The sequence below is a fragment of the Planomonospora algeriensis genome (genome assembly GCF_977012225.1).
This window is the reverse complement of record NZ_CDRNDK010000004.1, coordinates 1-50,245: the sequence shown is the minus strand read 5'-3', so window position 1 is coordinate 50,245 and position 50,245 is coordinate 1. Positions and strand designations below refer to the sequence as shown.

Here is a 50,245-nt window from a genome sequence, read left to right as displayed (position 1 = left end):
CGACGGCCCGCAGGGCCCCGGCCCGCAGCAGGTTGCCCCGGATGCGCTTGCCCGGACGGCGGCCGGCCGCGGCGGCGGGCATCAGGATCGCCACCAGCCCGCCCGGCCGCACGTGGGCCAGGCAGTGCTGCACCCAGGCGAGCTCGGACTCGCCGCGGGGCGGCAGGCCGTACTCCCAGCGGGGGTCGCCGGCCAGCTCCTCGTAGCCCCACGCGCGCTCGTTGAACGGCGGGTCGCAGACCACCGCGTCGGCGAGCTCGCCGGCCAGGCGGTCCTCGCGGAGCGAGTCGCCGGCGGTGATCCGCGCGGGGGCGCCACGCAGCAGCAGCCGGACCGCGGCGAGCCGGGCGTTCGTCTCGCTGAGCTCCTGGCCGACCGGGACGCCGGCGGGCAGCAGCAGGGTGCCGAGACCGCAGGCCGGGTCCAGCACGGTGCCGCCGTCCGGGACGACCAGCCGGGTCATCAGCGCCGCCACGTCCTCCCGGGTCACCGCGAGCTGCCGGGAGTGCGCCTCGGCGTAGCGTTCGCAGAGGAACTCGAACGCCGCCAGCGGGCCGTCCGCCGCGGCGAGCCGGGCGACCAGCCGGAGCAGGGCGCGGTCGTCGGGCAGGGGCTCGGCGGAGCCGGGCAGGTCGGCGGTGGCGGCCGCGACGCGCTCGGCGAGGGACCGCCCGCCGTTTCCGTCCCAGGCGTCCGGCTCGCGGTGCAGGAAGAGCAGGAAGGCGCCGATCCGGCCCACCAGCCCGCCCAGCCGCAGGTCGTCGGCGGTGGTCCGGATCCGCTGCCAGACCAGGTCGCCGAGGGAGACCTCGAAGGACTTGCCGTTGCCGCGCAGCCACGCGGCGACCTCGGACAGGGAGAAGAGCGGGCTGGAGGCGGTGCCGCCGACCGGCTGCGGGAAGTCCTCGTGGCGGCGGCGCCAGTTGCTCACGGCGGCCCGTCCCACGTCGGCGAGCCGGGCGATGTCGCCCGCGTTGACGGTGATGTCCCGGCTCTCCTCCATAGCCAGTCAGAGTAGTTGACCGGGCTGAAACGGTCTACAACATCTTTGCTTGTGAAGTGCTTCAACCAGTGCTTTACTGCCCTCATGGCACAAAACGAAGGACTGGCACTGCGCTACGCCGCCCGCTCCGACGTCGGGGTCCGCCGCGAGTCCAACGAGGACTCGGGTTACGCCAGCGCGCGCCTGCTGGCCGTCGCCGACGGGATGGGCGGCCACGCGGGCGGAGAGGTCGCCAGCTCGCTCGCCGTCACGGTCCTGGCCGCGCTGGACGAGAGCCTGCCGGTGACGGGCGCCGATCTGCGGGACGCCCTCAAGGGCGTCGCCAGGGACGTCAACCACGCGCTGCGCGAGACGGCCGAGCGCGAGCCCGCGCTGCGCGGGATGGGCACCACCTTCACCGCCATGCTCTGGGACGGCGCCGCGTTCGCCCTGGCCCACGTCGGCGACTCCCGTGCCTACATGCTGCGCGACGGCGCGCTCTTCCAGATCACGCACGACCACACCCTCGTCCAGTCGCTGGTGGACGACGGGCGGATCACCCCCGAGCAGGCGGCCGAGCACCCGCGCCGGTCGATGGTCTTGCGCGTGCTGGAGGGCACCGGCGACGGCGAGCTGGACCTGACCCTGCGCGAGGCCGGCCGGGTGACCGCTACCTGCTCTGCTCCGACGGCCTGACCGCCGTGGTCGGCCCGGAGACCCTGTTCAACACCCTCACCGACGTCGGCGATCCCGACGAGGCCGCCCGGCTCCTGATCGACCTGGCCAACCGGGGCGGCGGCCCGGACAACATCACCTGCGTCGTCGCCGACTTCGGCCCCCACCCGGCCTCAGCGGAGCGCCTCGTCGTCGGCGCCGCGAACGAGCGCAAGCTCACGCCCTGACCGCCTGGGCCTCCGGCTTCCGGCGCTCGGGAAGGGCAGGCAGGGCGGGCAGGGCCGGAGCCCCCGGCTGCCGCCCGCCCTCCACGGCCCCGCTCTCTTACGGCCCTGCTCTCTTACGGCCCTGCTCTCTTACGGCTCCGCTCTCTTACGGCCCCGCTCTCTTACGGCTCCGGCTCTCACGGCTCCGGGGCGAGCCGCTCGGCGGCCTGCCCGATGGCGGTGCTGACCCGGTCGGCGAGCAGGCCGACGGCGCCGACGGCCCGGGTCACCGCGTCGTCCTCGCTGCCGCCGAGGGCCTGGGCGCGCACGTACGCGGCCTTCACCTCGGCCCACCGCCCGGCCTGCTCCGGGGTGAGCCGCCCCCGGAGCTCGGCCAGCTTGAGCAGGTTGGCCTCGGCGCCGGAGGTGAGGGTCTGCGCCTCGCCGAGATAGTGGTCGTCGATGACGGCCTCCAGCTCGGCGTCGTTCATCACCGGCACGATCCGGGCGGCGAGCTTGGCCATGTTCCGGTAGGACCCCTGCAGCTGGAACGGCGGCTCGGTCCGCGCGTCGTCGGACTGGGCGGCCGAGGCGATGTAGGCCCGGTTGACGGCCAGCACCACCCGCTGGACCTGGAGCAGCCGCCGCAGCACGGCGAGGACCTGCTCCAGCTCGACCGGGGAGTAGGGGTGGGCTAGCCGGTCGGCGCGGACGGCGGGGTCGCCCTGCGCCAGCCGTACCAGCAGGCGGACGTCGTCGCGGTCGCGGGTGGACAGCGGCGCCAGGACCGGGTTGGAGGTCAGCGCGTTGTCCACGTAGCTCAGCGCGAACAGCTCCTCCCGGCCCGAGAGCACGTCGCCGAGGTTCCAGACGTCGGCGCGGTTGGCGAGCATGTCGGGGATGCGGAACCGCTTGCCGGACTCGGTGTACGGGTTGCCCGCCATGCAGACCGCGAAGCGCTTGCCGCGCAGGTCGTAGGTGCGGCTCCGGCCGTTCCAGACCCCCTCCATGCGGCGCTGGCCGTCGCAGAGCGAGATGAACTTCTGCAGCAGCTCGGGGGAGGTGTGCTGGATGTCGTCGAGGTAGAGCAGGACGTTGCTGCCCATCTCCAGCGCGAGGTTGATCTTCTCGACCTCCTGGCGGGAGGTCGCGTCGGGCGCCTCGGCCGGGTCCACCGAGGTGACGTGGTGGCCCAGCGCCGGGCCGTTGACCTTCACGAAGACCAGGCCCAGGCGGCCGGCGACGTACTCCATCAGGGTCGTCTTGCCGTAGCCGGGCGGGGAGATGAGCAGCAGCAGGCCCATCTGGTCGGTCCGCTTGGCGTCGCCGCTCGCGCCCAGCTGCTTGGCCAGGTTGTCGCCGATGAGCGGCAGGTAGACCTCGTCGAGCAGCTGGTTGCGGACGAACGAGCTCATCACCTTCGGCCGGTACTCCTCCAGCCGCAGGCGCGTCCGCTCGGCGGCGACCAGCTCGTTGCGCCGCCGCAGGTACTCCCGGTAGGCGGGGACGCGGTGGGTCCTGAAGCGCCGGGTCCTGGCGAGGAACTCGTCCAGGCGCACCTCCAGCCGCCGCCCGGTGACGCGCGGGTGCGCGCCGAGCAGGCCCTCGACGGTCGCGGTCAGCGCCGCCGAGGAGTCGTGCCGGGGCAGCTCGCACAGGAGTACGGCCAGCGCCTCGGGCAGCTCGGGGGAGCGCTCGAACGCCTCCAGCCACGCCCCCGCCAGCCGTACGCGGGCGGGCAGGTCCCCGGCGAGGGCGCGCAGGTCGTCCTCGAACTCCGTGCGGGCCGGGCCCAGCGCCCGGTCGAAGCGCTCCAGCAGCCTCCGGGCCCCGGCGCTCGTCACGAACCCGGCGGCGCGCCCGCCAGCTCCTCGAACAGGTACTCCCCGGCGAGCGCGGCGACGTCGTCCCCGGCCCCCGTGCCCGTGCCGTTCAGGTCTGCCGTGAAGGCCGCGACGGCCGAGCTCAGGGCGCGGCAGGTCTCCTCCACCGCCTCCACCCGCCCGAAGCGGGCGCGGGCCCGCGCCAGCGAGACCGCCTTGGTGCTCCAGGAGGCGCGTGCGGCCTCGTCCGTGCCGAAGGCCCAGAAGAACTGGGCGGCGGCGCGGGCGGCCGGGGGGTAGCGGAGCAGCCCCGCGCCCGCGTGCAGCCGGAGCACGACGTCGAGGATCGCCGCGGCGTCGTGGTCGTGCACGCCCCGCTCGTAACCCTCGTCGTAGCGGCTCTCCGCGACCCGCCGGACGATCCCGAGCAGCTCGCCCTCGGCCACCGCGGCCTCGTGCAGCGCGTCCAGTGAGACCGCGGGGCCGCCGTCCACGGCACCACCGCCTACGGCACCGCCGCCTAAGCCGCCGTCCACGGCACCACCGCCTACGGCGCCGCCGTTCACCGGCCCGCCGTTCGAGGGGCCGCCCGTGACCGGTGCGCCCGCCTCGGCGGCGGCCAGGATCCAGGCGGCCAGGTGCTCACCCCGGTAGACCTCCGGCGACTCCGAGACCAGCAGCTGGGACCAGAACGGCCGGGTCGCGGCGAACGCCGGGTCGGTGACGGGGGAGCGGTAGTCGGTCCCGGTGACCGCGAACGCCATCGCCTCGCCGTGCGGGACCAGCGTCAGGTCGGAGGCCTGGGTGTTGACCGCGAAGCGGTGCCGGCCCAGCCTGATCGTCTCGCCGCCGTCGCTGTAGAGGTCGAGGCGGTCGCGCAGGGCGCGGCCGGCCTCCTGGCGGGCGGACTTGACCCGCCCCTCCAGCTCCTCGGCGCGGACCGCCTCGCCCAGCTCGCGCAGCTCCCCGGCGACCGCGTGCAGCTTGGTCACCATCGGGTCGGAGGCGAAGTAGGTGTTGATCTCGTCGACCGAGCCGAGCGAGGCCACCCGGCGCCGCACGCTGGACAGGATCCGGTCCGCCGACTCGGCCAGCCGGTCCGCCCGGCGGGCCCGCTCGTCCAGCAGCGCCTGCCGCCGGGAGGAGAACGCCTCGTAGACGTCCTCGCGCTTGGCGCCCAGCTGGGCCAGGAAGTCGTCGAACTCGGTGAAGCGCGACTCCAGGTTCTCCAGCCGGAGCATCAGCCTGCCGAGCTGCTCGTCGCACCGGTCGGGGGTGTCGGCCACCGCGAGGGCGCCGGTGACCGCCTGCCCCAGCAGCGCGAACTCGGCGGCGAAGGCGGCGCGGCCCTCGGTCGCCAGCAGCTCGCGCCGGCGCGCCTCCAGGGTGGCCCGGGCCCGGTTGACCCCGCCGAGGACCTCGCCGATCCGCTCCAGGATGCCGGTGCGCGCCCCCGCGTCGGCGATGTCGAGCGTGCCGACCACCTCGATCACGATCTCCAGGCCCCGCGACTGCTCGGCCAGGCGCTCGCCCACGCCCGTCGCCTCGGCCGTGCCGGCGATGGCCCCGGCCTCCTCGACCAGCCGCCCGACCTCGGCGTGGTAGCCGGCGAAGGCGTCCTGGCGCTGCAGGAAGCCGACCGCGCGCTGCGCCGTGTCGTCGAGCGCGGCCGCCAGCTCGGCGTCCAGCCGGTCGATCCGGCCGGTGTCGGCGTAGCGCAGCTCGCGCAGGGTCACCAGGTGCCCCTGCGCCTGGCGGAGCCCGGCCAGCCGGGTGACCCACTCGGTGGCGGAGCGGGCCGCCTCGCCGCGGGACCGCCGCACCAGGGAGCCGATCTCCTCCGCCGCGGCGTCCACCGCCGCCGCGGCCTGCCCGGTGAGCGAGCGGACCTTCTCGAACTCGTCCAGCACCTGCTCGGCGGTGGCCCGGACGTCGGCCAGCGGCGCGCGCAGCTCGTGGTCGCCCAGCCAGTGGTAGAGGTCGAACACGCGCGTGCAGGCCGCGATCAGCGCCTCGAAGACGGCGTCCGACGGCGCCATCTCCTCGACCATGCGGGCCACCGACAGGCAGTCGGAGATGCCGCGCACCAGCTCCGCGTTGCCGATCCGCTCCAGCGGCCCGCCGCCGACCGGCTGCGCGGCGGCGTAGACGTCGGAGGTGAACGGCGTCTGCCACACCTGCATCGGGTGCACCCGGGTCGGCTCGTCCGAGGTCGCCCGGAACACCACCAGCGTGCCGTCGTCGAACAGCGAGTAGCCGTGGCAGGGGATCGGCGTCGCCACCTGCTTGCGGATCACGTTGTACGGCAGCAGCAGCGACCGGCCCTCGGCCCGGGCGTAGAACACGTAGAGCACGTCCTCGCCGTTGGCCGAGCGGACGACCCGCTCGAACTCCAGGTCGGTGACGTCGGTGTCGAAGGTCTTGCTGACCCCGGTGGACAGGTAGTAGCCGCCGGGGAAGATGATGCCCTGGTCCTCGGGGAGCCGCCGGCAGGCCTGGCCGATGCCGTCCAGCCGTACGACGTCCTTGGTCCGGGTGTTGAAGACCAGGTGCCGCCAGGCGGTCTCGTTGTAGGGGCGGATGCGCAGCAGGATCAGCGGGCCGATCCTGGCGTGCTGCACGTCGGCGTCGGCGAGGCTCTGCAGCGGCTCGTCGACCGGCTCGTGGTAGATCCCCTCGCCGGTCTCCGTGTTGTCCTCGATCTTGATGGTGAGGTCGCCGCCGACGGTCTCGACGAACACCTCCCCCTGGATCGAGATGTGCGGGTGGCGGCCGAGCACGTGGTCGTCGCGGGTGGCGGCGGTCCACTCGAAGTCGTGCGAGGCGGGGAAGACGTGGTCGCGCTCGCCGCGGTCGTCGACGTAGGCGAGCGAGCCGTCCGCGCCGACCTGCCAGCGCAGCACCCGGATGTCCTTCGGACCGGTCTGGAAGACGGCCAGCAGCCTGCCGTCGATCCGGCGGAGCTGGACCAGCCGGGTCTGGCGGTAGTACCGGTAGAGCTCGGCGAAGTCCCGCTCGAACTGCGGGTGCTGGAAGAGCGGTTCGGCGTCGAACCGGAACGCTTCGCCGTCCCGGCTGAAGCGGTGCATGGAGAAGACGTCGGCGACGGCCGTCTCCGGCTTCAGCCCGATGAACACGTTGTAGCCGAACAGCATCAGGTCGCCGATCGACACGATGTCGCGGGGCACGCAGTTGTTCTCGGTGCGGATGCGCTCGGTGCCGATCAGGCGGAGCTCGGCCCCGCCGAAGACGTCCAGCCGCCGGGCGTTGAGCTCCTCGGCCCGCCGGGCCAGCTCGGCCGCCTGCTCGGCGAGCCGGGCGCGGAGCACCTCGTAGGTGCCCGCGTCCAGCGTCCGGCCCGCCGTACCCGCCGTGTTCTCCGTGTTCCCCGCGTTCCCCGCGGTCCCGGTCCCGTCCGGGGTCTCGGTGACGGTCACGTCCGGTGTCACTCCCGGCCCGCGTCGGCGACCGGACCGTTCATCGGGCGGTCGGCGAGGTCGGTGACCGCGACGGGCACGGCGGCGGTGGACGTCACCGGCGGCTCAGGCGACACGGTGGCCGTGACGGTGGCCGCGGGCGCCACCGGAGGCGCGGTGACCGTCGGCGCCGCGGCGCCGGCGGTGCCGAGCAGCTCGCGCAGCCGGGCGCCCTCGGGGCCGCCCTCGTTCATCAGCTTGACCAGCAGCGCCGAGACCGACAGGTCCCGCACGTCGCCGCTGCCCAGCGAGCCGAGGATCCGGGTCAGGTCGGCGGGCAGGCTCTGCGACCCGTCGAGGTACGGCCCGGCGAGCGCGCGGGCGACGTCGGAGTGCTCCACGAAGCCGTCGACGGTCTTGCCCATGGTGACCGCCCCGACCAGCTTGTCGAAGAACACGCTGTCGCCGCCGACGATGTCGATGTTGGCCTTCTCCAGCCCCGCGGCGAGCACCACGGCCTGCGCCTCGGCGAGCTTGACCTGGGAGGTGACACCGGCCAGGCGGATCTCCTTCTCCATGTCGAGGCGGAGGCGGTACTCCTCGTGGCCCCGGCTCGCGTCGTCCAGCGCGGCCATCGCCGCCGCCTTCTCGGTGAGGCCCTCGGCCTCGGCCTTCAGCCGCTCGCCGATCCGGGCCGCCTCGGCCAGCGCCTTGGCCTGCTCGCCCTCGGCCTCCGCCTTGAGCTTCTCGCGCACCGAGGTGGCGACGGCGTGCGCCTTGGCCTGCTCGCCCTCGGCGGCGGCCAGCGCCTTCTCCCGCTCGACCGCGGCCTCGGCCCGGCCGACCTTCTCGATCGCGGGCGGCGTTGCGCTCGGCGACCTGCACCTCGGCCAGGCCCTCGGCGGCGGCCTCGGCCTGCACGCCCTCGGCCAGGCGGATCTTCGCGCGGGCGTCGAGCTCGGCGGCCTGCTGGCGCGCCTCGGCCAGCACCAGGGCCTCGCGGGCCTTGTGCTTGGACGCGGCCTCGGCGGCCTCGGCGGCCTTGATGTCCTTGACCAGGTTCTCCTGGGCCTCGGCCTCCGCCTGGATGATCACGGCCTGGCGGGTCCGCTCGGCCTCCTCGACCACCCGCAGGCGCTTGATGCTCTCCTCCTGCTCGGCGACCGTCTTCTCGACCGCGATGCGCTCCCGGACCACCTCGGCGATCGAGCGCTTCTCGCCCTCGACCTCCTTGTCCTTGGAGATGCGCGACAGCTCGGTCTCGCGCTCGCGGGAGATGACCTCCAGCATGCGGTCCTTCTCGATCCGCTCGCTCTCGATGGCGATGACCCGCTCGCGGTTCTTGGCCGCGACCGCGATCTCCCGGGCCTGGTTCTCCTGCTGGATGCCGAGCTGCTCCTGGGTGCGCAGGTCGGCGGCCTGGGCCTTGAGCCGCTCCTCTGCTCGGACCCGGGCGATCTCCGCCTCCTCGCGGGCGCGCATGGTCTCGACCTCGCGCTTCTGCTTGATCTCCGCGTCGGCCTGGCGGCGCTCCAGCTCCAGGATGGCCTCCCGCGCGTCCACGTTCTGGCGGGTGATCTCCTTCTCCTCGTGCCGCTGGAACTCGTTGGTCCGCACGTGCTCGATCGCGGTCAGCTCGGTGATCTTCCGGATGCCCTGGGCGTCGAGGATGTTGGCCGGGTCGAGCTTGCTCAGCGGCGTCTGCTCCAGGTAGTCGATCGCCGCGTCCTCCAGGCTGTAGCCGTTCAGGTCGGTGCCGATGACCTGGATGATCTGGTCGCGGAACTGGTCGCGCTGGGTGTAGAGGTCGACGAAGTCGAGCTGCTTGCCGACGGTCTTCAGCGCCTCGGAGAACTTGGCGTTGAACAGCTCCTGCAGCGTCTCGGCGTCGCTGGCGCGGGCGGTGCCGATCGCCTGGGCGACCTTCACCACGTCCTCGACGGTCTTGTTGACCCGGACGAAGAAGGTGATCTTGATGTCCGCCCGGATGTTGTCCCGGCAGATCAGGCCCTCGTTGCCGGAGCGCTCGATCTCGATGGTCTTCACCGAGATGTCCATGAACTCGGCCTTGTGCAGCACGGGCAGGACGACCGCGCCGGTGAAGGTGACGTCGACCTTGTTGACCTTCGAGACGATCAGGGCCCTGCCCTGCTCGACCTTGTGGAAAAGGCGCGTGATCATGAATATCAGGCCGATGGCGACGAGCAGCACGACGGCCAGGAGCACGCCGAAACCGGTGGAGATGACGTCCATGGATTCCCTCGTTCAGATGGGACGGTCGGGGTCGAGTTCCGCGTCGTACGGCATCACCCAGAAGAACTCGCCGGGGGCGTCGTAGGCGAATATCAGGGCGGTGCTGCCGGCGCCGAAGACGTCGTCGCCGGTCTGCCTTACCTGGACGAGAGCGGAGGAGCCGTCGGGGGAGGTGACCTCGGCCTGGCCGAAGTCCCGCCCCACCCGGCCGGTGCGGATGACGCAGGTGCGGCCCACGAAGTCGGCGCGGGAGGGGACGCGCTCCTTCGGTACGGCGCGCCGCAGCGGCAGCGTGAGCAGGCGGGTGCCGAGCCAGGCGCAGGCGGCCGCCGCGACCGGTACGGCGGACAGGACCGGGGTCCCCGCGGCGAGAACGGACCCGGTGAGGCTGGCGAACCAGGCGACGGCCACCAGCAGCGAGACGGTCACCGCGACCGGCACCCCGCCGAGTCCGAGGCCCGCCAGGAACCCGGCGAAGCCCCCGCCGCCCGGGACCTCGGCGGCCTCGGCGCCCTCACTCGCGGCGTCGTCGCCGAGCGCCGTGCCGGTGAGGAGGGAGATGATCCAGTAGCCGATCACCACGATCAGCGGGAAGCTGAACAGCACGGTGGGAAAGGCCAGTGCGGCGTCGACGAATTCGTGCAACCGACCCATTGGTATGAGAGATCCCCCTGCTGGTGCCCACCGGTGCGTCCCCCGAACGCATGCGCCTGACTATATGTCTATAAAGAACGAGTAAAAGAGAAGGTTCCCGAAAGTTGAAAAATATCCGTCTGGAGACGGAGACGGCGGCGGCCCGGATCCGCCCGGCGGCCTACCGGGGGTCGGCCGCCGGGCGGTCCACGGGAGCGGGCACGGCGGGCCGGCGGCCCTAGGTGCTCGTGATCATGTAGGCGAGGCCGACGAGGATGGCGACGGGGATGAGCCAGACGATGGCCTCGCGGGCGAATTCCTTGTACACGGCGGCGTCCCTTCGCGAGAGCGGTGGCGGGAGACGGGCTCGGGAGACCGACGATAGCCGCCTGCGGGGGACCGGCCAAGGGTTTCCACGCGGCGGTCCCGGTGCGGCTCGGCGGGGCAGGCCGTACGGCGCGGTGCTACGTCGCGGCGGCGCCGACGATCAGCGGGGCGTCCTGCGCGGGTCCCGGTTCGTCGACCACGTCGGCCACCACGCAGGTGATGTTGTCCGGGCCGCCGGCGTCGCAGGCGAGCTCGATGAGCGTGCGGGCGACGGTGTCGAGGTCGTCGATCGTGGCGAGCACGTGCCGGAGGCGGTCGGCGTCGACCACCCCGGACAGGCCGTCGGAGCAGAGCAGGTAGCGGTCGCCGACCTCGGCGTCCCGCAGGGACAGGTCGACCTCGATGGTGTCGCTGCCGTCCAGGACCTGGAGCAGGATCGACCGGTGCGGATGGCGGGCCGCCTCCTCGGCGGTGATCCGGCCGTCGTCCATCAGGGTCTGGACGAGCGTGTGGTCGTAGGTGATCTGGTAGAGGTCGCCCTCGCGGAGCAGGTAGGCCCGGGAGTCGCCGATGTGGGCCAGGGCCACGCGGGGGCCGTCCCAGAGCATCAGGGTCAGCGTGGTGCCCATCCCGGTGAGGCTCGGGTCCTGCTCGACCATCTCACGCAGGCGCCGGTTGGCGCGGTGGACCCCGTTCTCGGCGGCGGCGACGAGGTCGGGTGGGCACTCGTGGTCCAGCGGTGCGACCGTGGCGACCGCGGCCGCGCTGGCGACCTCCCCGCCCACGTGGCCGCCCATCCCGTCGGCGACGGCCAGCAGCCGGGGGCCGGCGTAGGCGGAGTCCTCGTTGCCCTGGCGGACCCGGCCGACGTCGGAACCCGCCGCATAGCGAAGCGTGATCATCTGCACACCACTGCTGGAACGTCGAGTCGCACGAGTGAATCGCTTTCAGACGGTCGGTACGGGCACGAGATCTCCCAACGATCCACTGTGCGCCCGTACTGGCGCAAGCGGCCCGGGGAAGTGTCGTCACATCAATCGGCGCGCGCGGTGGCGCGTAAGCTGTTTCGGCACCCTGGATGAGAGTACGGACGACAGTACCCGGACACGGGTCCCCACGGCACGGCGAGGAGAAGACGATGAGCACCGCGATCGGGCAGGAGGCGGCGCGGCGCCGCACGTTCGCGGTGATCAGCCACCCCGACGCCGGAAAGTCGACCATGACCGAGGCGCTGGCGCTGCACGCCTCGGCGATCACCGAGGCCGGCGCCGTGCACGGCAAGGCCGGGCGGCGCGGCGTGACCTCCGACTGGATGGACATGGAGAAGGCCCGGGGCATCTCCATCACCTCGGCCGCGCTCCGCTTCGAGTACCGCGGGCACATGTTCAACCTGGTGGACACGCCCGGCCACGCCGACTTCTCCGAGGACACCTACCGGGTGCTGGCCGCCGTCGACTGCGCGGTCATGCTGCTCGACGCGGCCAAGGGCATGGAGCCGCAGACCCTGAAGCTCTTCGAGGTCTGCCGCCACCGGCGCATCCCCGTCATCACGTTCGTCAACAAGTGGGACCGGCCCGGCCGCGAGGCGCTGGAGCTGCTGGACGAGATCCAGGAGAAGACCGGCCTGAAGCCCACCCCCATCACCTGGCCGATCGGCACCGGCGGCTTCTTCCACGGGGTGATCGACCGGATCGCCGACCGGGCCGTCCGCTACACCCGCACGCCCGGCGGCGCCACCAAGGCCATCGAGACCGAGCTCACCCCCGATCAGGCGGTCGCGGAGATCGGCGAGGACTGGGAGCGGTCGAGGGACGAGGCCGACCTGCTCTCGGCGATCGGGTCCGACCACGACCAGAAGGCGTTCGAGGCCCACGAGACGACCCCGGTGCTGTTCGGCGCGGCCCTGTCCAACTTCGGCGTCGGCCGCCTGCTGGACGCCATGGTGGACATCGCGCCGCCGCCCGCGCCCCGCCCCGACGTCAAGGACGACCCGCGCCCGCTGGAGGAGCCGTTCTCCGGCCTGGTCTTCAAGGTCCAGGCCAACATGGACCCCTCGCACCGCGACCGGATCGCCTTCGTCCGGGTCTGCTCCGGCCGCTTCGAGCGCGGCATGGTGCTCACCCACGCGGCGACCGGGCGCCCCTTCGCCACCAAGTACGCCCAGTCGGTCTTCGGCCAGGAGCGCGCCACGATCGACGAGGCCTATCCCGGCGACGTGATCGGCCTGGTCAACGCCACGGCCCTGCGGCCGGGCGACACCCTCTACGACGGGCGCGCGGTCGAGTTCCCGAAGATCCCGAGCTTCGCGCCGGAGCACTTCTGGACCGCCCGGGTCCGCGACTCCAGCCGGTCCAAGCAGTTCCGCAAGGGCATCGAGCAGATGGAGGCCGAGGGCGTCGTCCAGGTGCTCCGCTCCGAGATCCGCGGCGACCAGTCGCCGGTGCTCGCGGCGGTCGGCCCGATGCAGTTCGACGTCGTCAAGCACCGGCTGGCCGGGGAGTTCAACACCGAGATCGCCCTGGACCGGCTCGACTTCAGCCTGGCCCGCCTCACCGACGCCGAGTCCGCGCCGATCCTGACCCGCCAGCGCGGGGTCGAGGTCCTCACCCGGACCATCGACGGGGCGCTGCTGGCGCTGTTCACCGACGAGTGGCGGATGCGCGGCGTCCTGCGCGACCACCCGAACCTGGTCCTGGAGCCGCTGCTCGCCGACACGCGCGCCTGACGGCCCGTCCCGCCGTACGGCCCCGGCCCGTTGTGCGGCTCCCGGCCCGCCGTACGGCCTCGTCTCCGAACGGGCCGTACGGCGGGCCGCCCGGCCGTACGGCGGGTCGGACAGCGCCTGTACGGCGTGCGGCGCGGTCCAGGTGAGGCCGACCGTGATGGGAGCGTTCCCACCAGTTGTCCGGGCATGATGTGATATGTCGTTATGAGCACGATTAAGTGGGGCATCCTGGCGACCGGCGGCATCGCCGCGACCTTCACCGAGGACCTGAAGCTGCTGCCGGACGCCGAGGTGGTCGCCGTCGGGTCCCGGTCGATCGCGAGCGCGCAGGCCTTCGCCGACCGCTACGGCATCCCCCGTGCCCACGGCACCTGGGCCGAGCTGGCCGCCGACCCCGAGGTGGACATCGTCTACGTCGCCACCCCGCACAGCGCCCACTACGACGCCGTGACGACCTGCCTGAACGCGGGCAAGGCCGTCCTGTGCGAGAAGCCGTTCACCCTCGACCGGACCCGGGCCGCCGAGCTGGTGGACCTGGCGCGCGAGCGCGGGCTCTTCCTGATGGAGGCCATGTGGATGCGCTGCAACCCGGCGATCCGCAAGCTCGTCGAGCTGGTCCGGGAGGGCGTGCTCGGCCCGGTCAACACCGTGCACGCCGACTTCGGCATCTCCGTCGAGGTCGGCCCCGACCACCGGCTCCGCGACCCCGCGCTGGGCGGCGGCGCCCTGATGGACCTGGGCGTCTACCCGGTCTCCTTCGCCCACATGCTGCTCGGCGCCCCCGAGAGGGTGCAGTCCTGGTCCCGGCTCACCCCCGAGGGCGTGGACGAGAACACCGGCATGCTCTTCGGCTACGCGGACGGCGCCGTCGCGATGCTCTCCTGCGGCATCACCGCGCACAGCCCGGTCACGGCCTCGGTCTCCGGGCCGCTCGGCCGGATCGAGCTGCCGCACCTGTTCTTCCGGCCGGAGGCCTTCACGCTGTACCGGACGGACGGCGAGCCCGAGACCTTCCAGGTGCCCTTCGACGGCAACGGCATGAACCACGAGGCCGTCGAGGCCATGCGCTGCCTGCGTGAGGGGCTGCTGGAGAGCCCGCTCGTGCCCTGGCGGTCGACGCTCGAGGTGATGGGCCTCCTGGACGAGATCCGCGCCCAGGCGGGAGTGCGCTTCCCCGGCGAATGACCTGGAGAGTGACCCGGGCGGGCCCTCCTGTCCGCCCGGCGGAGCGGGGAGGGGCGCCGTCACGGCGCCGGCGACAGGCTCGACGACGGACGGGCACCGGAGGTGGCGGAATCTCTCAGAGGTCTCTCGGGTGCAGGACCCTGATCCGGCTGATGTGGCGCAATCGCTCGAACCCTTTGTCCTTCGTCAGGAGGAAGGCGCCGTGTTCCATCGCCGAAGCGGCGATGAGCATGTCGGACCGTTGCCTTTCGCGTCCTTTCGACAGGGCTGCGGCGTTGAGCATCGCGTAGGCGACGGCCGTACGGAGAGAGAAGTCCAGCACCGGGACCAGGCGCACCAGACCGCTGATCCTCCGGGTCCGTTGCTCGCGCTCCGCCTTGGTCTTCGCCTTCGCGAGCCCGGTCAGCAGCTCTCCCAAGGTCAGCACGGACATCGCCGGGTCGTAGGGAGCGAGACGCCGCGGATCGAGGACTCCACGCTCGATGTCCGCCATGACGCACGTGTCGATCACGACACGCGAGGTCAAGACCGGTCCCGTATGGCGGCTTCGATGTCGTCGGCGAAGTCGGGGTCGGGACCGAACTCCTCGAGCCACCGAGCCAGGCGGTCTCCTATGGCCTGGCCGGAGAAGGGCGGCCGGGGGGGCGGGGCCCAGGACCGCGGCGGGCCGTCCGCCTCGGGTGATGATGATCTGCTCTCCGGCCTCCACCCGGTCGAGTAGCCGGGAGAGGGTCTTGCCCGCTTCGGCGACACCGACCGTGCTGGTGGGCTCCTCGGGAGAGGAGTCGATGGGAAGTGCACTCATACCGTCCACTGTAGCTCTGACCTCCGGATGGTTCCGGAGGTCACCGGAGCTATCCGGAGCTCCAGGTGTGCAGTGCGGAGGAGCTTTCACCGCGACCTGATCCGGGATGCGAATGCCCTCATTGAGGCCGCGCGTCGCCAGGTCCGCGCCCGGGTCGCGGGCGTCAGGAGCCGCGCGGGGTGACCAGGCCCGATTCGTAGGCGATGACGACGAGCTGGGCGCGGTCGCGGGCGCGGAGTTTGGTCATGGCCCGGTTGACGTGGGTTTTCGCGGTCAGCGGGCTGATCACCATGCGATCGGCGATCTGATCGTTGGACAGGCCCCGCGCGACCAGGGCGAGGGCCTCGCGTTCACGGGCGGTCAGCTCTTCCAGCCCCGCGTGGACGCCAGGGCCGAGCGGCTGGGCGACGTACCGGTCGATCAGCCTGCGGGTGATCGACGGCGCGAGCAGGGCGTCACCGCGCGCGGCGACGCGTACGGCGTGCAGGAAGTCCTCCGGCTGGATGTCCTTGACCAGGAATCCGGCCGCGCCGGCGCGCAGCGCGTCGAAGACGTACTCGTCCAGGCCGTAGTTGGTCAGGATGACGACGTGCACCCCGGCCAGGGCCGGGTCCGCGGCGATGCGCCGGGTCGCCTCGACGCCGTCGACGACCGGCATCCGGATGTCGACGAGCGCGATGTCGGGCAGGTGCTCCCTGGCCAGTGCCAGGCCCTCCAGGCCGTCCCCGGCCTCGGCCACCACCTCGATGTCGTCCTCCAGGTCGAGGAGCGCGCGGAACCCGCTGCGGATGAGCGGCTGGTCGTCGACCAGCAGGACACGGATCACGGCGTTCGCTCCAGGGGGAGTTCGGCGTGGACGGTGAAGCCGCCCTCGCCGCGCGGCGCCGCCCGCAGGCGACCGCCGAGGGCGGTGACGCGTTCGCGCATGCCGAGCAGCCCGACGCCGGGTACGGGTACGGCGTGCGGCGCGGCCGTGCCGTCGTCGTCGACCCGGATGACCAGGGCGTCGGGACGGTGGTCGATCCGGACCGACGCGGTGGTGGCGGCGGCATGCCGGGCGACGTTGGTCAGCGACTCCTGAACGATCCGGTACGCGGTCCGCTCCACCGCGGCCGGCACGTCGTTTCGATGCCCCTCGATCGTCAGCGTCGCGTCCAGACCGGCCGTCCGGGCCCGTCGCACCAGTTCCGGGACGTGGTCGAGCCCGTGCGGCGGGCTCTTGCCGTCGTCGCGCAGCGCCTCCAGGGTCGCCCGCAGTTCCCGGGCCGCCTCACGACCGGCGTCCCGGATCGCCAGCAGGGCCTCCGGCACCGGTTCGCCCCGTTTGCGGGCCACGTGGACGGCGGCTTCGGCCTGCACCTTGATGACGGAGATCTGGTGGGTGAGCGAATCATGCAGCTCCCGTGCGATGTGCAGCCGCTCCTCGTCGGCGCGGCGCCGCGCGGTCTCCTCGCGGGTGCGCTCGGCCTCCTCCGCCCGCCGCTCGGCCTGCCGCAGCGCCTCACCCGCCGCTCCGGCGGCGACCAGCCAGGCCAGTTGGAGGGCGTCCCGGCTCTGCGCCAGCGCCCCGCCCACGGACAGATCGTGGGAAGAGGCCAGCAGCGCGAGCGGGAGGGCGACCAGCACGGTCACCGTACCCGCCACCGCGATGACGCGGTGGCCCGCCCGTACCGCGGCGTACACCGCGAACAGGTACGCGACGGCGGGCACGTCGAGACCGACGGCCTGGTGACCCACCGCGCACAGCCCGGTCACGGCCAGTACGGTGACCGGGGCCCGGCGGTGCGCGGCCAGCGTCAGCCCGCCGGCCAGCAGCAACGCGTAGCCCAGCGGGGCGAGGTCCGGGTGGGAGTGCCGCCCGGACAGCCCGGTGAACAGCAGCGCCGCCGCCACGCCGACGGTGATCACCCAGTCTCCGACACCGGCCCGCACACCGGCCCGGACGGCGGCCCGGATGCCGGACCGGACAGCGGCCCAGACGCCGGACCGGACAGCGGTCCGGACACCGGTCCCGATACCGGTCCGCCCTGTGCTCATGCGCGAACCCTAACCGGATGCCCGCACGCGGCGAATCCCGCGTACGGATGATCGGCCGCCTACCGCGCACGCGGTATCCGCGCGGCTCCTGCGGCGTCCGCGGTAGCCGGATGCGGCGTCGGCCGCAGCGCGAATCGTCTGCGTCCGCCGGACGACGGGTGGCGGGTCCGGCGGACATGATCAGGCGGTGTCCGGTCGTAGGAGAGAAGTCGCAGGAGAGAAGGAGCACCCATGTCGGTCCGTCATCTGCTCGCCGCCGCAGCCGCCCCGCTCGGCGTTCTCGGGCTCGCCGCACCGGCGGCCGCGCACGTCCTGGCCCAGCCGGCCGTCACCGACGCCTACACCCTGACCACAGGACGCTTCTGGTCTCTGGTGGGCGCGCTGCTGGGGCTGGCCGGTGTGGTCGTCGGCGGGCTGGCCCTGGCCCGCCCCGCCGGTCGCCTCGGCACCGGGGGAAAGGGAGCCTTCGCGGCCCTGGCGGCGGGGCTGGTCGGCGCGATCGTCGGAGGGTCGGTCGTGGCCGCCGCCGAGGGCGGTCCCGGCACCGGCTACGGAATAGTCGGGGGCTTCCTGTCCCTGGTGGTCGGGCTGGTCGCCGTGGCCCTCGGCGGGCTGGCCCTGGTCCGCTCCCGCCGCACCGGCTGACCGCATCGGTTGATCGCCGAGAGCGGGGACGCGCCGGGTACCGAGGAGATCACTGCTCTCCGGCGCGGTCGTTCCTGGTACGCAATGACCCTGACTCGGTGTGGCGGATCCCGAGCCATCTGTTTTCCCGGTTTCACCACGTGATGCTGTACCGCAATATAGCCTGTTCCGCGTGAAGCGGAACAGGCCTATTGGCGGAACGGAACTTCTGGCCTCCCTGCTGGAGACGCTTCGGACGATCCTCCCTCCCGGCTGGGAGCTTCGGCAGATGGAGAGCAGGAATGATCAAGGCGTCGACTCGATACTTGAGCTCCGCGCACCTGATCGGGCGAAGGCGCAGATCCTTGTAGAGACCAAGCGGGTGGTCGAATCCCGGGATGCGACGGTGCTCTCCCGTCTGTTCGAGCGCTGTCGATCAGAAGATCCGCAGACCTCGACGGCATTCATCGTCGCCGCGCCTTTCGTGTCTCCGCGGGCCCGGGAACTTCTGTCCGCGGAAGATGTGGGATGGTTCGATGCCACAGGCAATCTCCGAATGCACGTGGGGCGGCCGTCGTTCTTCGTGGATCGAGTAGGTGCGAGCCGGGATCCGTACGGCGCGGACAAGGACCGGCGGCTCCGTTCGCTGCGGGGCGCAGGCACCGCACGCGTCATCCGGACGTTGCTCGATGAGGACGGACCGTTCGGCGTCCGTGAACTGGCGGTGCGGGCAGAGGTAGGTGCCGCGACCGCTTCACGGGTCCTTGATCTGCTGAACCGCGAGGTGCTGATCGAGCGTGATCACGCTGGTGCGGTCGTCGATGTGCGTAAAGGTTCGCTGCTGCGCCGATGGGCTCAGGACTATCACCTGACGGCGACGAACAACGCCGTCCCTGTGCTGGCACCTCGAGGCGTGGATCGAACAGTGAATGATCTGACCGAGTACGGACGGTCATACGCTGTGACCGCTACGGCAGCCCTACGGGCATACCTCCCCGAAGGCCACGCTGCGATCACTCCGCTGTCACTGTTGACGGTCTTCGTCGATGACGCCGTTGCCGCACAGCGGATACTACGGCTGCGGCAGGTGGACCGCGGCGCCAATGTGCTGCTGGTCGAACCGTTTGATCCGATCGTCTACCGCCACGGCCGTACTCATGACCGAGTGAGCTACGTCAGCCCGAGCCAGGCCGTCATCGATCTCATGACCGGCCCCGGACGATCTCCACAGGAAGCCGAGCAGCTACTCCAGATCCTGGCGGCCGAGGACGAGAGGTGGACTGGATGAGTCATCATCGAACATCGGCGGAATACGTTCTCGCTCGGCGCGTGCTGCTCGATGCCCTTGACGCGCTGGAGTATCACCGCGACGCGGTCGTCCTGGTGGGTGCCCAGGCCGTGTATCTGCACACTGGGGATTCCGATCTCGCGGTGGCGCCTACGACCACCGACGCGGATCTCGCTCTGGTGCCGAGCCGACTCCGAGACGAACCGTTGCTTGATGCGGCCATGCGAGCGGCCGGTTTCGTTCCGGGAGCCAATCCGGGTTCTTGGCACGGAACCTCGGGCGTCGCGGTGGATCTGATGGTTCCGGAAGCTCTGAGCGGAGCCGGCGGGAGACGCGGGGCGCGTCTCCCCATCCACGGCAATCAGGTGGCTCGGAGGACATCGGGCCTCGAGCCCGCTCTGGTGGACAATCAGGAGCATGAGATCACATCATTCGACGTGTCGGACGCCAGGCGGGCAGTCATCCGAGTCGCCGGCCCTGCGGCGCTGGTGGTGGCCAAGATCGTGAAAATTCAAGAACGGCTATCCACCCCCCATCGGCTTCAGGCCAAAGATGGATTGGACATCCTGCGCCTGCTCCAATCTGTTGACGCCGAGCCACTCGCTGAACGCCTGGCGACTCTCAGCGCCGATCCTCTCGCTGGTGAGGTCACACGTTCGGCTCTCCAAACTCTCGCGGAACACGGATGCGATCCGAACGGACCACTTGCGACGTTGGCTGCTCAAGCTGTTGATGTCCTCGACGATCCGGCCACGATTGCGGGCTCTCTCGCGATTCTTGTCGAAGACCTACTGGGCATGCCTCTCGTTGCCTCCTGGGCAGGTCCAAGGCGTCTGATGTCGTGAGACGAGGGGTCAGACCTGTTCCCAGTCGTGGCGCTCCAGGAAGGCCCGGTTGTCGACGGCGTACTCGGCGAAGGCGTCCTGGATCGTCTCCAGGCCCGCGACGTGCGTGCGGAACATGGCGTTGCGGACGCTGTCCTTGTACTCCAACTCGTAGCCGCCGGGCTCCGGGGAGGTCTGGATGAAGTGCTCGCCGAAGACGACCAGGGCGGTGAACGGGTTCTGCGGGCCCATGGTGGCCAGCGCGTCGTGGACGAGCTGGAGGTCGGGGTCGATCAGGATCATCCCGTCGCCCGTGTGCATCTGCATGCCGGGATAGGAGCCCAGCGGCTCGCGGTTGTGCACCAGCCGGCGCTGCGGGTCGTAGCAGACCAGCTCGCACTCCCGGGCCGCCTCGAAGGCGACCCCCGACACCTCGTCGGCTCGTTCGCGCTCCACGGTGACGAGGGCGTACTCCGGGGAGACCTGCCGGGCCTCGGGCAGGCGCTCGGCGAACGCCGCCACCCCGGGATGCGCCGCCGCGGCGTCGGGCTCCCCCCGGCGGAGCGCCTGGAAGACGTTCTCCGCGTGTTCCTTGGTGATCGGCTTGGGCTCGTACCAGACGGCCAGTTTGAAGCTCACCCTTCCATCGTCCTACAGCCTCCGCGCAGAACCGGTCTCCGCGCCAGGGCGGCGGCGGGTCGCTCACCGGAACGAGGCGGCCGGGAGGCCCGGGGCGGGAACCTGCCGCGCCGTGGACCGGCCGGGTCGCCGTGGACCGGGCATGGGGCGTGAAGGGCTAGCATCGGCGCAGTTCGGGAGCGAGGTGGCCGAGGTGGACTTTCGGGTGCTGGGGCCGGTCGGCGTGGTCGGCGACGGCGGGGAACCGCTGGACATCGGCCCCCACCAGCAGCGGGCGGTGCTGGCCCTGTGCATGCTGGCCGCGCCCCGGCCGGTCGCCCCGGCACGGATCATCGACGTGCTCTGGGAGGACGGGCCCCCGCCGGGGGCGGTCAACACAGTCCAGGCCTACGTCTCCAAGCTCCGCCGGGTCTTCGAGCCGGACCGGCGGCGGAACACGCCCCCGTCGGTCCTGGTCAGCCGTCCCGGCGGATACGCCCTCGCGATCGGCGAGACGGACCTCGATCTGGCGCGGGCACGCCGGCACGCGGCCGAGGGCGGGCGACTGGCCGCCGCCGGGGACCACGCGGGTGCGGAGCGGGAGTTCCGGCGGGCGCTGGGGGAGTGGCGGGGAGAGCCGCTGGCCGACTTCACCGGCGCCTCCTGGGCGGAGCAGGAGCGGGCCCACCTGGCCGAGTTCCGGCTGGCGCTGGAGGAGGACGCCGCCGAGGCCGCCCTGGCTCTGGGCCGGGGTGACGCGCTCACCGGTGGGCTGGCCAGGCTGACGGCTGCCCACCCGCTGCGGGAACGGCTCCGCGTGCTCGGCGCGCACGCCCTCTACCAGGCCGGGCGGCAGGCCGACGCGCTGGCCGTACTCGCCGAGGGCCGCAGGCTCCTGGTGGACGAACTGGGCCTGGACCCCGGTCCGCCGGCGCGGGAGATGGAACGGCGCATCCTCGCCCAGGACCCGGCGCTCACCCCCCGGCCAGAGGCCCAGGAGGCACGCGGGACGGGCATCATGCCCTCGGCGGGGTCGGCGGCTTCCGCGGTGCCCACCGTCTCGGCGGTTCCGGCGCCCCGGCTGGTCGGCCGGGACGCGGAGACGGCCGTCCTCGACCGCGCGGTCACCGGCGACGGACACCGGGTGGTGCTGCTGGCCGGGGAACCCGGCATCGGGAAGACGAGCCTGGCCGAGCACGCCGCGGCGACCGCGCAGGCCGCCGGGCGGCGGGTGGCGTGGGGCCGCTGCTGGGACGGGAGCGGCGCCCCGCCCTTCTGGCCGTGGACGCAGGCCGCCGCGGAGCTGGCGGGACCCGGTGCGGACCCCGTGATGGGCCCCGTGATGGGCCCCGTGATGGGCCGCGTGATGGGCCCGGTGATGGGTCCGGTGACGGGTCCCGCAGGGGCCGGTTCGGACCTGCCGGGGCCGCTCGCGTCGGGCACGGGCCCGGCGGGCCCGGCAGGACCGGATGCGGGTCCGGTGGGGCCGCTCGCTCCGGGGACGGGACCGGGCGGGCAGGGCGAGGGCGGGCGGTTCCGGTTCTACGAGGCCTTCGCCCGGCTGCTGAACGGGTACGGCAGCGTCCTGATCGTCCTGGACGACCTCCAGTGGGCCGACGCCTCCTCGATCCGGCTGCTGGAGTTCCTCGCCTCGACCCGGCTCTGCCCGGAGCTGACCGTGGTGGCCACCTACCGGGACACCGACGTACGGCCCGGCGGGGCGCTGGAGCACGCCCTCGGCGCACTGGTACGGCTGGCGCACGTGCGGCGGCTCGCCGTACGGGGCCTGGCCGAGGACGACATCCGCGAGTACCTCGCCGGGCCGGGGCCGACACCGGCCGGGCCGCGGAGATGGCCCGGCTCACCGCGGGCAACCCGTTCTTCCTCGGCGAGGTGCTGCACCTGACCGAGGGGGCGGGGGCCTCGGGGACCCGGTCCCCGGGAGTCCGGGAAACCGGGGAGACGCGGGGACTCAGGAGGGATGTGAGGACACCGGCGGCATCGGAGGCCCCGGCGGGCCCGGCCGCGCTGGCCGACCTGTCGGACGTGGTGCGCGGCCGGATGGCCGGACTGCCGCCCCGGACGGAGGAGGTGCTGACCGTCGCCGCCCTGCTCGGCCGGGACGCGCCGGCCGACATCCTGTTCCGGGTCGTGGACCTGCCCGAGGAGGAGGCGCTCGACATCCTCGACGCCGCGGTCCGGGCCCGGCTGCTGACCGAGGGGGACGGGCCGGCCTGCCGGTTCGTGCACGACATCGTCCGGGACGTGCTGCGCGAGGCGCTGCCGCCGCTGCGGCGCAGGCGCCTGCACGCCCGGATCGCCGAGGTGCTGGAGGAGCGGAGCGGAACCCGGCTGGTCGAGATCGCCCACCACTACGGCGAAGGCGTGCTGAGCGGGCGCACGGCGGGCAAGGCCATCGGCTACGCCCGGCGCGCGGCGGCGCAGGCCACGGCCCAGTTCGCGCACGAGGACGCGGTGGAGCACCTGGAGCGGGCGATCACCCTGATCGGCGCCCTGCCCCGGTCCGACGACGCGCTCCGCTGCGACCTCCTGCTCGACCTGGCCGAGGCGCGGGCGGCGGCGGGCATGAGCACGGCCGCCCACGCCTGCCTGGAGGAGGCCGCGGGGATCGCCGAGGACCTCGGCGACGACAACCGGCTGGCCAGGGCGGCGCTGGGCCTGTCGGACCAGATCTACACAGCCATGTACGAGGAGGTGACCGGGGTCGAGCGGCTCGCCGAGCGCATCGACCGGGCGCTCGCCTCGGACCTGGCCGAAGGCTCGCCGTGGCGCGCCCGGCTGCTGGCCGCCTCGGCGTTCATCGGCTCCACGGGACGGCCCGTCGCGCGCAGCCTGGAACTCGCGGAGCAGGCCGTACGGCTGGCGCGCCGCGGCGGCGACGAGCGGACGCTGTCCAGGACGCTGATCGCCTGGGAGCTGCTGCTCCGCTCCGGCGACGACCACGACCTGCGGCGGGCGGTCATCGACGAGATCGTGGAGCTCGGCGTGCGCACCGGCGACCTGGTGACCGAGTGGATCGGCCGGGAGACCGACCACGTCGAGCGGACCGCCAGGGGGGAGCGCGACGGCGCGGCCGAGACCCTCGCCTGGCTGCGGGAGATCGCCGAGCGGCTCCGGCTCCCCTCGCTGGCCGGTCTCGCCGCCTGGCAGAGCGCGGTCCACGCCTACCTGGACGGGCGGTTCGGCGAGGCCCTCGCGGCGGCCGAGGAGTCGGGGGCGGCCCACCCGGAGGGGGCGCTCGGCCGCGACGACGCGCACCTGCGGCACGAGACGCTCCGCTTCCTCGCCCTGCGCGCGGCCGGACGCCCGGCCGAGGCGCTGGCCCTGGCCGACGGGATCCTCGGCTCGCGTCCCGGGCAGCGGCCCTGGCGGGTCCTGCGCTGCCTGGCCCTGGCCGATCTGGGCCGGGTGGAGGAGGCGCGGGCGGACTTCGCCGGCCTCGCCCGCGACGGGTTCGCGGAGCTCCTGCCCGACCTGGGCTACCGGTTCGTCGCGGACGCGGCCGGCGAGCTCTGCGCCGCGCTCGGGGAGGCGGAGGCGGGCCGGGCCCTGACGGGTCACCTGGCGCCGCACGCGGGACGCCTGCTGGGCTGGTCGGTCACCGACCTGTGCCTGGCCAGGCTGGCCCTGCTGGACGGTGACGGGGAGAGAGCGGAGGAGCACCTGCGGGCGGCCGAGGCGTTCGTGCGCCGCGCCGGCGTCCGCGTCCACGAACCGGCCCTGCGGGAGCTGCGGGCGCGCCTCTCCGGCTGAGGCTGGAATCCGGCGCGCCGGAGATGGCGGAACATGCATGCACGGGGGAGCATTGGGCATGTCTCCACACCGCTGAAGGGCGGTGAAATGATCGAAATCTGGCCGGGTGACCCCTACCCTCTCGGGGCCACCTATGACGGCGCGGGGACCAACTTCGCGCTCTTCTCCGAGGCCGCGGAGAAGGTCGAGCTGTGCCTGTTCGACGACGAGGGCGAGGAGACCAGGGTCTCCCTCACCGAGGTCGAGGGCCACGTCTGGCACGGCTACCTGCCCCGGGTCGGCCCCGGGCAGCGGTACGGCTACCGCGTGCACGGGCCCTACGACCCGGGCGGCGGGCAGCGCTGCAACCCCGCCAAGCTCCTCCTCGACCCCTACGCCAAGGCGATCGAGGGCGACGTGGCGTGGGACGAGGCGGTGTACGGCTACCGCTTCGGGCGGCCGGACAGCCGCAACGACGCGGACTCGGCGCCGTTCATGCCGCGCTCCGTGGTGATCAACCCGTTCTTCGGATGGGGGCACGACCGCCCGCCCGCCACGCCGTACCACGACACGGTGATCTACGAGGCGCACGTCAAGGGCCTGACGATCAACCACCCGAAGATCCCGGAGCGGATCCGCGGCACCTACGCCGCCATCGGGCACCCCGAGATCATCGACCACCTGACCGCGCTCGGCGTGACGGCGATCGAGCTCATGCCGGTGCACCAGTTCGTCACCGACCACATGCTCGTCGACAAGGGGCTGACGAACTACTGGGGCTACAACACCATCGGCTTCTTCGCCCCGCAGAACACCTACTCCAGCAGCGGCCAGCGCGGCGGCCAGGTGCTGGAGTTCAAGGCCATGGTCAAGGCGCTGCACGAGGCGAACATCGAGGTCATCCTCGACGTGGTCTACAACCACACCGCCGAGGGCAACCACCTGGGCCCGACGCTGAGCATGCGCGGCATCGACAACGAGGCCTACTACCGGCTCGTCGAGGACGACCGGCGCTACTACATGGACACCACCGGCACCGGCAACAGCATGCTGATGCGCTCGCCCCAGGTGCTCCAGCTGATCATGGACTCGCTGCGCTACTGGGTCACCGAGATGCACGTGGACGGGTTCCGGTTCGACCTGGCGGCCACGCTCGCCCGCGAGCTGCACGAGGTGGACCGGCTGAGCGCCTTCTTCGACCTGGTCCAGCAGGACCCGGTGCTGTCGCGGGTCAAGCTCATCGCCGAGCCGTGGGACGTCGGGCCCGGCGGCTACCAGGTGGGCAACTTCCCGGCCCGGTGGACCGAGTGGAACGGCCGCTACCGCGACACGATCCGGGACCTGTGGCGGGGCGAGCCCGCCGCGCTGCCCGAGTTCGCCTCGCGGCTGACCGGCTCCAGCGACCTCTACCAGGACGACAGCCGCCGCCCCGCCGCCTCCATCAACTTCGTCACCTGCCACGACGGCTTCACCCTCACCGACCTGGTCTCCTACAACCACAAGCACAACGAGGCCAACGGCGAGGACAACCGCGACGGCACCGACGACAACCGGTCCTGGAACTGCGGGGCCGAGGGGCCCGCGACGCTGGCCATCGAGTCGCTGCGCGAGCAGCAGAAGCGCAACTTCCTGACCACGCTGTTCCTGTCGCAGGGCGTGCCGATGCTCTCCCACGGCGACGAGCTCGGCCGCACCCAGCAGGGCAACAACAACGTCTACTGCCAGGACAACGAGCTCAGCTGGGTCGACTGGTCCGACGTCCGGGAGAACTGGCTGCTGCTGGAGTTCACCCGGAAGCTGGCCAAGCTCCGCGCCGACCACCCGGTCTTCCGGCGGCGCCGCTTCTTCTACGGCCGGCCGGTGCGCGGGTCGGAGGACGAGCTGAGCGACATCGCCTGGCTCACCCCGCAGGGGACGCGGATGACCGACGCCGACTGGAACGTCGGGTACGCCAGGTCGCTGGCCGTCTTCCTGAACGGCGAGTCCATCACCGAGCCGGACCGCCGGGGCCGGCGCATCACCGACGACTCGTTCCTGCTGCTGATCAACGCCCACCACGAGACCATCAAGTTCACGATTCCGGAGGATTACGGCGACATGTGGCTGACGGAGATCGACACGGCGCTGCCGATCACGGTCGACACCCCGGTCTGCCGGGCGGGAGAGGGAGTGCCGGTGTCGGGCCGCTCGATGCGGGTGCTGCGCCGTGTCTGAGCCCGTACCCGACCCGGCGTCCACGTCCACGTCCGACCCCGCGTCCGGCGCCCGTCCCACGGCTGCGTCCACGGCTGCGTCCACGACCGCGTCCACGGCTGCGTCCACGACCGGGGGCGGCTCCGGGCCCGCGCCGGTGTCCACCTACCGCCTCCAGCTGACTCCCGACTTCGGCTTCGCCCGGGTCGCCGAGCTCGCCCCCTACCTGCGCGACCTCGGGGTGAGCCACGTCTACCTCTCGCCGGTCCTGCAGGCCGTGCCCGAGTCGCGGCACGGCTACGACGTCACCGACCACTCGCGGATCCGCGAGGAGTTCGGCGGGATCGAGGGCCTGCGGGCGATGGCCGCGACGCTGGCCGGGCACGGGATCGGCATCGTGGTGGACATCGTGCCCAACCACATGACGGTCCCGGTGCCCGAGTCGGGCAACGCGCCGCTGTGGTCGGTGCTCGCCGAGGGGCCGGCCTCGCCGTACGCGTCGTGGTTCGACGTCGAGTGGACCGGCGGCAAGGTGAACATGCCGGTCATCGGCGACGACACCGAGCCCGTGGTCGACGGCGACGTGCTGCGCTACCACGACCACGCGTTCCCCTACCCGGACACCTACTACCGGCTGGTCGACTGGCGGCGCGGCCCCGGCTACCGGCGCTTCTTCGACGTGTCCTCGCTGATCGGCCTGCGGGTGGAGGACCCGGAGGTCTTCGACGCCACCCACCGGGTGATCCTGGACCTGGTCGCCGAGGGCGTGATCGGCGGACTGCGGGTCGACCACCCCGACGGCCTGGCCGATCCGCGCGGCTACCTGGCCCGGTTGCGCGCGGAGTCGGGCGTGTGGACGGTCGCCGAGAAGATCCTCGTCGGCGACGAGCGGCTCCCGGACGACTGGGCGTGCGACGGCACCACCGGTTACGAGGCGCTGAACCGGATCACCGGGCTCTTCGTCGACCCGGCGGGCGAGGAGCCGCTGGTCGAGGAGTTCGTCCGGCGGACCGGGATGCCGCGCGACTACGCGGAGGTGGTCTACACCGCCAAGAAGCACGTCCTCGACCTGTTCTTCGGCGCCGAGGTCGACCGGCTGCACGCGGTCGTCGGCACCGACCGCGACACGCTCGCCGAACTGCTGGCGGCCATGCCGGTCTACCGGGCCTACGCCGTCCCCGGGGAGCCGGTGCCGGCGGCCTCGGCGGTGATCGTGGAGGCGGCCGGCGAGCTGGCCGCCGCGCGGCTGCCCGAGGGCGCGCCCGTCGCCGAGACGGTGGAGAAGGTGCTGTACGGCCCGGCCGAGGCCGTGGTGCGGTTCCAGCAGACCTGCGGCCCGGTGATGGCCAAGGGGGTGGAGGACACCGCCCTCTACCGCTGGTACCCGCTGGCCTGCCTGAACGAGGTGGGAGGCGAGCCCGACCGGTTCGGCGGGCCGGTGGAGGAGTTCCACGCGTTCTGCCACCGGATGGCCCCGGGCACGATGACGACCCTGTCCACCCACGACACCAAGCGCTCGGAGGACGTCCGGGCCCGGCTGGCCGTGCTCTCGGAGCTGCCCGGAGAGTGGACGGAGGCGGTCGAGGAGTGGGCCGCGAAGGTCTCCTTCGATCCGGCGCTGGACTACCTGGCCTGGCAGAACCTGATGGCGGCCTGGCCGATCGGCCCGGACCGGTTCTTCGACTACCTGTTCAAGGCGGCCCGCGAGGCCAAGACCGCGATCTCCTGGGCCACGCCCGACCCGTCCTACGAGAAGGGCCTGCGGGCCTTCGTGGAGCGGGCGATCGACGAGTGCGGCCCCTCGATCGGGGAGTTCGCCGCCCGGATCGAGCCCTACGCCCGGTCCAACTCGCTGGGCCAGAAGCTCGTCCAGCTCATGATGCCGGGCGTGCCGGACCTGTACTGGGGCAACGAGATCACCGACTTCTCCCTGGTCGACCCGGACAACCGCCGCCCGGTCGACTTCGGCCTGCGCGCCCGGATGCTCGCCGGTGACGGGGCTCCCGGACCGTCCGGTGCTCCCGGGTCCGCCGGATCGGCCGGGTCCGCAGCGCTGGCGGGGTCCGCGGGGGCCGCCGGGGCCGGCTGGTCCGAGTGGGACGCCGCCAAGCTGCTCGTCACCCGGCAGGCGCTCGGCCTGCGGCGGCGGATCGACCCCGCGGCGCCGTACGTCCCGCTGGAGGCCGGTGGGCACGCGGTCGCCTTCGCCCGCGGGGAGCGGGCCGTGGCCGTGGCGACCAGGCTCCCGGTGGGGCTGGAACGGCGCGGCGGCTGGGGGAGCGAGACGCTCACGCTCCCGCCCGGCCACTGGCGGGACCTGCTGTCCGGAGCCGAGCACACCGGGCGGATCCCCATGGCCCATCTGCTCTCCTGCCACCCGGTCGCGCTTCTGGAAAGGGACTGACGCATGTTCGAGGTGTGGGCGCCGGAGTCGGGCGCGTCGAGGTGGAGGTCGACGGGACCCGGCACGCGATGCGGCGCGGGAACGGCGGCTGGTGGTCGGCGGAGGTGCCGGGGGCCGGCCACGGCACCGACTACCGGTTCCGGCTGGACGGCGGCGACCCGCTGCCCGACCCCCGGACCCGGTGGCAGCCCGAGGGCATCTTCGGGCCGAGCCGGGTCTACGACCACGACCGGTTCGCCTGGAGCGACGACCTGTGGACGGGACGGGCCCTGCCCGGCTCGATCGTCTACGAGCTGCACATCGGGACCTTCACTCCGGAGGGCACGTTCGAGGCGGCGATCGGCAAGCTGGAGCACCTGGTGGCGCTGGGCGTCGACTTCGTCGAGGTGATGCCGGTGCCGCCGGTCCCGGGCGGGCGCAACTGGGGCTACGACGGGGTGGACCTGTGGGCCGTCACCGACAACTACGGGGGTCCCGACGGGTTCAAGCGGTTCGTGGACGCCTGCCATCGCCAGGGACTCGGCGTGATCCTCGACGTCGTCTACAACCATCTCGGCCCGTCCGGCAACTTCCTGGCCCCCTTCGGCCCGTACTTCCACTCCTCCGCCTCCTCCTTCTGGGGCCAGGCGGTCAATCTGGACGGCCCCGGCTCCGACGAGGTGCGGCGCTACTTCATCGGCAACGCGCTGCAGTGGCTGCGCGACTACCACGTCGACGGCCTGCGGCTGGACGCCGTGCACGCGCTGCACGACAAGCGGGCCGTGCACTTCCTGGAGGAGCTGGCCACCGAGGTCGACGCCCTGTCGGCCGCGCTCGGCCGCCCGCTGACGCTCATCGCCGAGTCCGACCTCAACGACCCCCGGCTGATGACCCCGCGCGAGGCCGGCGGGTACGGCCTGGCCGCCGCCTGGAACGACGACGTGCACCACGCCCTGCACACGGCGGTCACCGGCGAGCGGCACGGCTACTACGACGACTTCGCCGGAGGGCCGTCCGGCTCCCCGGCCGACGCCCTGGCCAAGGTGCTGACCTCGGCCTACTACCACGACGGGACCTACTCGTCGTTCCGGGGCCGCCGCCACGGCCGCCCGGCCCGGCACGTGCCCGGCCACCGGTTCGTCGTCTGCGCGCAGAACCACGACCAGATCGGCAACCGGGCCGAGGGCGACCGGGTCGACCCCGAGGCGCTCCGGCTGGCCGCCGGGCTCCTGCTGACCTCGCCCTTCACCCCGATGCTGTTCATGGGGGAGGAGTGGGGGACGCGCACGCCGTTCCTGTTCTTCACCGACCACGTCGAGCCGCAGCTGCGCGAGGGCGAGGCCGACCGGCGGCGCCGGGAGTTCGTCGGCTTCGGCTACGACGACTGGGCGGACAAGGCCCCCGACCCCGGCGAGGAGCTGACGTTCCTGCGCTCCAAGCTCGACTGGAGCGAACTGGAGCAGGACGCGCACCGCGCCCACCTCGACTGGTACCGGGCGCTCATCGCGCTCCGCCGTACCCATCCCGACCTGTCCGACCCGCGGCTGGACCGGGTCCGGGTGGAGCACGAGGGCTCCTGGCTGGTGGTGCACCGGGGCGCGTTCCGGGTGGCCGCCAACCTCGGCCGGTCCCCGGTCGCGCTCCGGGTCCGGCCCGCCGAGATCGTCCTGGCCTCCGACCCCGGCACCCACCTCGACGGCGACGACCTCACCCTGCCCGCCCGCTCCCTGGCGGTCCTCAAGGCGACCGCCTGACGGTTCCGCCGCCCTCGCCGGGTGGAGAGTCCCGCCGCTCAGGCGGCGGTCTCCGCCCGGCGGGCCGGCGGCCGGGTGGAGGACCGCCGGCGGATCCGGCGATGCCTGCCTGGACGCCCGCCCGGCTGCCCGGCTGCCTGGCTGCGACAATCATGGGATGCGCATCGCGGACATGACACTCGACGATGAGACCCTGGCGAAGGAGGTGCTGGCCGTCCAGCACGCGGCCTACGCCGTCGAGGCGGAGATCATCGGAGATGACCGCATCCCCGCGCTCCACGAGACCCTGGAGGATCTGCGTGCCGAGCCGCTGACCTGGCTGGGCGCCTTCGACGGTGACCGGCTGGTCGGGGCCGTGGCGTGGTCGGAGACGGAGGACGAGGTGGACATCGACCGGCTCGTCGTGGATCCGGGAGCGCACCGGCGCGGGATCGGAAGGGCGCTGACGGGAGAGCTGATGAACCGGGCGGGTGGACGCCGGATCACGGTGTCCACCGGCAGGGCGAACGTGCCCGCCCGCACGCTCTACGAGCGGCTCGGGTTCGGCGGCGCCGAGAACGTCGAGGTGATCCCCGGGCTCTGGATCACGAGGTACGCCTACCCGGCAGCGGACTGACAGCGCTGACGGAGACGGGCGTCTCCCGGCGAGGCGTCGGAATCAGCGTGCGCCACCTGGAGATCAGGCGGGACGATGCTCCAGCCCACCTCAACCGGGATCTCAGCCGCGCCGTGATCCTGCTGCAGATGCCGGGCGGGCTGTCGGCGATGTTCGGTGAGGACTGACATCCATCGGGACATCGGTCTCTGAATGCCGGCCGCGTCTTGCCGCCGAGTGCTCACGCCGGTGCGGGGCCTCTCCGGTCCCCGCCCGGCCGGAGCGGGGGCGGCCGGGCGGAGTGCGGTCGATCAACTCATGATCACTCCGTCGGCCGCCGGATCGGCCAGGCCACCTGAGTGAGCAGGTCCGCCTCGGCGGTCACGGCCGGATCGTTGAGGTAGGTCTCCCGCGGCGGACCGGCGATCTCGTGGCCGTGCCGGGCGATCCAGGAGGTCAGGGCGTGATAGGCGCGAGCGACCTCGTCGTAGCGGCCCTGGTGGACGGTGACCGCGGCGGTGACCTCGTCCGTCCGGCCGACCTGCACGGAGGAGGGCGCGGCGACGGGTGACGCGATCGGTATGCAGACGTCGATCTCGCCGTCGTTGTCCGCGTCGATGACGTCATGGAACACCAGGAAGGGGGCGCCGGCCGGTTGCCGGCCGGCCTGCGTGAGGACCCCGATGACGGTGCCGAAGCCCTCGGCGACCGCCGCGCCGACACCGGCCAGATCGGTACGGCGGCGCACCGAGGCCACGGTCTGCGCGGGCAGGGTCTCGACAGTGATCGTGTAGTCCATGAGGCTCTCCTCGCCGTCGATCAACCGGGTGACGATGGCCAGCATGTGATCGTGGCGGTCGCGCTCCGCCCGCAGCCGCCGCCGGTGCGCGGTCAGCAGGTCGGAGACCTCCGTCGGGGAGGCCGCCAGCACCCGCCTGATCTCCTCGATCGGCATGTCGAGCGCCCGCAGCCTGCGGATCGTCTCCGCTCTGCCCGCCTGGCTGAGCGCGTAGTAGCGATAGCCGTTGGAGGCGTCGACCTTCGCCGGCCGCAGCAGATCCAGCTCGTCGTAGCGGCGCAGCGCCTTGACCGACAGCCTGGTCATGGCCGAGAACGTGCCGATCAGCACCAGCTGAACCATCGTCAACCCCAATCACACTCTGACCCGCTCACCGTCGCCCCTTCCCCCGGGGAGAGTCAACCCGACGGCCTCGATCCCCGCCGTGCGGCGGAAGCCGCCGCTTCCCGGAGACAACGGCGGTCAGTCCGCTCGCGCGGGGGAGCCGGGTAGGAGGGAGCCTCCTACCCGTCATACTGCCGGCGCACCATCTCCGTGATCCAGACGGGCGCGAACGGAGACGTGCAGTTCGGCGGGGTCGGATAGTCCTTGAGCACCTCCAGGCGCTCACCGATGCCGATAGCGCGGGCGCGGTGCTCGGCGTGCTCGATGCCGATCTGCGCCAGGCAGTGGTTCATCGCCCACTGCAGGCGGTCCGGGGCGTCCTTCATCTCCGCCTCGATGACGTCGAGCAGTCCCGCGAGGTCGAGCCCTTCGGGCTTCTTGGCCACGCGTTCGGTGGTCAGCGCCCAGCCGGCACTCGCGACCACCGGATCCGGATCGGCGGACCAGGCCAGGCGCAGCTCTTCGGCGTGCGGGCTCTTCTTCACCACATAGTTCACGAGCCAGTCGTGCACCTTGGGGGTGCGCGCCTGGCGCACCATGACGTCCAGCTCGTCGCGCCCGAACGCCTTCGGACGGCAGATCAGGATCGCCAGCAGTCGCGCCGCGCTGTCATCCGTCTCCCAGAGCCGGCGCGCGAGTTCCTGCTGCGTCTTCAGCCGTTTCGCGAGCGCGCGCAGCCTGCCGAGGTTCACCCCGTGATCGTCGCCGTGCCTCTCGTTCACCTCGCGCGCCTTCGGGTCCTCCATCGTCGCCAGCTCGGCCATCACCTCGGCCATCACCTCGGCCACCGTCGTCTCACTCACCCGTGCCTCCTGTCCTGTGGTCCGGCCGCCGCTTCAGGGTCTACTTGATTAAGTCAATCCTGAAATCAGAGTCGGGTCCGACAGACGGAACCAGACCGACCCGCCCGCCGTCGTCGTCGGGTTCTGGCACCCGTACGGCGGGCACGCCCGTGGCCGAGCCGTCGTCGGTCACCTCGACGCGGACGGCTCCGGGGGACAGGGCCAGGCGCACGGTCACCCGGCCGCCCGCCGTACGGCCGGAGTCGGAGTGCACGACCGCGTTGGTGACCAGTTCGCTCAGCGGGAGCCGGAGGTCGTCCAGGACCGGGGCGGACAGGCGCCCGGACAACGAGTTCCGGGCCCATTCGCGGGCGTGGGAGACGGATGCCGCGTTTCCCGGGAATTTCCGCTGCCAGGTGCTCCGGGTGGTGTCCGGGAATTCCTTTCCGGGGTCGCAACGGCGGGTCGGGTCGCGCATTCTCATGCGTTCACCTCGGCCATGATGATGTCGGCGGCGTTGTCGGCCTCGGCCACCACCCATTTGTCCCGCCGCCACAGTCGCGCCCACCACGGCCGCCAGGTGAACACCCAGCCGCAGTAGCGCCGGATGACGGTGATGCGGACCGGGCCGCCGGCCGCCGTGCGGACCTCTAGGACCGGTTCCCCGCCGGCAGGGAGGACCAGTGAGGCGCACACGCCGAGACCGTGCAGGTCCCAGCCCAGCCGCACCAGATGCGTGAACCTCTCGTACCGCTCGCCCGCCGTCATGGTCCCGCCCTTCCATACGTGCCCGACGCCCACGGCGGAGAGGAGGAGGGAACCGCAGGGTCGGCGCGCGGCCTGATCCGCACTGCACATCCCGTGCTCCGCATTCCGCACCCCGCCCTCCGCGATCCGGCCGGAGGTGATGGACTGCTTCCTTTTCCGCGCTGTCCGGCGGAGAAGTCCTCCGCCTAGACTGCCTTTCCGTCGATTGATCGGTAATGGGGTCGGCAATCCAGGCGACGCCCGATAATGACGGCCGTCGGCGTGGCGAGGCGTGGAGCCGGTGTAGCCGATTAATCGAAAAGACCGTTTTTCTCTATTTCGGGAGGAATGCGATGAGCGTCGCGCCGCCTCTGGACCCGGGGTCGCCGCGCGTGCGGTTCGGCGCGGAGCTGCGCCGCCTGCGCGAGACCGCGCAGCTCTCGCAGGCCGCCGTGGCCGCCCGCCTCGGGTGCACGCAGACGCAGGTGAGCCGCCTGGAGATGGCCACCCGGACCCCGTCGCGGTCGGACGCGGAGAAGCTGGACCGGCTCTTCGGCGAGGCCGACGGCGTCTCCTTCACCGGGCTCTACCGGCGCATCGTCTCCCACCCCGGCGGCCCGGTCTGGTTCCGCAGCTGGGCCGAGGAGATCGAGCCCACCGCCCTCGTCCTCCGCTCCTGGGACCCGCTGCTGGTCCCGGGCCTGCTGCAGACGGAGGCCTATGCGCGTCATCTGTTCAGCCGGGGACCCCAGATCACGTCCGAAGGGGTTGAGGAGCGTGTTGAAGCCCGCATGCAGCGGCAGCGAATTCTCGACCGGGACGACCCTCCCATGCTTCTGGTCCTCATCGACGAAGGCGTACTGCGCCGCAGGATCGGTGGTCCGGATCTGATGCGGGAGCAGCTCGACCATCTGCTGGAGGCCGCGCGACGGCCTGATGTCTCCATTCAGGTGGTCGATTCGGAGTGCGTGGCAGGGCTGGCGGGAGCCTTCATGATCGCTGAGCTGCCGAACGGACAACCGGATGTCGTCCATGCGGACTCACCGGCTCAGGGGCAGATCGCCACCGACTGCGACCTTGTCGCCTCGATCTGGAAGCGCTATGAGGCGATCCGGTTGTGGGCCTATCCTGAGCGCATATCCCTCAAAATGATCGAGGATGTGAAGCGGGAATGGACCTGAGCGCCGCTGTATGGCGGAAGTCGTCACGTTCCTCGGACAACGGCGGCCAGTGCGTCGAGGTCGCCGACAACCTGCCCGGTGTGGTCGCCGTCCGCGACAGCAAGGACCCCGACGGCCCCAAGCTGCTGTTCACCCCCGCCGAATGGCGGGCCTTCGTCGGCGGCGTCAGGGCCGGCGAGTTTGACCTCTGACCCGATCCTCCCGGCAGGACTCCTGTCTCAAGCCGGGGGGCGGCGACGGCGGCTGACGAGTCAGGGAACCACATGAGAAGCATGTGCATCCCCGCTTACGGCACCCTGGCGACCACGCCGAGGATGCCGGGCTTGCCGAGGTCGTACGCGGTGTCCTCCTCGAACTCCGGACGCCAGGCCTGGACCGGGACGATTCCGGGGTCGAGCACCTCCAGGCCCTCGGTGTAGGCGGCGAGGTGGGCCGGGGTCCGCGTGGTGACCGATCCGGCGGTGGTGGTGCGGTAGACCGCCTTCGCCTCGTCGTGGGCCGCCACCGGACGGTCTCCGGCGTGGACGTGAGAGATCACCAGATGACTGCCGGGCACCATGACCTCGCGGACCGCCGTGACGATGGCCACGGCGTCGGCGTCGTCGGGGATGAAGTGGAGCATGGACAGCAGGATCACGGCCACCGGCTGGTCGAAGTCGATCCTCGCCCGGATCTCAGGGTGGTCGAGCAGGGCCTTGGGCTCGCGCATGTCGGCCTGGACGACGACGGTGTGGGGGTTGTCCTCCAGTAGGGCCCGGCCGTGGGCCAGGACGATGGGGTCGTTGTCGACGTAGACGACCTTCGCGTCGGGGATGACGCGGTGGGCGACCTGGTGGACGTTCTCCTGGGTGGGCAGGCCGGAGCCGATGTCCAGGAACTGGCGCACGCCCCGCCGGGCGAGCTCGGTTACGGCGCGGGAGAGGAAAGCGCGGTTGGACCGGGCGTTGGCCCGTGACTCCGGGATCAACTGGATGATCTTCTCTGCGGCCTCGCGGTCGGAGGCGAAGTTGTCCTTGCCGCCCAGGTAGTAGTCGTACATCCGGGCCACGCTGGGGATCGACGGATCGATCCCGGCCGGTGCCTGCTCGTCTTCCATGACGCTCTCCTCGGACCCCGATTGATCGCTCTGCTGGCGATGCTAGATGATGTACGAGGATTTTTTGATCTTTGTGTGGATCTTCTGGGAATGCGGTGCCGCTTCCCGGATGGGGCGGGGGCCGGTGCGGTCCGCGGAACCCGGGGACGGGGAACTCCGCCGGATCGCAGAATGGACCGGGTCTCAGAGCAGGCCGTAGCGGGCGCCGATGGCCCCGGCCTCCTCCTCGGTCACCTGGCTGGGGGTCCGGGCGAGGACCTGGAGGCGGCGCTGAGCGAGTTCGCCGCCATCGCCGAGGCCCTGCAGAACCGGGCATCTCAGCGGGATTCCGGAAGTCCGTTGAGCGAAGATCAATAGGCGGCGTATTCTCGGCTCGGCGTGCCCGTCCCGAGTCCCCGAGCCGGGGAACCCCGCACGCCTCCCACCGAAGCCTTCCAGGAGTTCCACCGCAACCTCGAATACGCCCCAGACCTGGTGAACGGCGGGCGCCGGCTGGAGCAGCTCAAGGTCGGCGCCTTCGACATCGGCGACATCTACCGGGCCGCCTGGGTGCAGGCCGTGGCGGCGCTCGACCACTGGGTGCACCAGGAGATCTAAAGCCTGTCCTGTGAATCATCAGACGGTTCGTTGCCCGACCGTTCACGCGTGGCTGGATCGCCGCTCCGGTTCGCGCGCGGTGACGATCTCGCGGACTGTGGCGGCGAGTGCGCGGCGCATGTACGGCCGCCACAGCGGAGCCAGGAAGAAGCGGACCGCGAGTCCGCGGAACGGGCGAGGCCGGAAGGCATACGTCCACTCGATCGCGGTGCCGCCACCGGGAGCGGGTGTGAAGACCCACGATCCGCGGGCGCCGACCACGAAGCGGTTCAGCACGTTGGTGAATCCGCTGACCTCGTAGGCGAAGCCGGTGGGCTGATCGTACGCGGTGATCTGCTCGTAGGCGCTGGTGCCGTCGGACAGCACCGGGTTACGGGCAACGCCGACGTGGTCCCAGGTCCCGGACTGGTCGGCCACGCTGACGACCGCCGGCAGCGGACCGAAGCCAGTAAAGATCCGGGTCAGGTCGACCGTGGATCCGATCCGGAAGCTGGTCTGCGGGTCGGCGGGGCTGACCGCCCGGACGGTGACGGGTACGGCCTTCGGTGACATGGTCATCTCCCTGCTACGTTGACATCGTCAACAAAATAATCGGATGTTGTTGACAATGTCAACTTTGAGGAGGGGGCGTATGCCGGACGGCCAGGTCACCCGCGCCACGCGGACCCGTGAGAGCTTGCTGCGGACGGCAAGCAAGATCCTGGAAAGCGACGGCTTGGAGGCGGTGACGCTGCGCGCGCTCGGCGCTGCCGCGGGCGTCAGCCGAGGGGCGCCGTACCGGCACTTCAGCGACAAGGACGAGTTGCTCGCCGCCGTCGCCGCCGAGGCCATGCGACAACTGCGACAGTCGATGCTCACCGCCACCGAGCGAGCCACCGCCGACGACCCGCTGGACCGATTGGCAGGCATGCTGGAGGCATACGTGGAAACCGCCGCGACCCGACCGGAGCACTATCGACTGATCTTCGGGACCGACCTCACCCGCGGTCGACACCCCGACCTCGTCGCAGAGGCACAGACGACGTACCAACTTCTGGCAGCCGCGGTACGCGACGCCCAGGCCGCCGGCGCGCTGCCCAGCTCACCCTCGCCGACGGACCTGTCAGCCGTGCTGCTGTCCGTCACGCACGGACTGGCAGACCTGGTCATCACCGGGCACGCCACCCCCGCCAAGGGCTTCGCCGATCGAGGCGCGCTGCTGCGCCTCCTGCTCACCACGATGCGCACGGACTAAGCCTGTCCCGTGAATCATGAGAGCCAGTCCACGGTGGCGACCAGCAGGATCTGGCTGCGGTAGATGACCGCGCGTTCGGCATGGCGAGAGGCCGGCGCGCGGTACCGCTTGAGCCGCGCGATCGCGCGTTCCACCACGTTGCGCCGCTTGTAGATCTCCGGATCGAAAGCGTACGGCCGGCCGCCCCGCGCCCCTCGTTTCCTGCGGCGGGTCAGCTGATCCTTCTTTTCCTCCGATCGTGGCAGCGATCCGACGTCGCCGCAGGTAGCGGCGGGTGGCGCGGGCGCTGTAGGCCTTGTACACCGCTTCGTCCAGACCCGCCTCCTCGGCCTGGACGCTTACCTTGACGTGCTCGAAGATTCGCTCCCAGGTGCCGTCGGCGCTCCACCGGCGCAGCCGCTCGTGCAGGGTCTTCCAGGGGCCGTAACGGTCAGGGACGTCCCGCCAGGGCGCCCCGGTGCGGGCCTGCCACAGAATCCCGTTGATCACCTGCCGGTGGTCGCGCCACTGGCCGCCCTGCCTGCCGCCATCCGGCAGCAGCGAGCTGATCTGCTGCCACTGCTGATCGGTGAGTTCCCCCCGGTGCACCATGCCTGCCCCGTCGGTGACCAGGAGGAACTCCTGAGTAAGAGTCACAGGCCGCGGAGGCCACGGACACGATCTCCTGGCTGGAGATGACCGCGGCGGCCGTCCTCGTCGCCCTCGACGAGAGCTGACGGCACCGTTCCGAGCCGTCCCCGATGGGATTGTCCCGGCCACGCAAGCCAACATCCCGCACGGAACGGATTGAAGCGACGACTCAGAGTGATGTCTATGCCATAGATGCATAGTACTATTCATCTATGAGAGAGCACCCTCCTCTCCTGCTTCCGCTGTTCCGGTCCGGTGCCGTCGGTGAACTGCTGGCCTGGCTCTACCTCCATCCGGAGCAGGAATATTCGACGACCGAGCTCGCCCAGCGAACAGGTGCATCCCAGGCGACGGTGAGCCGCGAGGCGAACCGGTTCGCCGCCGCAGGACTGACCTCGGAAAGACGACACGGAAACCTCCGGCTCATCAGGGCCGACACGGACACGATCGTTGCGAAGCCGCTCACTGATCTGCTGGCGGTGACCTTCGGACCGGCAGCCGTCCTGCCACCTCTCCTCCAGCCGATCTCCGGCATCGACGAGGCCTATGTCTACGGTTCCTGGGCCGCCCGGTACGCGAACCAGGCGGGGCCGCTCCCTCGCGACGTCGATGTCCTCGTGGTGGGAGCCGCGGACGAGGACGAGCTGTACGACGCGGCGCGGGCGGCGGAACGATCCCTCGGTCGTGAGGTGAACATCAGCCGGATCTCACCTGCGTCGTGGGCCGCAGGTCCGGAAGATCCGTTCGTGACGTCTCTGCGCAGCAGGCCCCTCTACCCCCTGATTCGGAAACGGAGCACCTCATGAGGTGGATGCAAGGGCGTGGCCGGATCGACGAGATGCTGGCCTCGGGTCAGCTGGAACGGGTGCCGCCGAGCCGAGAACACGCCGACACCCTGCTGGCGCAGGCCGAGCGGCATATCGAATTCGCTCGCAGCGGGTTCGAGACGGATCCCACCGGCGCCTACCAGCTTCTCTACGACGCCTCCAGGAAAGCACTCGCGTCGATCCTGGAGAACCAGGGACTCCGTGCCACCAGCCGGGGCGGGCGCCTCGCGGTACTCGACGCGGTCACCGCCCAGTTGGATCCGCCCCTGGGCCAGGCGCTCCGCTCCTTCGATCGGATGCGTCGCCGTCGCAACAGCGCCGAATACCCTCGCCCTGACACTCCGCAGATCACTCCCGACGATGTCGTGCAGGACCTGGTGAAGGCCGAGCAGTTCCTGGCGCTCGCTGCCAAGGTGCTGGATCAGATGAGCCCTTATTGAAGCGGTCGGCGACGAGCGGTCCATGATGAGGGGGAGCACGGCCATAACCAGACGGTGGACATGCAGAGGTCCGCTCCGCTTCTGAGAGACGGTGCCCCTCCGGCGTCCGGCGGTGCCGGTGGTGTGACCGATCCCTCACAGGGGAGGGCCGTCCGGGACGGTCCGTTTCCGGGGCTGCAACCGCGGACGGCCGCGGCGGCGAAGAAGCCCGTGTGAACGGTGGCGATCCCCACGACGGTGGCGGTTCCTACGGAGGGCGGGCGCGGTGCGGGGCTTGAGCGCGGCGGTGTGCGGGCGCAGGGGCAAATGGGTGGTCCTGGTGATCTGGCTGCTCGTCGCGGCCGGGGCGGGCGTGCTCGGCGGCCGGTTGGAGGAGGTGCAGCGCAACGACCCGGCGTCGTTCCTGCCCGCCGAGGCCGAGTCCACCGTGGTGCAGAACGCGCAGCGTGCCTCCGCGGCCGGTGACCGGGTCCCGGCGATCGTGGTCTACGAGGGCCGGCCGGTGGCCGAGGCCGCCGCCGACGCGGAGCGGTTCGCCGAGGTGGAAGGGGTCGCCGGGCAGGTCTCGCCGCCGGTCCCGGCGCCCGGCGGCGGGGCCGTGCAGGTGGTGGTGCCGCTCGACGGGAGCGACTACGACGTGCTCACCGCGGCGGTCGACCGGATCCGCGGGATCACCGGCGACCGGGCGTACGTCACCGGGCCGGCCGGGCAGAGCGCCGACGCGATCGAGGTCTTCGGGTCGATCGACGCGACGCTGCTGGCGGCGACCTCGGCCGTGGTCGTCCTGGTGCTGCTCGTCACCTACCGCAGCCCGCTGCTCTGGCTGATCCCGTTCTTCTCGGCGGGCGTGGCGCTCGCCTGCTCCCGGGCGGGCAACTACCTGCTGGCCGAGTACGCCGACCTGACCGTGAGCGGGCAGAGCGGCGGCATCCTGCTGGTGCTGGTGTTCGGCATCGCCACCGACTACGCGCTGCTGCTGGTCGCCCGCTACCGCGAGGAGCTCGCCGTACACGAGGACCGCCACGAGGCGATGGCCCTCGCGCTGCGCCGGGCCACTCCGGCCATCGCGGCCAGCGCCGCGACCGTGGCGGCCGGGCTCTGCTGCCTGCTGGTGGCCGACCAGAACGCCACCCGCGGGCTCGGCCCGGTCTGCGCGGTCGGCGTGGTCTGCGCGCTCGCCGCCATGCTCACCCTGCTGCCCGCGCTGCTCGTGGTCTTCCCCCGCGGCGTGTTCTGGCCGAAGGTCCCCGTGTACGGCGGTGCGGCGGAGGGCGGGTCCGGCCTCTGGGACCGGGTCGGCCGGGTGATCGCCCGCCGCCCCCGCGTCGTCTGGATCGGCACCGCCGCGGTCCTGGGTGCGATGGCGCTGACGCTGCCGCTCACGGCGGTCGGCCCGCTGGCCGAGGCCGACGCCTACCGCACGGCGCCCGAGTCGGTGCGCGGCGCGGAGGTCATGGACCGGTACTTCGGCACCGGCCAGGAGGGATCGCTGCTGGTGCTCGCCCTCTCCGGTGAGGCCGACCGGATCGCATCGGCGGTGGCCGCGGACCCGGGCGTGGAGCGGATCGGCGAACGGGGCGCGGGAGGCGGGCGGCCGGATGGGGAGGTCCTGCTGCGCGGCACGTTGAAGGACGCGCCGGACAGCCCCGCCGCCTACGAGACGGTCGAGCGGCTCCGGGAGATCCCCGGCGCGCGGATCGGCGGCACGGCGGCGGTCAACCTGGACGGGAAGCTCTCCTCCGAGCGGGACCTGCGGGTGGTCGTCCCGCTGATCCTGGGCGTCGTCCTGGTGATCCTGGTGATCCTGCTGCGCGCGCTGGTCGCGCCGCTGCTGCTGATGGCCACCGTGGTGCTGTCCTTCGCGGCGGCGCTCGGGGTGAGCGGCCTGGTCTTCACGGAGCTGTTCGGCTTCGCCGCGGTGGACACCGGGGTGCCGCTGCTGGCCTTCGTCTTCCTGGTGGCGGTCGGCGTCGACTACAACATCTTCCTGATCACCCGGATCCGGGAGGAGGCGGCGGTGCGCGGCACCCGGCAGGCCGCTCTCGCCGGCCTGTCCGCCACCGGAGGGGTGATCACCTCGGCGGGCGTGGTGCTCGCGGCCACCTTCGCCGTGCTGGGCGTGCTGCCGCTGATCGTCCTGGCCGAGCTGGGCTTCGTCGTCGCGTTCGGCGTCCTGCTCGACACCTTCGTGGTCCGCTCGGTCCTGCTCACCGCGCTGACCCTGGACGTGGGCCGGTGGATGTGGTGGCCGGACCGCGGGCTCACGCGGGAACGTGGTTCCGCAGGCGGAGCCGTTCGGGGAACGGCGAGAAGTACGTCTGGTCCCTGACGTAGGAGGCGGCCGCGCCGCGCGCGTTGTGGCGGATCAGGGTCAGCGGCACGCTGAGCGCCACCAGGCCGGCCTGGTAGGAGGCGATGACCTCGGCCAGGTCGGTCCGCCGGACCGGGTCCAGCAGGTCGCTCATCATGCCGGCGCAGTGCTGGAGCACGTTGACGTGGCGGCCGACGCTGGCCTTCCTGAGGAAGGCCGTACGGAAGGCCTCGGTGTACCGCGCGGCCAGCTCCGCCCGGCCGAGCGCGCCGCGCGGGCCGCGATCCGGCCGGTCTCGCGGTAGACGTCGGGGTCGTGGGAGAGGATCTGCATCTTGTGGCGGGAGTGGAAGGCGACCAGGTCGCGCGGGCGCCAGTCGCTCTCCAGCAGGGCCCGGAGCCGGGCGTTCGCGAAGATCCGCTCGACGAAGGTCTCACGGATCAGCGGGTCGTGCAGTCGTCCCTCGTCCTCCACCGGCAGCAGCGGATGGGCGTCGAGGATCCGGCCGGCGAACACGCCGCGGCTCCTGCGGTCCACGGCGGCGGTGCCCGCGTAGACCGGGATGCCGTGGATCCCGCAACTGGGACTCTTCGACTTGAAGACGTAGCCGTCCACGTCGAGGGTGCGCGCCCGCTCGGCGGCCAGGTCCGCCATCTTCTCGGTGAGGTCGCGTCCGGTCTTCCTGGTCACCAGGTGCGGCCCGTCGGGGGAGCGCTCCAGGCGGAGGGTCTCGCGCGGAGCCCCCAGGCCGATCGCGATCTCCGGGCAGATCGGCACCCAGTCGACGTAGGGGTCCAGTTCGCCGCTGAGGAACCTGTCGCGGCTGTGGCCGCCGTTGAAGCGCACCATCTCGCCGATCAGGCAGCTGGAGACCGCGACGCGCGGCCGGACCTCGCCCTCAGCATGGTGATTCATGGTGGTTACTGGATTTATGTCCATATCTGGTTCCTGCCGCTGAGGTCGGGGTTCATGCCGCGATCGGGGTGAGGATGTCCGAGAGCCTGCGCAGGCCCCGGGCGGTGCGGGCTTTGACGGTGCCCAGCGGGACGCCCAGCCGTTCGGAGATCTCGCGCTGGGTCAGCTCGCCGTAGTAGGCCAGCTCGATCGCCTCGCGCTGTGGTGCGGGCAGCTCGGCCAGGGCGCGGCGCATCTCGTCCCGGTCGGCCAGGCCGTCGCCGTCGGCCGCCTCGGCGGGACCGGCCGGTTCGGCCGCGTTCTCCAGCGGGACGGTGTGCAGCCTGCGTACCCGCAGGTGGTCCACCGCCCGCTTGTGCGCGATGCCGAGCAGCCAGGCGGGCAGGCTCCGGAGCGGATCGAAGCGGTGCCGGGAGCGCCACACCTCCGCGAAGACCACCTGCTGCACGTCCTCCACCTCCTGTGGCGGCACGTACTTGCGCAGGTGGGAGCGGATGAGGGCGGTGTGCGCCCGCAGGCACTCCTCCAGCGCGGTCTCGTCGCCGGCGGCGAGGCGGGCGTTGAGGCCCGCCACCCCGGTCCGCCCGCCAGCACGCGGACCGGAGGGCGGAGCGAGGGGAGCGCGGTCAGCGGCGCGGGGTCGCCGGTCGTGGCCTGGTGGGACCAGACGAACACCACCGCCGGGCCCAGGCGGCGCATCGCGTCCGCCAGTGCCGGGTACGGCGTGCGCGCGCCCAGCACGCGCGTCTCGATCCCGTGGTCCAGGGACAGCACGGCGGCCAGGGCCTGCAGCGGCAGGCTGTGCTGCTCCTCCTCGGCGCAGGCGAGCAGCACCGGCCGCTCGTTGACCGGCGTCCCGGGCCGCCTGGTCAGCGGGGCCAGTGCGGCGGCCAGCCGGTCGGAGAACAGGTGCTCGACCTCGATGGCGGCCCCGGTCTCCAGTTGGCGCCTGGAGATCGCCGCGAAGACCGGCAGCACCAGCCGCTCCCAGGTCCACAGGACGCCGTGCCGGGCCAGGGCCGCGCCGATCCAGTCGGACACGGCCTCGCCGTCCAGGGCGACGGCGGCCCGGGCCAGCATCGCCGGAGTCGGGACCTGCGGCCCGTCCTCCGCCGGGACCGCCGGGAACGCGGTTTCCGCGTCGGTTTCCGGGGCGGGGCGGGCGGCGTTCTCCGGGGTGCGGCCGGTGGCGGGTCCGGCGGTCTCCGCCGGGGCCTCCCCGGAGCCGGTCGCGTTCCCGGGGATCGCGGGGACGGGCCGGGCCTCCAGGACGTGCCGGGCGGCGTCGGCGGCCGGCACCCCGGACCGGATCAGCCGGTTCATCTCCTCCAGGCGGCGCAGGTCCGCGGTGTCGTAGCGCCGGTGGCCGCCGGGGCTGCGGCGGCTGGGGCCGACGCCGTACCGCAGGTTCCAGGTGCGCAGCGTGGGGGCGGGCACGCCGAGCCGGCGCGCGACGGCTCCGATCCCGTAGTCCGGCCCGTCCTCGGTGGTCACCCGTCCCCCTCTCCTCGCGGTGTCCCGGCCCAGCTTGCCAGGTGGGGACCGGGTCCGTTCCCCACAGGTGTCTTCGGGCCGGAGCCGCCGGCGGGATGCCGGTCCAGGATGGGACCGAATGGGAGAGGAAAACACGAATGACTGAGGCTTTTGTGCTCTAAGACAGAAAAGAGAGCAATGTCCGTAGTGGCCTCCGTGCCGGTGGAGACTCGGCTACGATCTACGGAAATGCCGGTCCGCGGCGAGTGGGACAGCAGGGTGAGGCGGCTGCGATGAGCGATCGGAACCCCTACGGGATCGACGTGAGCACGGCCAACGTCGCCCGGATCTACGACTTCATGCTCGGAGGCAAGGACAACTTCGCCGTCGACCGCGCGGCGGCCGAGCAGATCCTCAAGGCGTTCCCCGAGTCGCGCGACGGCGTCCGGCTGAACCGCGAGTTCCTCGGCAACGTGGTCCGCCACCTCGCGGCCGAGGAGGGCGTCCGCCAGTTCGTCGACATCGGCGCCGGCCTGCCCACTCGCAAGAACGTGCACGAGGTGGCGCACGCGACCACCCCCGAGGCGCGCACCGTCTACGTCGACAACGACCCGGTCGTCTGCGTGCACGGCAGGGCGCTGCTCGCCAACACCCCCACGGTCGCCATGGTCGAGGGCGACCTGCGCGCCCCCGGGGAGATCTGGGAGCGGGCGGTCGGGACGGGCCTGATCAAGCCCGACGAGCCGGTGGCCGTGCTCCTGGTGGCCATCCTGCACTTCCTCGACGACCCCTACGCCGAGGTCGCCAAACTGCGGGAGATGATGGCGCCCGGCAGCTTCCTGGTGATCACCCACCTGTCGATGACCGAGCGCCGGGCCGAGGACACCGACAGGATGAAGGACGTCTACTCCCGGGCGAACTCGGGCGTGGCCCCGCGGACCGTCGAGGAGATCAAGCGCTTCTTCGGCGACTTCGAGCTCCTGGGCAACGACGCCTTCATCGAGCCCGGCATGCTGAAGCGCATGGAGATCCTCGGCTGGGGCGGGGTCGGCCGCAAGCGCTGAACGCCCCGGAGCTTCCGTTTCCGCGGCCGAACGCGCCGGGTGCGCCGGGTGCCGCAGAGGTCCTGAGCCGGTCCCGCGTCGGTCCTGTGCCGGGCGTCGGTCCTGTGCCGGTCCCGCGCCGATTCCGTGCCGCGTGGACGGAACGATTTCCTCTTTTCGGACGTCGCTACAGGTGTGACCTCCTTCGACACCCTTGACGATGACCTGCGCGCCGCCCGCGAGCGGGTGCGGCGGCTGGAACGGCTGACCGGGCAGCGCCGGGCCGTGGCCACGCAGATCCAGGAGGTCGAGGCGCTCCTCGGCGACCTGGAGATCCAGCTCGCCGAGGAGGAGGACGACGTCTCCCGGCTGGAGGGCGGATTCACCGCGTTCCTGTCCGGGCTCACCGGCTCCCGGGAGGAGCGGCTCGCCCGGGAGCGGGCCGAGGCGCAGGCCGTACGGCAGCGCATCGAGGGGCAGCGGAACCGGCTCGGCTGGCTGCAGGCCGACCGGGCGGCGGTGGAGAGCGGCCTGGCCGAGGCCGGCTCGGCCGCGCAGGAGTACGGCGCGCTGCTGGAGCGCAAGGAGCGCCTGCTGCTGGGGTCGGGTGACCCGCGCGGCGGTGAGCTCGCCCGGATCGCCCGGGATCTCGCCGAGACCTCCGCCGACCTGCGGGAGCACGAGGAGGCCCACCGGGCGGGCGTCACCGCAGCCGAGGCGGTCGGTCAGGTCCTGCGCTGCCTCGGCGGCGCGCAGGGCGCCTCCGTCTGGGACATGCTGGGCGGCGGCACCTTCGCGGACATGGTGGAGCACGGCCACCTGCGCAACGCCGACGAGGCCGCCTGGCACGCCCAGCAGGCGCTGGACGCCTTCGCCCGCGAGCTCGCCGACGTCGGCGTGCACGTCGCCCCGCTGCTGCCCGAGGTGGACACCCGCTGGTTCGCCGACATGTTCTTCGACAACATCGTCATCGACGCGTTCAAGCACCAGCGGATCGCCCGCACCGGTGAGGCGGTCGCCGAGACGGCCCGGTGGGTGGGCGCCACGGTGGACGGCCTGGCCGCCCGCTGCGGCGAGCTGGCCCGGCGGCGCGACTCCCTGGAGGCCCGCCGGGAGGACGTGCTGGCGGGCTGACCGGGGTCCGACCGGCATCCCGCGGCGTACGGAGAAGGGGCCGCACCCGGACGGGTGCGGCCCCTCTCACATGCTCTCTGCGTCAGACCTCAGTGGCCGTGGCCGTGGCCGTGACCGTCGTGGTCGTGGTCGTCGTCTTCCTCGTCGGACGGGCCGTCGGAGGGCTCGACGCTCAGCACGGCCTCGCGGGGCTCGATCTGCTCGACGTGCTCGATCAGCCCCAGGACGTGGTCGGGCTCGATCAGCCACTGCAGCGCCGTGGCGCCGCTGTCGTCGGCGGAGACCATCTCCGCCTGCTCCTTGCGCTCGTCGTCGTCGAGGTCGGCCTCGGGGTGGTTGATCTCCTTCAGCGCGGCGGCCTGGAGGGCTCCGATGTCGAGCACCTCCACCGTCAGCTCGACCGTCAGACGCAGGTAGCGCTCGGTGCCAGATTCATCACTCATGATGAGGAATCCTAGTGCCCTGCCGGAGCCCCATCAGCCCGGGGGAGGCTAAGGGAGCTTCCAGTCCACCGGGTCGGCGCCCTGCTGCTCCAGCAGCTGGTTGGCCCGGCTGAACGGCCGGGAGCCGAAGAAGCCGCTGCGGGCCGAGAGCGGGCTCGGGTGGGCCGACTCGATGCGCGGCACGTCGCCGAGCATCGGCGCCAGCGAGCGGGCGTCGCGGCCCCACAGGATCGCCACCATCGGCCGGTCACGCGCGACCAGCGCCTTGATGGCCTGCTCGGTGACCTCCTCCCAGCCCTTGCCGCGGTGCGAGGCGGGCTTGCCGGGCATGACGGTGAGCACCCTGTTGAGCAGGAGCACGCCGTGCTCGGCCCACGGGGTCAGGTCGCCGTTGCCCGGCATCGGGAGGCCGAGGTCCTCGGTGAGCTCCTTGTAGATGTTGCGCAGACTGCCCGGGATGGGCCGCACGTCGGCCGCGACCGAGAAACTCAGGCCGATCGGGTGGCCCGGCGTCGGATAGGGGTCCTGGCCGACGATCAGCACCTTGACCTGGTCGAAGGGCTGTTTGAAGGCGCGCAGGACGTTGTCCCCCGATGGGAGGTACTGCCTGCCTTCGGCGACCTCCTTGCGGAGGAAGTCGCCCATTTCGGCGATCTTGTCTGCGACGGGTGCGAGGGCCTCGGCCCACCCGGCTTCCACGAGTTCGTTCAAAGGACGTGCGGCCATGGGCGGCACCCTATCGGGATCTCCCGACAATCCGGGCGACATCGCGCCGGAGGCGTGCGGCGCCTCCGGCGCGGGGCCGTGAGGCCCGGTGCGGTCCGCGTGCGCCGCCGCGGGCCGTACCGGGCCTGCCCCCCTCGGATCGCCTTCCCTACTTCACGGAACCCGCCATCATTCCCTGGACGAAGTACCGCTGGAAGGCGAAGAACAGGATCAATGGGATGATCAGCGAGAGGAAGGCGCCGGGGGCCAGGATGTCGACGTTGGTCCCGAACTGCCGCATCTGGGACTGGAGGGCCTTGGTCATCGGCTGGTTCTCGGTGTTGGCGAAGACCAGCGCGACGAGCAGGTCGTTCCAGACCCAGAGGAACTGGAAGATGCCGAGCGAGGCGACCGCCGGCTTGGCCAGCGGGAACACCACGGTCGAGAAGATCTTCCACTCGCCCGCGCCGTCCATCCGCGCCGCCTCCAGCAGCGAGCCGGGGATGCCCGCGAAGAAGTTGCGGAGCAGGAAGATGGCGAAGGGGAGTCCGAAGGCGACGTGGAAGAGCACCACGCCGGGGATGGAGCCGAAGATGCCGAGCGCGCCGTACAGCTTCGCGATCGGGATGAGCGCGATCTGGATCGGCACGACCAGCAGGCCGACCACCACCAGGAAGAGCGCGTCCCGGCCGGGAACCGCATCCAGGCGAACGCGTAGGCCGCCATGGCCGCGATGCCGATCACCAGGACCGTGGTGGGCACCGTGATGGCCACGGTGTTCCAGAACGACGAGGTGAAGCCGGTGGCCAGCAGGTCGGCGTAGTTGCGCAGGGTGAACTCGGCCGGCTTGGTGAACGCGGTCCACCAGCCGCTGGAGTTGTTGGCGGTCTCCTGCCGGATCGAGACCACGAACAGGCCCAGGGTGGGGACCAGCCAGAACAGGCCGATCACCACCAGCACCGCCTGGACCAGGCCGCCGCCGACCCGGTCGGCGATCCGGCCCAGGACGCCGCGGGGCGGTGCGCCGAGAGCGGAGGTCGTCGTCACTGGTTGTCCCTCCTGAACCGCCGGATGTTGAGGATCATGAAGGGCAGGACGAGGACCAGCAGGAAGATGGCCAGCGCGCTGCCCAGCCCCTGGTTCCCGCCGCCGCCGAACGAGACCCGCCACATCTCCAGCGCGATCACGTTGGCCTGCGGCTGCACCGATCCGGGTGCGATGACGAAGACCAGGTCGAAGACCTTCAGCGTATTGATGATCATCGTGACGAACACGACGAGCAGCACCGGGGAGAGCAGCGGGACGGTGATCTTGCGGAACACCTGCCACTCACTCGCCCCGTCGATGCGGGCGGCCTCCAGGGCGTCCCGCGGGATGGCGGACAGGCCCGCCGCGATCAGCACCATGGCGAACCCGGCCCAGACCCAGACGAACGCGCCGATGATCGCCGGGGTGATCAGCGCCGGGCCGAGCCAGGACAGGCCGTTGAAGGAGGCCTCGAAGTTCGACCGCGGGAGCCGCACGGTGTAGTCGCCCGGGGAGAGCCCGGTGAGGCGGAAGGTCCCGTCGGCCTCGGTGACGGCCGTGGCCGCGACCTCGCCGCCGGGGCCGCCCCGGACCGCCTCGACGGTCATGCCCGCCAGGCCCTTCTCGGTGCCGTCCACCTGGTTGGCCTGCCCGCCGCCGCCCTGGGTGAAGTCGAACCACACGGTCCCGGCCAGCTCGCCGGGGCCCGGCGCGGACGGGCGGGCGGTCGCGGCCGAGGCGAGGTCGGCGGGCTTCACGCCGACCAGGGGCAGGAGTACGGCCTGGCCGGGCTTGGCGGACCCCTTGGTCACCACGGCGCCCTGGGCGGCGGTGACCGGGGACTGGTCGTTCTCCCTCGGCCGGGCGTCGGGGTAGCTCTCGCCGGAGCCGAAGACGCCGCGGACCGAGCTGAGCACGGCGTTGGCCACGCCGCGGTCCGGGTCCTGCTCGTAGACCAGGCGGAAGATGACGCCGGAGGCCATCAGGGAGACGGCCATCGGCATGAACACGATCAGCTTGAACGCGGTCGCCCAGCGGATCCGCTCGGTCAGCACCGCGAAGATCAGTCCCAGGGTGGTGACCAGGAGCGGGGCGACCACGACCCAGATCAGGTTGTTCCTGATGGTGGTCAGGGTCGAGGCGTCCTGGAAGATCGTCGCGTAGTTCTCGGCGCCGACGAAGGTCTCGCCGCCGGCGTCGTAGAGGCTGCGGAAGGCGGAGTAGACGATCGGGTAGATCACCATCGCGCCGAGCAGCACCACGCCCGGCAGCAGGAACAGCACCGCCATGACCGGCGAGGGCCCCAGCCGGGGGGCCTTCGGGGTGCCCGCCGCGGCCGGTGCGGCCGGTCCCGCGGTGGCGACGGACGGGACCGCGGA

General features: G+C 71.9%; 41 protein-coding genes and 7 pseudogenes. 23 read left to right on the top strand and 25 right to left on the bottom strand.

The window, feature by feature from the left end:
- Positions 1-1,003: N-6 DNA methylase (locus ACWJ6R_RS01120; protein WP_449060396.1), on the bottom strand; the 1,003-nt coding region annotated here is incomplete at its 3' end.
- Positions 1,004-1,087: 84 nt separating this feature from the next.
- Here ACWJ6R_RS01120 and ACWJ6R_RS01115 point away from each other — a divergent pair.
- Positions 1,088-1,678: a PP2C family protein-serine/threonine phosphatase gene (locus ACWJ6R_RS01115; RefSeq protein WP_449060395.1), complete on the top strand. Its 591-nt coding sequence runs from the start codon at positions 1,088-1,090 to the stop codon at positions 1,676-1,678.
- Positions 1,679-1,683: 5 nt separating this feature from the next.
- Complete coding sequence (locus ACWJ6R_RS01110) at positions 1,684-1,884, top strand: hypothetical protein (RefSeq protein WP_449060394.1); 201 nt, start codon at positions 1,684-1,686, stop codon at positions 1,882-1,884.
- Positions 1,885-2,060: 176 nt separating this feature from the next.
- On the opposite strand, the pseudogene ACWJ6R_RS01105 reads toward ACWJ6R_RS01110, so the two are convergent.
- The 4 genes and pseudogenes from ACWJ6R_RS01105 to ACWJ6R_RS01090 form a co-directional block, all read right to left on the bottom strand.
- Positions 2,061-7,036, bottom strand: a pseudogene (locus tag ACWJ6R_RS01105) (DNA repair ATPase).
- Positions 7,037-7,275: 239 nt separating this feature from the next.
- Positions 7,276-9,355 (bottom strand): annotated as a pseudogene (locus ACWJ6R_RS01100) (flotillin family protein); the annotation flags it as partial.
- Between the two features lie 12 nt (positions 9,356-9,367).
- Complete coding sequence (locus tag ACWJ6R_RS01095; protein WP_449060393.1) at positions 9,368-10,009, bottom strand: hypothetical protein; 642 nt, start codon at positions 10,007-10,009, stop codon at positions 9,368-9,370.
- Between the two features lie 443 nt (positions 10,010-10,452).
- Complete coding sequence (locus ACWJ6R_RS01090; RefSeq protein WP_449060392.1) at positions 10,453-11,217, bottom strand: PP2C family protein-serine/threonine phosphatase; 765 nt, start codon at positions 11,215-11,217, stop codon at positions 10,453-10,455.
- 236 nt (positions 11,218-11,453) lie between these two features.
- Between ACWJ6R_RS01090 and ACWJ6R_RS01085 the strand changes: the two genes are divergently transcribed.
- Both ACWJ6R_RS01085 and ACWJ6R_RS01080 read left to right on the top strand, forming a co-directional pair.
- On the top strand, positions 11,454-13,040 hold the full coding sequence (locus tag ACWJ6R_RS01085) for a peptide chain release factor 3 (RefSeq protein ID WP_449060391.1): 1,587 nt from the start codon (positions 11,454-11,456) through the stop codon (positions 13,038-13,040).
- A gap of 204 nt (positions 13,041-13,244) precedes the next feature.
- Complete coding sequence (locus ACWJ6R_RS01080) at positions 13,245-14,225, top strand: Gfo/Idh/MocA family protein (protein WP_449060390.1); 981 nt, start codon at positions 13,245-13,247, stop codon at positions 14,223-14,225.
- Between the two features lie 115 nt (positions 14,226-14,340).
- Here ACWJ6R_RS01080 and ACWJ6R_RS01075 read toward each other — a convergent pair whose 3' ends face one another.
- From ACWJ6R_RS01075 to ACWJ6R_RS01060, 4 genes and pseudogenes are all read right to left on the bottom strand, one after another.
- Positions 14,341-14,751, bottom strand: coding sequence for a PIN domain-containing protein (locus ACWJ6R_RS01075; RefSeq protein WP_449060399.1), 411 nt, complete (start codon positions 14,749-14,751; stop codon positions 14,341-14,343).
- Between the two features lie 132 nt (positions 14,752-14,883).
- A pseudogene (locus ACWJ6R_RS01070) lies at positions 14,884-15,030 on the bottom strand (type II toxin-antitoxin system Phd/YefM family antitoxin); the annotation flags it as partial.
- 163 nt (positions 15,031-15,193) lie between these two features.
- Positions 15,194-15,856 (bottom strand): response regulator, encoded by a 663-nt coding sequence (locus tag ACWJ6R_RS01065; RefSeq protein WP_449060389.1) that lies wholly within the window; start codon positions 15,854-15,856, stop codon positions 15,194-15,196.
- Entirely contained in the window at positions 15,853-16,938 is a 1,086-nt protein-coding gene (locus ACWJ6R_RS01060) for a sensor histidine kinase (protein ID WP_449060388.1), read from the bottom strand. The genes ACWJ6R_RS01065 and ACWJ6R_RS01060 overlap by 4 nt, the downstream gene beginning before the upstream one ends.
- A 360-nt stretch (positions 16,939-17,298) precedes the next feature.
- On the opposite strand from ACWJ6R_RS01060, the gene ACWJ6R_RS01055 reads away from it, so the two are divergent.
- The 3 genes from ACWJ6R_RS01055 (at position 17,299) to ACWJ6R_RS01045 (ending at position 19,824) form a co-directional block, all read left to right on the top strand.
- Entirely contained in the window at positions 17,299-17,712 is a 414-nt protein-coding gene (locus tag ACWJ6R_RS01055; protein ID WP_449060387.1) for a DUF6223 family protein, read from the top strand.
- A gap of 100 nt (positions 17,713-17,812) precedes the next feature.
- Positions 17,813-18,979: a hypothetical protein gene (locus ACWJ6R_RS01050; protein ID WP_449060386.1), complete on the top strand. Its 1,167-nt coding sequence runs from the start codon at positions 17,813-17,815 to the stop codon at positions 18,977-18,979.
- Complete coding sequence (locus tag ACWJ6R_RS01045) at positions 18,967-19,824, top strand: hypothetical protein (protein ID WP_449060385.1); 858 nt, start codon at positions 18,967-18,969, stop codon at positions 19,822-19,824. Before ACWJ6R_RS01050 ends, ACWJ6R_RS01045 begins: the two co-directional genes overlap by 13 nt.
- Before the next feature lie 9 nt (positions 19,825-19,833).
- On the opposite strand, the gene ACWJ6R_RS01040 is transcribed toward ACWJ6R_RS01045, so the two are convergent.
- Complete coding sequence (locus tag ACWJ6R_RS01040) at positions 19,834-20,442, bottom strand: hypothetical protein (RefSeq protein ID WP_449060384.1); 609 nt, start codon at positions 20,440-20,442, stop codon at positions 19,834-19,836.
- Between the two features lie 193 nt (positions 20,443-20,635).
- Here ACWJ6R_RS01040 and ACWJ6R_RS01035 point away from each other — a divergent pair, with 193 nt between their 5' ends.
- From ACWJ6R_RS01035 to ACWJ6R_RS01010, 6 genes are all read left to right on the top strand, one after another.
- The gene (locus ACWJ6R_RS01035; RefSeq protein WP_449060383.1) at positions 20,636-22,327 is read left to right on the top strand and encodes a BTAD domain-containing putative transcriptional regulator; all 1,692 of its coding nucleotides are present in this window, start codon (positions 20,636-20,638) and stop codon (positions 22,325-22,327) included.
- Positions 22,273-24,195 (top strand): hypothetical protein, encoded by a 1,923-nt coding sequence (locus tag ACWJ6R_RS01030; RefSeq protein WP_449060382.1) that lies wholly within the window; start codon positions 22,273-22,275, stop codon positions 24,193-24,195. Before ACWJ6R_RS01035 ends, ACWJ6R_RS01030 begins: the two co-directional genes overlap by 55 nt.
- Positions 24,196-24,282: 87 nt before the next feature.
- Positions 24,283-26,388: a glycogen debranching protein GlgX gene (gene glgX, locus ACWJ6R_RS01025; protein WP_449060381.1), complete on the top strand. Its 2,106-nt coding sequence runs from the start codon at positions 24,283-24,285 to the stop codon at positions 26,386-26,388.
- A 136-nt stretch (positions 26,389-26,524) separates the two neighbouring features.
- Positions 26,525-28,771: a malto-oligosyltrehalose synthase gene (treY, locus tag ACWJ6R_RS01020; protein ID WP_449060380.1), complete on the top strand. Its 2,247-nt coding sequence runs from the start codon at positions 26,525-26,527 to the stop codon at positions 28,769-28,771.
- 14 nt (positions 28,772-28,785) lie between these two features.
- Entirely contained in the window at positions 28,786-30,504 is a 1,719-nt protein-coding gene (gene treZ, locus ACWJ6R_RS01015) for a malto-oligosyltrehalose trehalohydrolase (RefSeq protein WP_449060379.1), read from the top strand.
- 157 nt (positions 30,505-30,661) lie between these two features.
- Positions 30,662-31,120 (top strand): GNAT family N-acetyltransferase, encoded by a 459-nt coding sequence (locus ACWJ6R_RS01010; RefSeq protein ID WP_449060378.1) that lies wholly within the window; start codon positions 30,662-30,664, stop codon positions 31,118-31,120.
- A 301-nt stretch (positions 31,121-31,421) separates the two neighbouring features.
- Here the strand turns inward: ACWJ6R_RS01010 and ACWJ6R_RS01005 are convergent, their stop codons facing one another.
- The 4 genes from ACWJ6R_RS01005 to ACWJ6R_RS00990 all read right to left on the bottom strand — a co-directional run bounded on the left by ACWJ6R_RS01005 (position 31,422) and on the right by ACWJ6R_RS00990 (position 33,865).
- On the bottom strand, positions 31,422-32,240 hold the full coding sequence (locus ACWJ6R_RS01005; protein WP_449060398.1) for a MerR family transcriptional regulator: 819 nt from the start codon (positions 32,238-32,240) through the stop codon (positions 31,422-31,424).
- A 161-nt stretch (positions 32,241-32,401) separates the two neighbouring features.
- Positions 32,402-33,046, bottom strand: a complete 645-nt coding sequence (locus tag ACWJ6R_RS01000; protein WP_449060397.1) for a DNA alkylation repair protein — start codon at positions 33,044-33,046, stop codon at positions 32,402-32,404.
- 79 nt (positions 33,047-33,125) lie between these two features.
- The gene (locus ACWJ6R_RS00995) at positions 33,126-33,548 is read right to left on the bottom strand and encodes an ATP-binding protein (RefSeq protein WP_449060377.1); all 423 of its coding nucleotides are present in this window, start codon (positions 33,546-33,548) and stop codon (positions 33,126-33,128) included.
- A complete protein-coding gene (locus ACWJ6R_RS00990; protein WP_449060376.1) occupies positions 33,545-33,865 on the bottom strand; it encodes a hypothetical protein in 321 nt (106 codons plus the stop codon). Before ACWJ6R_RS00990 ends, ACWJ6R_RS00995 begins: the two co-directional genes overlap by 4 nt.
- 182 nt (positions 33,866-34,047) lie before the next feature.
- Between ACWJ6R_RS00990 and ACWJ6R_RS00985 the strand changes: the two genes are divergently transcribed.
- Positions 34,048-34,992, top strand: coding sequence for a helix-turn-helix domain-containing protein (locus tag ACWJ6R_RS00985; protein ID WP_449060375.1), 945 nt, complete (start codon positions 34,048-34,050; stop codon positions 34,990-34,992).
- Entirely contained in the window at positions 34,983-35,183 is a 201-nt protein-coding gene (locus ACWJ6R_RS00980; RefSeq protein WP_449060374.1) for a DUF397 domain-containing protein, read from the top strand. Before ACWJ6R_RS00985 ends, ACWJ6R_RS00980 begins: the two co-directional genes overlap by 10 nt.
- 95 nt (positions 35,184-35,278) lie before the next feature.
- On the opposite strand, the gene ACWJ6R_RS00975 is transcribed toward ACWJ6R_RS00980, so the two are convergent.
- On the bottom strand, positions 35,279-36,088 hold the full coding sequence (locus ACWJ6R_RS00975; RefSeq protein ID WP_449060373.1) for an SAM-dependent methyltransferase: 810 nt from the start codon (positions 36,086-36,088) through the stop codon (positions 35,279-35,281).
- Positions 36,089-36,271: 183 nt separating this feature from the next.
- Complete coding sequence (locus ACWJ6R_RS00970; RefSeq protein ID WP_449060372.1) at positions 36,272-36,442, bottom strand: hypothetical protein; 171 nt, start codon at positions 36,440-36,442, stop codon at positions 36,272-36,274.
- A gap of 24 nt (positions 36,443-36,466) precedes the next feature.
- Here ACWJ6R_RS00970 and ACWJ6R_RS00965 point away from each other — a divergent pair, with 24 nt between their 5' ends.
- Positions 36,467-36,685: a hypothetical protein gene (locus ACWJ6R_RS00965; RefSeq protein WP_449060371.1), complete on the top strand. Its 219-nt coding sequence runs from the start codon at positions 36,467-36,469 to the stop codon at positions 36,683-36,685.
- 42 nt (positions 36,686-36,727) lie between these two features.
- Here the strand turns inward: ACWJ6R_RS00965 and ACWJ6R_RS00960 are convergent, their stop codons facing one another.
- Positions 36,728-37,243, bottom strand: coding sequence for an SRPBCC family protein (locus tag ACWJ6R_RS00960; protein WP_449060370.1), 516 nt, complete (start codon positions 37,241-37,243; stop codon positions 36,728-36,730).
- 73 nt (positions 37,244-37,316) lie between these two features.
- Here ACWJ6R_RS00960 and ACWJ6R_RS00955 point away from each other — a divergent pair, with 73 nt between their 5' ends.
- Positions 37,317-37,919, top strand: coding sequence for a TetR/AcrR family transcriptional regulator (locus ACWJ6R_RS00955; RefSeq protein ID WP_449060369.1), 603 nt, complete (start codon positions 37,317-37,319; stop codon positions 37,917-37,919).
- Between the two features lie 14 nt (positions 37,920-37,933).
- Here the strand turns inward: ACWJ6R_RS00955 and ACWJ6R_RS00950 are convergent.
- Positions 37,934-38,510, bottom strand: a pseudogene (locus ACWJ6R_RS00950) (transposase).
- A 251-nt stretch (positions 38,511-38,761) separates the two neighbouring features.
- Here ACWJ6R_RS00950 and ACWJ6R_RS00945 point away from each other — a divergent pair.
- The 3 genes from ACWJ6R_RS00945 (at position 38,762) to ACWJ6R_RS00935 (ending at position 42,145) form a co-directional block, all read left to right on the top strand.
- Positions 38,762-39,355, top strand: coding sequence for a hypothetical protein (locus ACWJ6R_RS00945; RefSeq protein ID WP_449060368.1), 594 nt, complete (start codon positions 38,762-38,764; stop codon positions 39,353-39,355).
- Positions 39,352-39,816 (top strand): hypothetical protein, encoded by a 465-nt coding sequence (locus ACWJ6R_RS00940; RefSeq protein ID WP_449060367.1) that lies wholly within the window; start codon positions 39,352-39,354, stop codon positions 39,814-39,816. Before ACWJ6R_RS00945 ends, ACWJ6R_RS00940 begins: the two co-directional genes overlap by 4 nt.
- A gap of 274 nt (positions 39,817-40,090) precedes the next feature.
- Complete coding sequence (locus ACWJ6R_RS00935; RefSeq protein ID WP_449060366.1) at positions 40,091-42,145, top strand: MMPL family transporter; 2,055 nt, start codon at positions 40,091-40,093, stop codon at positions 42,143-42,145.
- Here the strand turns inward: ACWJ6R_RS00935 and ACWJ6R_RS00930 are convergent.
- Positions 42,078-43,042 (bottom strand): annotated as a pseudogene (locus ACWJ6R_RS00930) (YbgA family protein). The gene ACWJ6R_RS00935 and the pseudogene ACWJ6R_RS00930 sit on opposite strands and share 68 nt — an antisense overlap.
- Before the next feature lie 52 nt (positions 43,043-43,094).
- Positions 43,095-43,616 carry an RNA polymerase sigma factor gene (locus ACWJ6R_RS00925; protein ID WP_449060365.1) on the bottom strand — a complete coding sequence of 174 codons (522 nt, stop codon included), beginning with the start codon at positions 43,614-43,616 and terminating at the stop codon, positions 43,095-43,097.
- Positions 43,617-43,691: 75 nt separating this feature from the next.
- Between ACWJ6R_RS00925 and ACWJ6R_RS00920 the strand changes: the two genes are divergently transcribed.
- A complete protein-coding gene (locus ACWJ6R_RS00920) occupies positions 43,692-44,399 on the top strand; it encodes a hypothetical protein (RefSeq protein ID WP_449060364.1) in 708 nt (235 codons plus the stop codon).
- On the opposite strand, the pseudogene ACWJ6R_RS00915 reads toward ACWJ6R_RS00920, so the two are convergent.
- A pseudogene (locus ACWJ6R_RS00915) lies at positions 44,378-44,479 on the bottom strand (MerR family transcriptional regulator); the annotation flags it as partial. The gene ACWJ6R_RS00920 and the pseudogene ACWJ6R_RS00915 sit on opposite strands and share 22 nt — an antisense overlap.
- 329 nt (positions 44,480-44,808) lie before the next feature.
- Here ACWJ6R_RS00915 and ACWJ6R_RS00910 point away from each other — a divergent pair.
- Positions 44,809-45,579 carry an SAM-dependent methyltransferase gene (locus tag ACWJ6R_RS00910; protein WP_449060363.1) on the top strand — a complete coding sequence of 257 codons (771 nt, stop codon included), beginning with the start codon at positions 44,809-44,811 and terminating at the stop codon, positions 45,577-45,579.
- 174 nt (positions 45,580-45,753) lie between these two features.
- The gene (locus ACWJ6R_RS00905) at positions 45,754-46,692 is read left to right on the top strand and encodes a hypothetical protein (RefSeq protein ID WP_449060362.1); all 939 of its coding nucleotides are present in this window, start codon (positions 45,754-45,756) and stop codon (positions 46,690-46,692) included.
- A gap of 89 nt (positions 46,693-46,781) precedes the next feature.
- Here ACWJ6R_RS00905 and ACWJ6R_RS00900 read toward each other — a convergent pair whose 3' ends face one another.
- The 4 genes and pseudogenes from ACWJ6R_RS00900 to ACWJ6R_RS00885 form a co-directional block, all read right to left on the bottom strand.
- Entirely contained in the window at positions 46,782-47,135 is a 354-nt protein-coding gene (locus ACWJ6R_RS00900) for a hypothetical protein (protein WP_449060361.1), read from the bottom strand.
- A 48-nt stretch (positions 47,136-47,183) separates the two neighbouring features.
- Complete coding sequence (locus tag ACWJ6R_RS00895; RefSeq protein WP_449060360.1) at positions 47,184-47,861, bottom strand: uracil-DNA glycosylase; 678 nt, start codon at positions 47,859-47,861, stop codon at positions 47,184-47,186.
- A gap of 148 nt (positions 47,862-48,009) precedes the next feature.
- Positions 48,010-48,887, bottom strand: a pseudogene (locus ACWJ6R_RS00890) (carbohydrate ABC transporter permease).
- The coding region (locus tag ACWJ6R_RS00885) for an ABC transporter permease subunit (protein WP_449060359.1) at positions 48,884-50,245 on the bottom strand (1,362 nt) is incomplete at its 5' end. The pseudogene ACWJ6R_RS00890 and the gene ACWJ6R_RS00885, both read right to left, overlap by 4 nt.

Coding starts and splice junctions, on each gene's coding strand:
- ACWJ6R_RS01115 (WP_449060395.1), top strand. CDS start 1,088: ATGGCACAAAACGAAGGACTGGCACTGCGCTACGCCGCCCGCTCCGAC.
- ACWJ6R_RS01095 (WP_449060393.1), bottom strand. CDS start 10,009: ATGGGTCGGTTGCACGAATTCGTCGACGCCGCACTGGCCTTTCCCACC.
- ACWJ6R_RS01090 (WP_449060392.1), bottom strand. CDS start 11,217: ATGATCACGCTTCGCTATGCGGCGGGTTCCGACGTCGGCCGGGTCCGC.
- ACWJ6R_RS01085 (WP_449060391.1), top strand. CDS start 11,454: ATGAGCACCGCGATCGGGCAGGAGGCGGCGCGGCGCCGCACGTTCGCG.
- ACWJ6R_RS01080 (WP_449060390.1), top strand. CDS start 13,245: ATGAGCACGATTAAGTGGGGCATCCTGGCGACCGGCGGCATCGCCGCG.
- ACWJ6R_RS01055 (WP_449060387.1), top strand. CDS start 17,299: ATGTCGGTCCGTCATCTGCTCGCCGCCGCAGCCGCCCCGCTCGGCGTT.
- ACWJ6R_RS01030 (WP_449060382.1), top strand. CDS start 22,273: ATGGCCCGGCTCACCGCGGGCAACCCGTTCTTCCTCGGCGAGGTGCTG.
- glgX (WP_449060381.1), top strand. CDS start 24,283: ATGATCGAAATCTGGCCGGGTGACCCCTACCCTCTCGGGGCCACCTAT.
- ACWJ6R_RS01010 (WP_449060378.1), top strand. CDS start 30,662: ATGCGCATCGCGGACATGACACTCGACGATGAGACCCTGGCGAAGGAG.
- ACWJ6R_RS01005 (WP_449060398.1), bottom strand. CDS start 32,240: ATGGTTCAGCTGGTGCTGATCGGCACGTTCTCGGCCATGACCAGGCTG.
- ACWJ6R_RS01000 (WP_449060397.1), bottom strand. CDS start 33,046: ATGGCCGAGCTGGCGACGATGGAGGACCCGAAGGCGCGCGAGGTGAAC.
- ACWJ6R_RS00995 (WP_449060377.1), bottom strand. CDS start 33,548: ATGAGAATGCGCGACCCGACCCGCCGTTGCGACCCCGGAAAGGAATTC.
- ACWJ6R_RS00985 (WP_449060375.1), top strand. CDS start 34,048: ATGGGGTCGGCAATCCAGGCGACGCCCGATAATGACGGCCGTCGGCGT.
- ACWJ6R_RS00980 (WP_449060374.1), top strand. CDS start 34,983: ATGGACCTGAGCGCCGCTGTATGGCGGAAGTCGTCACGTTCCTCGGAC.
- ACWJ6R_RS00975 (WP_449060373.1), bottom strand. CDS start 36,088: ATGGAAGACGAGCAGGCACCGGCCGGGATCGATCCGTCGATCCCCAGC.
- ACWJ6R_RS00960 (WP_449060370.1), bottom strand. CDS start 37,243: ATGACCATGTCACCGAAGGCCGTACCCGTCACCGTCCGGGCGGTCAGC.
- ACWJ6R_RS00955 (WP_449060369.1), top strand. CDS start 37,317: ATGCCGGACGGCCAGGTCACCCGCGCCACGCGGACCCGTGAGAGCTTG.
- ACWJ6R_RS00945 (WP_449060368.1), top strand. CDS start 38,762: ATGAGAGAGCACCCTCCTCTCCTGCTTCCGCTGTTCCGGTCCGGTGCC.
- ACWJ6R_RS00940 (WP_449060367.1), top strand. CDS start 39,352: ATGAGGTGGATGCAAGGGCGTGGCCGGATCGACGAGATGCTGGCCTCG.
- ACWJ6R_RS00910 (WP_449060363.1), top strand. CDS start 44,809: ATGAGCGATCGGAACCCCTACGGGATCGACGTGAGCACGGCCAACGTC.
- ACWJ6R_RS00900 (WP_449060361.1), bottom strand. CDS start 47,135: ATGAGTGATGAATCTGGCACCGAGCGCTACCTGCGTCTGACGGTCGAG.
- ACWJ6R_RS00895 (WP_449060360.1), bottom strand. CDS start 47,861: ATGGCCGCACGTCCTTTGAACGAACTCGTGGAAGCCGGGTGGGCCGAG.